General features: G+C 70.3%; 55 protein-coding genes and 4 pseudogenes (1 of these 59 running past the window's edge). 30 read left to right on the top strand and 29 right to left on the bottom strand.

The window, feature by feature from the left end; genetic code table 11:
* The 7 genes in view from ACFYOY_RS38385 to ACFYOY_RS38355 are tightly spaced (at most 57 nt apart) and all read right to left on the bottom strand, a layout consistent with a single transcriptional unit that may run on beyond the window.
* Window positions 1-1270, bottom strand: the 5' portion of a protein-coding gene (locus ACFYOY_RS38385) for a sugar-binding domain-containing protein (protein WP_351902227.1). 527 nt of this gene lie to the left of the window's left edge; 1270 of the gene's 1797 nt are visible here — the first part of the coding sequence; it begins with the start codon at window positions 1268-1270; its stop codon lies off the left edge, out of view.
* Window positions 1271-1327: 57 nt separating this feature from the next.
* Entirely contained in the window at window positions 1328-1942 is a 615-nt protein-coding gene (locus tag ACFYOY_RS38380) for a hypothetical protein (protein ID WP_388592256.1), read from the bottom strand.
* An 8-nt stretch (window positions 1943-1950) separates the two neighbouring features.
* On the bottom strand, window positions 1951-2787 hold the full coding sequence (locus tag ACFYOY_RS38375; protein WP_078638168.1) for a carbohydrate ABC transporter permease: 837 nt from the start codon (window positions 2785-2787) through the stop codon (window positions 1951-1953).
* Entirely contained in the window at window positions 2784-3755 is a 972-nt protein-coding gene (locus ACFYOY_RS38370; protein WP_351902234.1) for a sugar ABC transporter permease, read from the bottom strand. Before ACFYOY_RS38370 ends, ACFYOY_RS38375 begins: the two co-directional genes overlap by 4 nt.
* Window positions 3752-5134: an ABC transporter substrate-binding protein gene (locus ACFYOY_RS38365; protein WP_351902237.1), complete on the bottom strand. Its 1383-nt coding sequence runs from the start codon at window positions 5132-5134 to the stop codon at window positions 3752-3754. The genes ACFYOY_RS38370 and ACFYOY_RS38365 overlap by 4 nt, the downstream gene beginning before the upstream one ends.
* Window positions 5128-6051 carry a PmoA family protein gene (locus ACFYOY_RS38360; protein ID WP_351902240.1) on the bottom strand — a complete coding sequence of 308 codons (924 nt, stop codon included), beginning with the start codon at window positions 6049-6051 and terminating at the stop codon, window positions 5128-5130. Before ACFYOY_RS38360 ends, ACFYOY_RS38365 begins: the two co-directional genes overlap by 7 nt.
* Window positions 6048-7196: a Gfo/Idh/MocA family oxidoreductase gene (locus ACFYOY_RS38355; protein WP_351902243.1), complete on the bottom strand. Its 1149-nt coding sequence runs from the start codon at window positions 7194-7196 to the stop codon at window positions 6048-6050. Before ACFYOY_RS38355 ends, ACFYOY_RS38360 begins: the two co-directional genes overlap by 4 nt.
* Before the next feature lie 262 nt (window positions 7197-7458).
* Between ACFYOY_RS38355 and ACFYOY_RS38350 the strand changes: the two genes are divergently transcribed.
* On the top strand, window positions 7459-8502 hold the full coding sequence (locus ACFYOY_RS38350; protein ID WP_388592252.1) for a LacI family DNA-binding transcriptional regulator: 1044 nt from the start codon (window positions 7459-7461) through the stop codon (window positions 8500-8502).
* A 72-nt stretch (window positions 8503-8574) separates the two neighbouring features.
* Here ACFYOY_RS38350 and ACFYOY_RS38345 read toward each other — a convergent pair whose 3' ends face one another.
* From ACFYOY_RS38345 to ACFYOY_RS38335, 3 genes and pseudogenes are all read right to left on the bottom strand, one after another.
* The gene (locus tag ACFYOY_RS38345) at window positions 8575-9150 is read right to left on the bottom strand and encodes a family 16 glycoside hydrolase (RefSeq protein WP_351902249.1); all 576 of its coding nucleotides are present in this window, start codon (window positions 9148-9150) and stop codon (window positions 8575-8577) included.
* Window positions 9151-9248: 98 nt separating this feature from the next.
* A pseudogene (locus ACFYOY_RS38340) lies at window positions 9249-9329 on the bottom strand (hypothetical protein); the annotation flags it as partial.
* Window positions 9330-9652: 323 nt separating this feature from the next.
* Window positions 9653-9853 (bottom strand): hypothetical protein, encoded by a 201-nt coding sequence (locus ACFYOY_RS38335; protein WP_351902252.1) that lies wholly within the window; start codon window positions 9851-9853, stop codon window positions 9653-9655.
* Window positions 9854-9863: 10 nt separating this feature from the next.
* Between ACFYOY_RS38335 and ACFYOY_RS38330 the strand changes: the two genes are divergently transcribed.
* Together ACFYOY_RS38330 and ACFYOY_RS38325 are read left to right on the top strand one after the other, a co-directional pair.
* A complete protein-coding gene (locus tag ACFYOY_RS38330; protein WP_351902255.1) occupies window positions 9864-10412 on the top strand; it encodes a hypothetical protein in 549 nt (182 codons plus the stop codon).
* Window positions 10413-10929: 517 nt separating this feature from the next.
* Window positions 10930-11088: a carboxymuconolactone decarboxylase family protein gene (locus ACFYOY_RS38325; protein ID WP_388592249.1), complete on the top strand. Its 159-nt coding sequence runs from the start codon at window positions 10930-10932 to the stop codon at window positions 11086-11088.
* Window positions 11089-11219: 131 nt separating this feature from the next.
* On the opposite strand, the gene ACFYOY_RS38320 is transcribed toward ACFYOY_RS38325, so the two are convergent.
* Window positions 11220-12584 (bottom strand): MFS transporter, encoded by a 1365-nt coding sequence (locus ACFYOY_RS38320; RefSeq protein ID WP_351902258.1) that lies wholly within the window; start codon window positions 12582-12584, stop codon window positions 11220-11222.
* 113 nt (window positions 12585-12697) lie between these two features.
* Here ACFYOY_RS38320 and ACFYOY_RS38315 point away from each other — a divergent pair, with 113 nt between their 5' ends.
* The 8 genes from ACFYOY_RS38315 to ACFYOY_RS38280 all read left to right on the top strand — a co-directional run bounded on the left by ACFYOY_RS38315 (window position 12698) and on the right by ACFYOY_RS38280 (window position 20199).
* Entirely contained in the window at window positions 12698-13183 is a 486-nt protein-coding gene (locus tag ACFYOY_RS38315; RefSeq protein ID WP_351902261.1) for a MarR family winged helix-turn-helix transcriptional regulator, read from the top strand.
* Between the two features lie 63 nt (window positions 13184-13246).
* The gene (locus ACFYOY_RS38310) at window positions 13247-14179 is read left to right on the top strand and encodes a hydroxymethylglutaryl-CoA lyase (protein ID WP_351902264.1); all 933 of its coding nucleotides are present in this window, start codon (window positions 13247-13249) and stop codon (window positions 14177-14179) included.
* Between the two features lie 49 nt (window positions 14180-14228).
* A complete protein-coding gene (locus ACFYOY_RS38305) occupies window positions 14229-14999 on the top strand; it encodes an enoyl-CoA hydratase/isomerase family protein (RefSeq protein ID WP_351902267.1) in 771 nt (256 codons plus the stop codon).
* Complete coding sequence (locus ACFYOY_RS38300) at window positions 14996-16201, top strand: CaiB/BaiF CoA-transferase family protein (RefSeq protein WP_351902270.1); 1206 nt, start codon at window positions 14996-14998, stop codon at window positions 16199-16201. Before ACFYOY_RS38305 ends, ACFYOY_RS38300 begins: the two co-directional genes overlap by 4 nt.
* Window position 16202: 1 nt before the next feature.
* The gene (locus ACFYOY_RS38295; RefSeq protein WP_351902273.1) at window positions 16203-17012 is read left to right on the top strand and encodes an enoyl-CoA hydratase/isomerase family protein; all 810 of its coding nucleotides are present in this window, start codon (window positions 16203-16205) and stop codon (window positions 17010-17012) included.
* On the top strand, window positions 17009-18628 hold the full coding sequence (locus ACFYOY_RS38290) for an AMP-binding protein (protein WP_388592246.1): 1620 nt from the start codon (window positions 17009-17011) through the stop codon (window positions 18626-18628). The genes ACFYOY_RS38295 and ACFYOY_RS38290 overlap by 4 nt, the downstream gene beginning before the upstream one ends.
* On the top strand, window positions 18625-19614 hold the full coding sequence (locus ACFYOY_RS38285) for a nitronate monooxygenase (protein WP_351902279.1): 990 nt from the start codon (window positions 18625-18627) through the stop codon (window positions 19612-19614). Before ACFYOY_RS38290 ends, ACFYOY_RS38285 begins: the two co-directional genes overlap by 4 nt.
* A gap of 189 nt (window positions 19615-19803) precedes the next feature.
* Window positions 19804-20199 (top strand): hypothetical protein, encoded by a 396-nt coding sequence (locus tag ACFYOY_RS38280; RefSeq protein WP_351902282.1) that lies wholly within the window; start codon window positions 19804-19806, stop codon window positions 20197-20199.
* Between the two features lie 249 nt (window positions 20200-20448).
* Here the strand turns inward: ACFYOY_RS38280 and ACFYOY_RS38275 are convergent, their stop codons facing one another.
* The 5 genes from ACFYOY_RS38275 to ACFYOY_RS38255 form a co-directional block, all read right to left on the bottom strand.
* Window positions 20449-20910: a MarR family winged helix-turn-helix transcriptional regulator gene (locus tag ACFYOY_RS38275; RefSeq protein WP_388592244.1), complete on the bottom strand. Its 462-nt coding sequence runs from the start codon at window positions 20908-20910 to the stop codon at window positions 20449-20451.
* A 180-nt stretch (window positions 20911-21090) separates the two neighbouring features.
* Window positions 21091-22122 (bottom strand): nitronate monooxygenase, encoded by a 1032-nt coding sequence (locus ACFYOY_RS38270; protein ID WP_351904710.1) that lies wholly within the window; start codon window positions 22120-22122, stop codon window positions 21091-21093.
* A gap of 120 nt (window positions 22123-22242) precedes the next feature.
* Complete coding sequence (locus ACFYOY_RS38265) at window positions 22243-22638, bottom strand: SDR family oxidoreductase (RefSeq protein ID WP_351904713.1); 396 nt, start codon at window positions 22636-22638, stop codon at window positions 22243-22245.
* 678 nt (window positions 22639-23316) lie between these two features.
* A complete protein-coding gene (locus ACFYOY_RS38260; RefSeq protein ID WP_351904716.1) occupies window positions 23317-24057 on the bottom strand; it encodes an SDR family NAD(P)-dependent oxidoreductase in 741 nt (246 codons plus the stop codon).
* Between the two features lie 181 nt (window positions 24058-24238).
* Window positions 24239-24862: an ester cyclase gene (locus ACFYOY_RS38255; RefSeq protein ID WP_388592241.1), complete on the bottom strand. Its 624-nt coding sequence runs from the start codon at window positions 24860-24862 to the stop codon at window positions 24239-24241.
* Window positions 24863-25164: 302 nt separating this feature from the next.
* Between ACFYOY_RS38255 and ACFYOY_RS38250 the strand changes: the two genes are divergently transcribed.
* Entirely contained in the window at window positions 25165-25845 is a 681-nt protein-coding gene (locus ACFYOY_RS38250; RefSeq protein ID WP_388592239.1) for a TetR/AcrR family transcriptional regulator, read from the top strand.
* Window positions 25846-26236: 391 nt separating this feature from the next.
* Here ACFYOY_RS38250 and ACFYOY_RS38245 read toward each other — a convergent pair whose 3' ends face one another.
* Window positions 26237-26794 (bottom strand): TetR/AcrR family transcriptional regulator, encoded by a 558-nt coding sequence (locus ACFYOY_RS38245; RefSeq protein ID WP_351904725.1) that lies wholly within the window; start codon window positions 26792-26794, stop codon window positions 26237-26239.
* Between the two features lie 172 nt (window positions 26795-26966).
* On the opposite strand from ACFYOY_RS38245, the gene ACFYOY_RS38240 reads away from it, so the two are divergent.
* The 3 genes from ACFYOY_RS38240 to ACFYOY_RS38230 all read left to right on the top strand — a co-directional run bounded on the left by ACFYOY_RS38240 (window position 26967) and on the right by ACFYOY_RS38230 (window position 29730).
* Window positions 26967-27596 (top strand): isochorismatase family cysteine hydrolase, encoded by a 630-nt coding sequence (locus ACFYOY_RS38240; protein ID WP_388592236.1) that lies wholly within the window; start codon window positions 26967-26969, stop codon window positions 27594-27596.
* Entirely contained in the window at window positions 27593-29170 is a 1578-nt protein-coding gene (locus tag ACFYOY_RS38235; protein WP_351904731.1) for an aldehyde dehydrogenase (NADP(+)), read from the top strand. Before ACFYOY_RS38240 ends, ACFYOY_RS38235 begins: the two co-directional genes overlap by 4 nt.
* 74 nt (window positions 29171-29244) lie before the next feature.
* Complete coding sequence (locus ACFYOY_RS38230; protein ID WP_388592234.1) at window positions 29245-29730, top strand: lipocalin-like domain-containing protein; 486 nt, start codon at window positions 29245-29247, stop codon at window positions 29728-29730.
* Between the two features lie 245 nt (window positions 29731-29975).
* On the opposite strand, the pseudogene ACFYOY_RS38225 reads toward ACFYOY_RS38230, so the two are convergent.
* From ACFYOY_RS38225 to ACFYOY_RS38215, 3 genes and pseudogenes are all read right to left on the bottom strand, one after another.
* A pseudogene (locus tag ACFYOY_RS38225) lies at window positions 29976-30205 on the bottom strand (muconolactone Delta-isomerase family protein); the annotation flags it as partial.
* Window positions 30206-30566: 361 nt separating this feature from the next.
* Window positions 30567-30740: a CsbD family protein gene (locus ACFYOY_RS38220; protein WP_351904737.1), complete on the bottom strand. Its 174-nt coding sequence runs from the start codon at window positions 30738-30740 to the stop codon at window positions 30567-30569.
* A 14-nt stretch (window positions 30741-30754) separates the two neighbouring features.
* Window positions 30755-31141 (bottom strand): hypothetical protein, encoded by a 387-nt coding sequence (locus ACFYOY_RS38215; protein ID WP_351904740.1) that lies wholly within the window; start codon window positions 31139-31141, stop codon window positions 30755-30757.
* 220 nt (window positions 31142-31361) lie between these two features.
* Between ACFYOY_RS38215 and ACFYOY_RS38210 the strand changes: the two genes are divergently transcribed.
* Entirely contained in the window at window positions 31362-31535 is a 174-nt protein-coding gene (locus ACFYOY_RS38210) for a hypothetical protein (protein WP_351904743.1), read from the top strand.
* A gap of 684 nt (window positions 31536-32219) precedes the next feature.
* Here the strand turns inward: ACFYOY_RS38210 and ACFYOY_RS38205 are convergent.
* From ACFYOY_RS38205 to ACFYOY_RS38185, 5 genes and pseudogenes are all read right to left on the bottom strand, one after another.
* Window positions 32220-32306, bottom strand: a pseudogene (locus ACFYOY_RS38205) (hypothetical protein); the annotation flags it as partial.
* Window positions 32307-32449: 143 nt separating this feature from the next.
* Window positions 32450-32896, bottom strand: coding sequence for a hypothetical protein (locus ACFYOY_RS38200; protein ID WP_351904746.1), 447 nt, complete (start codon window positions 32894-32896; stop codon window positions 32450-32452).
* 197 nt (window positions 32897-33093) lie between these two features.
* Window positions 33094-33540 (bottom strand): RbsD/FucU family protein, encoded by a 447-nt coding sequence (locus tag ACFYOY_RS38195; protein WP_388592231.1) that lies wholly within the window; start codon window positions 33538-33540, stop codon window positions 33094-33096.
* A gap of 6 nt (window positions 33541-33546) precedes the next feature.
* A complete protein-coding gene (locus ACFYOY_RS38190; protein WP_388592229.1) occupies window positions 33547-36339 on the bottom strand; it encodes a hypothetical protein in 2793 nt (930 codons plus the stop codon).
* A 58-nt stretch (window positions 36340-36397) separates the two neighbouring features.
* Window positions 36398-37969 (bottom strand): cytosine permease, encoded by a 1572-nt coding sequence (locus ACFYOY_RS38185; protein ID WP_351904755.1) that lies wholly within the window; start codon window positions 37967-37969, stop codon window positions 36398-36400.
* 561 nt (window positions 37970-38530) lie between these two features.
* Between ACFYOY_RS38185 and ACFYOY_RS38180 the strand changes: the two genes are divergently transcribed.
* The 12 genes from ACFYOY_RS38180 to ACFYOY_RS38125 all read left to right on the top strand — a co-directional run bounded on the left by ACFYOY_RS38180 (window position 38531) and on the right by ACFYOY_RS38125 (window position 51375).
* On the top strand, window positions 38531-39502 hold the full coding sequence (locus ACFYOY_RS38180) for a LacI family DNA-binding transcriptional regulator (protein WP_351904758.1): 972 nt from the start codon (window positions 38531-38533) through the stop codon (window positions 39500-39502).
* Window positions 39503-39992: 490 nt separating this feature from the next.
* A complete protein-coding gene (locus ACFYOY_RS38175; protein WP_351904761.1) occupies window positions 39993-41024 on the top strand; it encodes a hypothetical protein in 1032 nt (343 codons plus the stop codon).
* A 75-nt stretch (window positions 41025-41099) separates the two neighbouring features.
* Window positions 41100-42368, top strand: coding sequence for an FAD-dependent monooxygenase (locus ACFYOY_RS38170; protein WP_388592226.1), 1269 nt, complete (start codon window positions 41100-41102; stop codon window positions 42366-42368).
* A 115-nt stretch (window positions 42369-42483) separates the two neighbouring features.
* Window positions 42484-43881 carry an MFS transporter gene (locus ACFYOY_RS38165; protein ID WP_351904767.1) on the top strand — a complete coding sequence of 466 codons (1398 nt, stop codon included), beginning with the start codon at window positions 42484-42486 and terminating at the stop codon, window positions 43879-43881.
* A gap of 64 nt (window positions 43882-43945) precedes the next feature.
* A complete protein-coding gene (locus ACFYOY_RS38160; protein ID WP_351904770.1) occupies window positions 43946-44794 on the top strand; it encodes an FAD binding domain-containing protein in 849 nt (282 codons plus the stop codon).
* Window positions 44791-47163 carry a xanthine dehydrogenase family protein molybdopterin-binding subunit gene (locus ACFYOY_RS38155; RefSeq protein WP_388592223.1) on the top strand — a complete coding sequence of 791 codons (2373 nt, stop codon included), beginning with the start codon at window positions 44791-44793 and terminating at the stop codon, window positions 47161-47163. The genes ACFYOY_RS38160 and ACFYOY_RS38155 overlap by 4 nt, the downstream gene beginning before the upstream one ends.
* Window positions 47160-47693 carry a (2Fe-2S)-binding protein gene (locus ACFYOY_RS38150; protein ID WP_351904776.1) on the top strand — a complete coding sequence of 178 codons (534 nt, stop codon included), beginning with the start codon at window positions 47160-47162 and terminating at the stop codon, window positions 47691-47693. Before ACFYOY_RS38155 ends, ACFYOY_RS38150 begins: the two co-directional genes overlap by 4 nt.
* A 3-nt stretch (window positions 47694-47696) precedes the next feature.
* Window positions 47697-48404 (top strand): SRPBCC family protein, encoded by a 708-nt coding sequence (locus tag ACFYOY_RS38145; protein WP_351904779.1) that lies wholly within the window; start codon window positions 47697-47699, stop codon window positions 48402-48404.
* A complete protein-coding gene (locus ACFYOY_RS38140; RefSeq protein ID WP_388592221.1) occupies window positions 48401-49063 on the top strand; it encodes an isochorismatase family protein in 663 nt (220 codons plus the stop codon). The genes ACFYOY_RS38145 and ACFYOY_RS38140 overlap by 4 nt, the downstream gene beginning before the upstream one ends.
* A 37-nt stretch (window positions 49064-49100) precedes the next feature.
* A complete protein-coding gene (locus ACFYOY_RS38135) occupies window positions 49101-49961 on the top strand; it encodes an alpha/beta hydrolase (RefSeq protein ID WP_351904785.1) in 861 nt (286 codons plus the stop codon).
* Window positions 49962-50034: 73 nt separating this feature from the next.
* A complete protein-coding gene (locus ACFYOY_RS38130; protein WP_351904788.1) occupies window positions 50035-50517 on the top strand; it encodes a MarR family transcriptional regulator in 483 nt (160 codons plus the stop codon).
* Between the two features lie 78 nt (window positions 50518-50595).
* Entirely contained in the window at window positions 50596-51375 is a 780-nt protein-coding gene (locus tag ACFYOY_RS38125) for an Asp/Glu racemase (RefSeq protein WP_351904791.1), read from the top strand.
* A gap of 11 nt (window positions 51376-51386) precedes the next feature.
* Here ACFYOY_RS38125 and ACFYOY_RS38120 read toward each other — a convergent pair.
* Window positions 51387-51776, bottom strand: a pseudogene (locus ACFYOY_RS38120) (xanthine dehydrogenase family protein molybdopterin-binding subunit); the annotation flags it as partial.
* Window positions 51777-51837: 61 nt separating this feature from the next.
* Between ACFYOY_RS38120 and ACFYOY_RS38115 the strand changes: the two are divergent.
* Window positions 51838-51966 (top strand): hypothetical protein, encoded by a 129-nt coding sequence (locus ACFYOY_RS38115; RefSeq protein ID WP_351904794.1) that lies wholly within the window; start codon window positions 51838-51840, stop codon window positions 51964-51966.
* Window positions 51967-52029: 63 nt separating this feature from the next.
* Here ACFYOY_RS38115 and ACFYOY_RS38110 read toward each other — a convergent pair whose 3' ends face one another.
* The 3 genes from ACFYOY_RS38110 to ACFYOY_RS38100 form a co-directional block, all read right to left on the bottom strand.
* Window positions 52030-52629 (bottom strand): TetR family transcriptional regulator, encoded by a 600-nt coding sequence (locus tag ACFYOY_RS38110; protein WP_351904797.1) that lies wholly within the window; start codon window positions 52627-52629, stop codon window positions 52030-52032.
* Window positions 52629-54092, bottom strand: a complete 1464-nt coding sequence (locus ACFYOY_RS38105) for an MFS transporter (RefSeq protein WP_388592217.1) — start codon at window positions 54090-54092, stop codon at window positions 52629-52631. The genes ACFYOY_RS38110 and ACFYOY_RS38105 overlap by 1 nt, the downstream gene beginning before the upstream one ends.
* Before the next feature lie 230 nt (window positions 54093-54322).
* Window positions 54323-55063, bottom strand: a complete 741-nt coding sequence (locus ACFYOY_RS38100) for a TetR family transcriptional regulator (protein ID WP_351904804.1) — start codon at window positions 55061-55063, stop codon at window positions 54323-54325.
* A 41-nt stretch (window positions 55064-55104) separates the two neighbouring features.
* On the opposite strand from ACFYOY_RS38100, the gene ACFYOY_RS38095 reads away from it, so the two are divergent.
* The coding region (locus ACFYOY_RS38095; RefSeq protein WP_351904807.1) for an acyl-CoA dehydrogenase family protein at window positions 55105-55310 on the top strand (206 nt) is incomplete at its 3' end.

Genomic DNA, 55310 nt, shown 5'->3' with positions numbered 1-55310 from the left:
TCGGGTTCGGCACGGACCAGGACTCGTTGATCGGGACCCAGGCGACGATCGAGGGGTGGCTCAGATCGCGGGAGACGGCTTCGGTCCACTCGGCGACCACGCGCTGGACGGTCTGCGCGCCGAATGTGTACGCCGACGGCATCTCCTCCCACAGCAGCAGCCCGAGCCGGTCGGCCCAGTACAGGAAGCGCGGGTCCTCGATCTTCTGGTGGACGCGCAGCCCGTTGAGGCCGATCTCCTTCGCCAGTTCGACGTCGCGGCGCAATGCGTCGGCCGGGGCCGACAGGTGCGATGCGGGCCAGTAGCCCTGCTGGAGCGCGAACCGGAGGAAGTACGGCTTGTGGTTGAGGAGGAAGACGCCGTCGTCCCAGCCGATGTCGCGCAGGCCGAGGTAGGACGCCACGCGGTCGACCGGTGTGTCCTCGGCCGCGCCGCGCAACTCCACCACCGCGTCGACGAGGTGAGGCCGCTCCGGACTCCACAGCAGGTCGTCGAGGTCCTGGCCGTGGCGCAGGGCGGGCACCGCGACATCGAACTCCGCCTCCTGGCCCTCGATCAGCGTCCGCTGCTCGGCGAGCACCCGCTCGCCCCGCGTGAGGCGGACCGTCACGGTGAGCGGGCGCTGCGGCCAGTGGCCGAGACGCAGCCGGCAGCGGACACGGGCGTGGGCGACCTCGGGGGTCCAGTGCAGGAGCGTGATGTGCTCGGCCGGGACCTCTTCCAGCCACACCGGCTGCCAGATCCCGGAGGTGCGGTGGTACCAGATGACATGTGGATCCCGGCGCCAGTCCTGCTTGCCGCGGGGCTGGGCGGCGTCGAGCGGCTGGTCCTCGGCGCGGACGACGAGGGTCTGCTCGCCGTCCCGGTCGACGGCGCCGGTCAGATCGCAGGTGAAGCCGGTGTGCCCGCCCTCGTGCTGTCCCACCAGGTGGCCGTTGAGCCAGACCTCGGCCCGGTGGTCGACCGCACCGAAGTGCAGCAGGAGCCGCCGCCCGGCGGCCGGCCGGGCCACGTCGATCGTGCGCCGGTACCAGAGCACGGGGTGGAAGGCGGTGTCCGCCACGCCCGAGGCCGCGGACTCGGGCGGATAGGGCACGGTGACGGTGCCGGTGAACGGTGCGGAGGTCGCCGGGTCCATCCAGCGGTCGGCGCGGCCTCGGTCCTCGTCGTCGTGGGCGAACTGCCAGGGACCGCCGAGGTCGCGCCAGTCGGGATCGCGGATCAGCTGTGGCCTCGGATGGCCTGCGGCGTCCAGGTGCGGGTGGGGCATGCGTGAACTCCGGTGTCGGGTGCGTGGGTGGGGGATGGGGAGGTGGCGCGCCGCGGTTCAGCTCTCCTGGGCGTCCGCGGGGGAGCGGAGGTCCACGACCGTGGCGGCGAACGCCAGCGGGCCCGGCAGCAGCGGAATCAGCAGCGGAATCGACCAGGCCAGGAGCCCGCTGAGGATCACGGCACCGGCCAGCAGGAGACTGCCGCGAGGGTCCGCGGCCGAGCGGAGCAGCGCCTCGCGTGCGGACAGGAGGTGTGGTGTCTCCAGCGCGGTCGCCCGCAGCGCCACGACCGTGGCGCCCAGGACGAGCAGCGCGAGGGCGGGCGCCATGACGGCCGTTCCGGGCAGGGCGGCGCGCATCAGCGCGGCATCGATCAGGACGACCACCGCGAGCAGCGGCGGCACCAGACCGAGGACCGCCGACCGCGCGGACAGATGGGCACGCAGATGAGCGCCGTATGTACCCGCCCTGACCTGGACGCCGCTGCCCGCGGCCTGCCGGAGCGTCGCGGACGCGGCGGCGAACGCGGCCGGGGCCGTGACGACCGGCAGGCAGGCGAGGCTGGTGAGCAGGCCGATGAGCAGCATGTCGGCGAAGAGGGTGAAGCCGGAGCCGAAGACCTCTCCGGGGTCCCGGCGCTCACGCCGGGGCGCGATGGGTGCGTGAGCCATCGTGTGCCTCACCCCTTCAGTCCGGACGTGGCCATGCCCTGCACCAGGTAGCGCTGGAAGACGAAGAAGAACAGCACGATCGGCAGCACCGAGATCACCGACATGGCGAACATGGGCCCGTACGCGGAGGTGCTGGACTGGTCGACGAAGCTGCTCAGGGCGAGCGTGATGGTGTACTTCTCCGGCGCGAAGAGATAGATCATCTGCGTGAAGAAGTCGTTCCACGTCCAGATGAACGTGAAGATGGCCGTGGTGATCAGCGCGGGCCGGGCCAGCGGCAGCGTGATCGACCAGTACGTACGGAAGGGACCGCAGCCGTCGATCCGCGCGGACTCCTCCAGCTCGCGCGGCAGGCCGCGCATGAACTGGACGATGAGGAAGACGAAGAACGCCTCGGTGGCCAGGAACTTCGGCAGGATCAGCGGCCAGTAACTGTCCACCAGACCAAGCCGGTTGAAGATGATGTACTGCGGGATCAGTACGACGTGGTGCGGCAGCATCAGCGTCGCCACCATGAAGGCGAACATCACCTTGCTCATACGGAAGCGCAGCCGGGCGAAGGCGTAGGCGGCCAGCGAGCAGGACAGGACGTTGCCGAGGACAGCGCCCCCCGCGATCAGCAGCGTGTTGCCCAGCAGGTGCGTGACGGTGACACCCGAGACCCCGTCCAGGGCCGTCGTGTAGTTCGACCACTCCAGATGGCTGGGCCACAGGTCGAGGCTCGTCATCACCTCGTCGGCCGGCTTGAGCGAGGTGGCGAGCAGCCAGGCCAGCGGATACAGCAGGACGAGCAGCGCGGCGGCCGAGATCGTGTGCGGCAGCCACCGCTTCGTGGCGATGTTCATCGGCCCTCCTCGTCCGCGTAGAACACCCAGGACCGGGAGGTCCGGAACAGGATCAGGGTGATCGCGCCGATGGCGATCAGCAGCAGCCAGGCCATCGCCGCCGCGTATCCCATGTGCGAGGCCGTGAAGCCGCGCTCGTACAGGTACAGCGTGTAGAACTTCGTGGAGTCGGCGGGTCCACCGTCGCCGCCGCTGATGGCGAAGGCCGGGGTGAAGACCTGGAAGGAGTTGATGACCTCCAGGACCAGGTTGAAGAAGACGACCGGGGACAGCATCGGCACGGTGATGGACATGAACTGCCGCCAGCGGCCCGCGCCGTCGAGCGCCGCGGCCTCGTAGAGGTCGGGCGAGATCTGCTGGAGGCCCGCCAGGAAGATCACCATGGGCGCGCCGAACTGCCACACCGTCAGCAGGACGACCCCGTACACCGCGAGATGGGGGTTGCCGACCCAGCCGCCGGTGTGGATGCCGACGGTGTCCAGGACATTGGCGACGGTGCCGCCGTCGTTGAACAGCGCCTTCCACACCAGGGCGATCGACATGCTCGCGCCGAGCAGGGACGGCGCGTAGAACGCGGAGCGGTAGAAGCCCCGGCCCCGGCCGAGGTTCTTCAGCAGCATCGCCACGCCGAGGGCGAGGCCCAGCTTCAGCGGGACGGCCACGACGACGTACAGCATCGTGGTGCCGACCGACCGCCAGTAGCGGGGGTCCTCGGTCAGCATCTCCCGGTAGTTGCGCAGGCCCACCCAGTGCGGCGGGTCGAACAGGTTGTAGTCCGTGAACGACAGGTACAGGGACACGGCCATCGGCACGAGGGTCAGCACGACCGCGCCGATCATCCACGGGGAGAGGAACACATAGGCGGGCCACTGCCGTTCACGCACCTGACGCCGCTTGCTCTTGCGCGGGCGCGGATCCGTCGTGCGGACGGCGCGCGCGGGCGCCCTCGTCGTGGAGACCGTGCTCATGACTCCAGCTCCCGGTTCGCCTCGTCGATGAGTTCACGGGCGGCCCCGCGCGGGGTGACCATCCCGTACATCACGCGCTGGTAGGTGCGGTTGAACGCGGCCTGGATCGCGAGGTCGCCGCGCGGCGGTGCGGTCGGCGGGATATCGAGGCCGTACTTCTCCATCGTCTGCGCGTAGTCGTAAATCTCCCGCTCCGGTCCCTCGAGCGTCCTGGCGACCCGGGCGGCGATCTTGCGGTTCGGCGGGGTGGACCGGGAGAAGCCGAGGATGTCGCCCGCCCGTGGGTCGTTGAGGAGGAAGTCGATCAACTGGGCCGCCTCCTTGGGGTGTTCGCTCTGCGAGCCGATGCCGAGGAGCATGCTCGGCTTGAAGTACGTGCCCTGCCGGCCGTCGGTCGTGGGGACCGGGGAGAAGTGGATGTTCTCGCCGAGCAGGCCCGTGTACCCGGGGAAGGGCGCGTCCCAGGTGAAGTCGGCGGCCGAGAGACGGCGGCCGATGGGGCTGGTCTCGGTGCTCTTGGCCTGCACGGTGTCCCGGGCCTCGGCGATGGCCCCTTCGTCGCGGAGCCTGCTGAGGAACGACCAGAAGGCGGTCAGGTCGTCCTCGGTGAAACCGAGTTTCGTCTGGTCCGCGTAGAGGTTCTTGCCGCGGCTGCGCAGCCAGGTCTCGAAGACGTCCTCGTTGCCACCGCCGTCGTTGGCGCCGGTGAAGGGACGTCCGTCGGGGGACTTCAGCCCCAGGGCGGCGATCTTCTTGTTGGCCTTCGCCCAGTCCTGCCAGGTCCAACTGGGCCGGGGCGTGGGGATACCGGCCTTCTTGTAGACGGCGGAGTCGTAGGCGTATCCGGTGATGCCACGCCCCATGGGCAGGGCGAACTGCCTGCCCTTGTAGGTGCCGGTGCGCAGGAAGTCCTGGTCCATGTCGGACGTGCGGATCGTCTGGTCCTTGATGACTCCGTCCAGCGGCATGATCGCCTTGCCGCCCGCGTACTGGGAGATCTGCCGGTAGTCGAGCTGGACCACGTCGGGCACACCGCCGCCGGCGGCCTGCGTGGCCAGCTTCTGGAGATACGCGCCGAAGTCGCCGTTCGACGTGCGCACGGTGATGCCGGGGTGTTCCTGCTCGAAGAGGCGGACCGCCTTCGCGGTGCGCGCGGCACGGTCGTCGTTGCCCCACCAGGAGAACCGGAGGGTGACGCCGGACGTGTCGCCGCTCGCGGCGGAGCACGCGGAGAGCGTGCCGGTCAGGGCGGTGCTGAGGCCGGTGGCGGCGACGGCCAGGACGGCCCGGCGGCTCGGGCGCGGGAGCCGGCCGTCCTTGTCGCGCGGCCGGGACACGTCGACCGCCGCGGGGAAGCCGTCGAACCTCGCGCTCACCATGTGTGCCCGTCCAGGTGGGCGGTGACCTGCTCGCGGTCCCAGGCGCCGTCGGCGACGGTCACCCGGTAGCCCCGGGAGAGGGTGTCGCCGGGGGCGAGGACGAGCTCCTCGTGGAACGCCCAGGACGGCGCCACCGCGGCGAACGGGTCGCTGCGCACGAACCAGTGCGCCGGATGCGTCCCCTTGTCCCCCGCGTGGTCGTTGGCCGGGGCGTGTTCGAAGACGACCGTGGCGTGGCCGTCGCGCCCGTCGTGCTCGCCGACGTACGCCAGCCAGGGCGCCTGGCTGCCCATGAGGTCGCCGCCGTCCGCCCCGGCGGTGAAGACGTGGCCGTCGCGGAAGGCGCGCGGGCCCCGCCAGAACAGGCCGGTGTATCCGGCTGCCGGGCGGCCGTGGGTGGTGGGGCTGCCGAAACGCAGCGGTTCCCTCCGGCGGTTGGTGATCGCCGAGGTCCATGTCAACGACCAGCTGCCGGCCCGCGGATCGACGTCGCGCACCTCGATGCGGCGCTCCTCCTCGGCCCACAGTTCACCGTCGTACGGATGCCAGGTCAGGCGCTCGGCGATCACGGCCCGGTCGTCCGCGGCGGCGACCTCCTCGAAGCCGGCATGCGCCATCGAGCCGATCCGCTCGGGCAGCGCGACATACCCCTCGCCGTGGACATAGGTGTTCCCGCCCCACAGGTTCTGGCCCGACAGGTGGGAGGCCGTCAGCTGGAGCCCCTTGTGCCAGCGGTGGTCGTTGGGGCGGTAGTCGGTGATGAGTCCGCCGGAGAGGGTCCGGACCGGGTGCAGATACGGCTTGGGGGACTCCCACGGGGCTTCCGGGCGGTACACGTAGGCGAACAGCTCGGTGCCGGTCGCCTCGTGGGTCACGGTGATGCGGTCGCCGTGGGCATGGGTCAGTGCGAGCGTCATGCGTGGGCCTCTTCCTTGCGGGTGGTGTCCGGCGCCCAGCCCTGGGCGCCGCCGTGCAGCTCGGTGTAGTAGGGGTCGCCGGGGCCGATCTCCCCCGCGCCGACCGGGGTGTCGGTGAACGCGGACTTGTACAGGGCGGTGATGAACTCGAGCGTCTGCCGGCCGCCCGCGCCGCTGGTCGCGTGGCGCCGTCCCGCCCTGATGTCGGCCACCAGGGCGCGGAGCTGGGCCAGGTGCGAGCTCGGCTCGTCCGTGCCGAAGTCGCGCCAGGCGGCCACGGCATGTTCGGGGACACCGGGGGCCGGGGTGATGCGCCAGTCCGCGTTGCGGTAGCCGTAGAGGTGGGTCAGTTCGATCGTGGCGCGCTCGCAGTCGATGCGGATCCGGCTCACCTCGTCGGGGCTCAGCACGCTGTTGACCACGGTGGCCACGGCACCGCTCGCGAACCGCACCTGCGCCGTGGACACGTCCTCGGTCTCCACGTCGTGCACGAGCCGCGCCGCCATCCCCCGCACCTCGCTCCAGGGCCCCATCAGGTCCAGGAGCAGGTCCGTCTGGTGGATGCCATGCCCCATGGCGGGCCCGCCGCCCTCGGTCGCCCACCGCCCGCGCCACGGAACGGAGTAGTAGGCGGCGTCCCGGTACCAGGTGGTCTGGCAGTGGGCGACGAGCGGGCGGCCGAACGCCCCCTCCCGCAGCAGTCGCCGCACATGGCGCGCGCCGGAGCCGAACCGGTGCTGGAAGACGATGGAGGCGTACGGTCCCGCGTCCCCGGGCTTCTCGGCGGCCTCGATGGCATCGAAGTCGGCGAGGGACGGGCACGGCGGCTTCTCGCACCACACCCAGGCACCCGCCTTCAGCGCGGTCACCGCCTGGTCGCGGTGCACGGCGGGTGGCGTGCACAACACCACGAGATCGGGGCGCAGTTCGGCCAGGGTGGCATCGAGGTCCGTCGAGGCGTACGGAATCCCGGCGCCGGCCGCGAACGCGCGCACCACGTCCATGTCGACGTCGACGGCGGCGACGATCTCCACCTCGCTCGCGTCGGCGAGCGTGCGCAGTGCGGGCAGATGGCTGGAGCGCGCGATGCCCCCGGTGCCGACCACGGCGGTGCGCAGTGGGGTGGTGGAGCGGTGCGAAGACATGCGGACCCTCTCATGAGATGTGCGGTCAGCGCGGCGCCGTGGGCATGGGCGGGCAGCCCGGACCGTCCGACGGACAGCCGTCGGCTGTCCGTGTGACGACCCCGTCAGCAACCGCTTGCTATCGATTGATTCCAACGTTGTAACCGCGAAATCTCGCCACGGTCAACCCCTCGTCCGGAACGGAATTCGGAGCCGCCCCGGCGCTGACAGCCCGCCGAAATCCCTGCATAATGCAGAGAAACACAGGTGAGGAGGTCGGCCGGTGGCCGCGGTGACACTCAAGGACGTGGCGGAGCGGGCAGGGGTCTCGATCAAGACCGTGTCCAACGTTGTACGCAATGCTCCCCGCGTATCCGAGGCCACGCGGAAGCGCGTGCTGAAGGCGGTGCACGAGCTCGGTTACCGGCCCAACCCGTCGGCCCGCCGCCTGCGCACCGGGCACAGCGGCCTGATCGGCCTCGCCGTCCCCGACCTGGCCACGCCGTACTTCGCCGAACTCGCCCAGCACGTTCGGGCCGAGGCCGCGCAGCTGGGCCTGACCGTCCTGATCGAGGAGACGCTGGGCGACGCGACGGAGGAACTGCGCCTGGCCACCGGCGTCGGCGCGTCACTGCTGGACGGCGTGATCCTGTCGCCCCTGCGCGTCTCGCCCGACGAACTCGCCGCCGTCGCCAACGAGTTCCCACTGGTTCTGCTCGGCGAGCGCAGCTACGAGCGCGACCAGGTGGGGGCCGACCACGTCCTGATCGACAACGTCGCGGCGGCGCGCGACGCCACCGCGCACCTGGCCGGCCTCGGCCGTACGCGGATCGCCGCCATCGGCGTGGACCAGCAGGCGTCGGCGACCAGCCGGCAGCGCCTGGAGGGCTTCCAGCTCGCCCTGCACGAGGCCGGGGTGACCTACGACCCCCGGCTCGCGCCCGCCATCAAGGAGTTCGACCGGCGCAACGGCCTGCTGGCGATGCGCGCCCTGACCGCCCTGCCGGCCGGCGGACGCCCCGACGCGGTCTTCTGCTTCAGCGATCTGCTGGCCGTCGGCGCCCAACGCGCCCTGTTCGAGGCCGGGTTGAGCATCCCGGACGACGTCGCCGTGGCGAGCATCGACGGCTCCGACGAGGCGCTCTACAGCACGCCGTCCCTCACGTCCGTGGCCCCGGACAAGACCGCCATCGCCTCACTGGCCGTGAAGTGCCTGGCGGCCCGCATCCGCTCGGACGTGCCCCTGCCGTTCGAGGTGCACACGGCTCCGCACTGGCTGCACGCCCGGGAATCCACGAACGGCGTGCGCCAACAGCTTTTCCCCTGATCAGGACCGACTCTTCGCTGATCCGGGCCGAGGGACCGCCAGACGGAGGACGGTCCCTCGGCGCACGAGCGCTCAGCCGCTCCTGGTGACGGTCACACGCCGCCAGCTCGCGGTCCCGCCCTGGTCACGCACCCCGATCGAGCCCCGGGTGAAGGAACAGTCCGGATCCTGGTACGTGAAACCGGACGGCGTGGCGGGTGAGCCCGAGGGCCTGCCGGTCACCGTGAGGGTGCAGCCCACGGCCTTCACCGTCAGGTGGTACCACCTCCCGGTGGCCAGGCCGCCGGGGACGGCTGTCTGCGCCAGCTCCTTCCAGGCACCGTTCTGCTTGCCGAGGACGATCCGCCGCGACGACACACCGATGTAGTAGCCGTCGAGCGCATCGGCCCCCTGGCCCGGATCGGACGCCCGCACGACGAATCCGGCCTGCGCTCCGCTGTCGATGCGCACATCGCCCGCGAGGCGGTAGTCGGTCCACCCCGTGGAGCCCGCGATCGACTTGTTCCCGCCGGTGCCACCGCACGTCTCGGACAGGACACCGCCCGACGTCGTCCAGCAACCCCCGTAGTCGACCCAGCCGGACCTCCCCCTCGCGAAAGCGTCGGCGTAGGGCAGAACAACGGTGTTGGCCACCGCCGTGGCTTCCATGCACCCGGTCGGACCGGTGGCGGTGGCCGTGGTGAAGCGGACCGTCCTGCCGGAGGCGTCCAGGAGCAGATGCGGGCTGTAGCTGGTGTCAGGCTGGGCGAGGAGTACTCCGCGTCCTCGTCGTTGCCGAACGCGACGACCTGGACATCGCCCGGCACGTCCCGGCCCGCCCTGCGCAAGGCGTGCAACGCCCGTGGGCGAGCGGCTCCTCGAGCGCGAGCACGGCGTCGAACGGCGTACTCGCGCCGAGGAGTTCTGCGACCGCGGCATGCCCAGCCTCCCGGGACGACCGCTGCGTCTCCACGACGAGGGACGGGGCGACCCCCTGCCCCGCCGCGGTCAGAGCGCGCCGGTACCCCTCGGTGCGCAGGGCGTACCGGGCTCCCACCCAGCGTCCAGCTGAAGCGGGGCGCTGTCGGTCCAGTACATCGACGGCTGTGCGACGATCTTGTCGGCCCAGCCGCTCCTACCGCGGCCTCCTACGAGCTGTCTCCGCCGGCTGTCAGGCTTGCATGGTGGGCCGGACGACGATTTCGCTGATGTCGATGCGGGCGGGCCGCTCGATCGCGTAACCGATGGCGATGACCGTTGCGGCGGCCGAGCCGCCCTGTTCCGTGATCTGGTCCACTACCGCGTGCAACTGGTCTTCCCGTCGGGCCCCGAGCACGAGCCGGGCGCCCCTCTCGGCGAGGTAGGCCGCCATCGCCGCTTCGATGCCGCTGCTGGCACCGGTGATCGCTACGACCGCCGACGACAAGGCCCTGACCGACGCGCTGCACACGGCCGCCGAGGAACTCGGGCGGATCGGCGTGCTGGCCTACAGCCCGGCCCTCACCTTCCCCAAGTTGGCCGGCCAGGTGCCCGACCTCAGGGCCCTGGGGTTCACCGCCGCTGCGGAGACCACCCCGCAGTCCGGGCGCCCCACGTTCGACATGCTCGTCGGCGGCGCCCTCGCCGCGGCCGCCGCCGTCCTGCCGGCCATGCGCCAGGCACGCGACGGCGCCCTGCTGTTCACCACCGGCACCACCGCCATCCTCCCCATCCCGGGAATGAGCAACTCCGGCATCGCCCTGGCCGGACTGCGCTCCTGCGCCCGCGGCCTGCACGACGATCTCACCGGCGAAGGTGTCCACGTCGGGCACCTGTCCATCGGCGTGCCGGTCGTGCCCGGCACGGGCGACGGCGACCTGGACGCCCTCGACGACCGCTGGCACCAGTTCGCCCACGCACGCGACACCTTCGAGACCACGGTCGGCTTCTGACCCGGCACACCCCGCCGTGTACCGCCCCTGTGAGCCAGCCGGGCCCTAGCGTCTGCTGCTGCCCGGCGCCAGGACGCCGGTGAACTCCGCCAGTTGTGCCGGTCGGATAGCCCGGAGCCCATTTGCCGGGCCCCGGCCCCCTCAGAACCGTGCGTGCCCCTCACGGCGCATCCGGCTCGAGCAAGCCCCCAGGGCTTCGCAGGCAGCGCAGATTCAGGTGGTCCGTTTGCCGTCGCCAGCGGGTGCCGGCGGTGGCATTCGGAGTGCACGAGGCGAGGCGCAAGCGGATCCTTGGTGGCGTCATCAACGAGTACGGGCATGCGGCAAGACGTGCCGCGATGAGTTTTCGAGCGGAACAGGGTGCCGGAAATGTGTCGCCCTATGCGACCTGCGTGTATTCGTGGATGAGGCCGCCGAGTCGATCGCGTCAGGAGATGCGGGTTTTGTCGGTGGCGATGGGTGGTGGGGACTCGGTGAGCCGGTCCGGCGCCCGTTGTCTGAGGGATCGATGCGGCCGGTGTCTGTTGTAGTGCTCGGCTTCCACCTCGGACGGGCGAAGGAGAACGGCGTCACCGAGACCGAACTCATCGAGGCGATCACCCACCTCGCCTTCTGCGCCGGCCGGCCCAAGGCCATGACGGCCATCACGGCCGCGAGGCAGGTCTTCTCAGCCTGAGTGCCGGGGGAGGAGCGGCCAGGACTCCTTTTGGCCCGGTCCGCCCAGCGGCTTGGCGCTACGGAACGTTCTCGGCGAGCAGTTCAACCATCTCCCGGGCCACCGGCTGTTCGGGCGACCCGCCGCACGCCTCATGGGGACCGTCGTTCCCGCAGATCGCTCGCCTTGACCCCGAGCAGCAGCAGGACGACGGCGAGCAGCACGATACCGGCGCTGATCTGCAGGCCGAGGGCAAGGCTGCCGGTGCCGGCCTGGATGAAGCCGAGCAGGGACGGGGAGGCGGCCGCCGCGAACGAGCCCATCGAGGTGACGAAGGCGATTCCGGTGGCTGCCGCGCGTTCTCCCAGGTAGATGGAGGGGATCGAGTAGAAGACGGTAAGGCCGGAGTAGTGTGCCGCGGCGAGGATCGCCAGCAGCGCCACGACGACGAAGACGCTGCCGCTGGACACCGAGAGCGCCACCATCGCGAGGGCGGCGACGGTCCAGCTGAGAGCCGTGTGCCAGCGACGTTCGAGAGTGCGGTCGGAGTGCCGTCCCACGATCAGCATGACCACGATGCCGAGCAGGGGCGGCAGGGCGGAGAAGAGCCCGAGGTCGAGGACGTCGCCGACGCCCGCCTCCGCGATGATCCGAGGCGTCCAGAACGACACGGCGTTGGCCAGGGTGTAGGCGCCGCAGGCACACAGACCGATGATCCACACCTTGGGGTCTCGCAGCGCGAGGCGCAGACCGCCGTGCCCGCCGCTGGCCGCCTCTTCTTCGCTCTTGCGCCGCTGGTCCGCGTCGAGGTCCGCGCGTACGGCCGCTCGCTGCGCGGGGGTCAGCCACCGCGCCTGTCCGGGTTCGTCGACGAGCCACAGGAGGACGACGCCGGCGAGCACGATCGGGGGAATGCCCTCGATGAGGAACAGCCACTGCCAGTCGGCGAGGCCGGCCACGCCGCCGAAGCTGTGCATGATGCTGCCGGACATGAGGGAGCCGAGGATGCCGGAGATGGGCACGCCCGCGAAGAACACCGCGGTCATGCGGGTACGCCGGGCGGAGGGAAACCAGCGGGACAGGAAGTAGAGCGCCCCGGGGAAGAAGCCGGCCTCGGCGACACCGAGGAGGAACCGGGCGATATAGAAGGTGATCTCGTTCTGGACGAGTGATGTGGCGATGGTGACGGCACCCCAGGACGCCATGATGCGCACGAGTGTCTTACGGGCGCCGATCCGGGCGAGCAGGGTGCTGCTCGGCACCTCGAAGAGGATGAAGCCGACGAAGAAGAGGGTCACGCCCAGGCCGTACACGGCGGAGCCGAAGCCGAGGTCGCGCTCGAGGCCCTGCTGGGCGATGCCGATGTTGGTGCGGTCGATGAAGCTGACGACGTAGCAGATGACCAGGAGCGGCATGAGACGCCAGGCGATGGTGCGGTAGGTCGCGGTGCGGTCGACCGAGGAGGTATCGGCGGCGTCGGCGTCCTGGGATCCGGAGAGAGTTGAAGGGTCGGCCACGACGTACGACTCCTTTGCTGAGAGGGGCTGCGTCGCCGGGGCGGCGGGCGGTGCGAGTTTCCGCCGCTCACGTTGATAAAGTCAACACTTACGGCGGAGATACCATGCCACCCATGGTGAAACGTGAGAGTGGCGGAGACCTGGTGCCGATCTCCGAGCTGTTGTCCTATCGGCTGTCGCGCACATCGTCGGCGCTGTCGCGCAGCGCGGCCCTGAGGTACCGCCGCGAGTTCGACGTCAGCCTCGGCGAGTGGCGGACGATCGCACTGATCGCGGCCGATCCGACCCTGACCCTCAACCGCCTGGCCCGGCGGGCGGGACTGGATAAAGCACAGGTGAGCCGAGTGGTGCGGGGATTGGTGGAGCGGGGCCTGGTCGGCCGCACCGAAGGATCGGGGCGCAGCCGCCAACTGGCTCTCACCGAGGCCGGGGTGACGGTGTACCGGGGTCTGATCGCGGCGGCGAACGAGCGGGATGCGACCTTCGCGGAGGTCCTCTCCGGCGAGGAGGTGCGGGTGCTGGGGCGCGCCCTGGAGAAGCTCACCGATCTCGCGCTGTCCCTGGAACAGCGGGAGCGAGATCAGCTCGACGACGCCTGAGTGTTGACTTTATCAACATGACGGGGGTAGTTGTGGTGGAGTCATCCATGAGGAGGTGGCTCGATGACCGACGCGGTCACGATCTGCGAATGCTTCGCCCGGGACGGGCTGCAGCACGAACCCACGTTCGTGCCCACCGAAACCAAGATCGCCCTACTGGAGGCATTCGCCGACGCCGGCTTCCGCCGCATCGAGGCGACCGGCTATAGCCATCCGCGATGGGTTCCCGCCTTCGCCGACGCGAGCCAGGTGCTGGCGGGCGTCACCGACCGCCCCGGTGTGGCGTTCAAGGCGACGTGTCCCAACCCGCGGGCCGTCGAGCGCGCCCTGGCCGACCTCGAACGCGGTGCGGGCGCCGATGAGTTGAGCCTGCTGGTGTCGGCCAGTGAGAGCCACACACGGAAGAACCTGCGCACCACGCGGGAGCACCAGTGGGAACGGGTCACCGAGATGGTCGCGCTCGCCGGCGACCGGTTCCGGCTGATCGGGGTGGTGTCCGTCGCGTTCGGCTGCCCCTTCGAAGGCTCCGTCGACCCGGGCCGGGTCGCCGAGGACGTCGCCCGCTTCGTCGACCTCGGCGCGGATGCCGTCACCCTGGGCGACACCACGGGCGTCGCCACCCCCGCGGCCGTCACCGGCCTCTTCGCCCGGCTGGACCGGGCCCACCCCGGGCTGCCGATCGTCGCCCACTTCCACAACACCCGAGGAACGGCCATCGCCAACGCGGTCGCCGCCCTGGACGCCGGCTGCCGCCACTTCGACAGCGCCCTGGGCGGCGTCGGCGGCCATCCGTCGCGGATCGGCTACGGAGCCGGCCTCACCGGAAACGTCTGCACCGAGGACCTGGTGAGCCTGTTCGACGCGATGGGGGCCGACACCGGCATCGACCTCGACGCGCTCGCCGCCGCGTCCCGGGCCTGCGAGGAGGCCCTGGGCCGGCCCCTGCACAGCATGGTGGCCCGCGCGGGCTTCGCCCGCTCCGCGGCCGCCGCCTGACCCGCCCCACCGCACGCTTCCCCACCCCACCCCCCGAGGAGAACCTTCCGTGACCGTCACGACCAGCGGGCAGCCGGCCGACACGGGCGAAGCGGCCGCCGATGTGCTGCTCGTCGAGGACCGCGGCCCGGTCCGCGTCCTCACCCTCAACCGCCCCGACAAGCTCAACGCGCTGAACACCGCGCTCACCCGGGCCCTGAGCACCGCGCTCACCGCGGCCGAGGACGACCGCGAAGTCCGCGCCGTCGTCCTCACCGGCGCCGGCCGCGGCTTCTGTTCGGGCGCCGACCTGTCGGAATTCTCCACCCTCACCCCCGACGAGCCGGACGCCGTCCTGGAGCGGGCGGCGCTCACCGCGCACCTGCAGACGCAGATGCAGCGGATGGGCACACCGGTCGTCTCCGCGGTGCGCGGCGCCGCGGTGGGCGGTGGCGCCGGGCTCGCCATCGGCGCCGACATGGCCATAGCCGGCACGGACCTGAAGTTCGGCTACCCCGAACTGCGACACTCGATCGTGCCCGCTCTGGTCATGACCGGGCTCCAGCGCCACCTCGGCCGCAAGCTCGCCTTCGAGCTGATCAGCACGGGCCGGCTGCTCTCGGCCTCCGAGGCCGCGGCACACGGCCTGGTGAACCGTGTCGTCGAGCCGGACCAGGTGGTCGAGGCCGCACTCGGCACAGCCGAGCGGTGGGCCGCCGTGGAGTCCCGCGCCATCCACGCGGCCAAGGACCTCTTCTACCGTGTCGCCGATCTGCCGACCGAGGCCGCGATGCGGGCCGGCCAGGACGTCAACGCACTGATGCGGGGGTTCCGCCGGTGAGCGCGCACCCCACGCCCGGCCCGCTCGGCGGCATCACCGTCCTCGACTTCTCGCGGGTCCTGGCCGCCCCGATGGCCACCCAGGTTCTCGCCGAGCTGGGAGCCACCGTCATCAAGGTCGAACGCCCCGGCCGCGGCGACGAGACCCGTGGCTTCGAGCCCCGTCTGCCGCACGGCGAGAGCGCCTACTTCTTCGCGTTCAACCGCGGCAAACGATCGATCACCCTCGACCTCAAGGACCCCCGCGGCCAGGACCTCGCCCGCCGCCTCGCCACCGGCGCCGACGTCGTCGTCGAGAACTTCCTGCCCGGTGCCATGGAACGGCTGGGACTGGGATACGACCGGCTCGCCGCGGACAACCCGGCCCTGGTGTACGTGTCCGCCACCGGTTTCGGGCAGAGCGGCCCCGACCGCACCCGCAAGGGCTACGACACCGTCTTCCAGGCGCTGTCCGGCGTCATGGCGGTGACCGGGGAACCGGACGGCCCGCCTAGCAAGGCTGGGATCCCGGTGGCGGACATGACCTCTGGGCTGTGGGTCGCCATCGCCGCGCTCACCGGTCTGGCCGGGCGTGCCGCTTCCGGCCACGGCCGCCACTACGACGTCTCCATGATGGACGTCCAGCTCAGTCTGCAGGCCCTCAACGCGGCCCGGCTGTTCGCCCTGGACGAGGACCCGGTGCGCACCGGCACCCAGCATCCCGGCCGGGTCCCGTCCGCCGCGTTCCAGACGGCCGACGGCGGCTGGCTGCACATCAGCGGCAGCGACCAGCACTGGGTACCGCTGTGCGCCGCCCTCGGTCTTGACGACCTCGCCGCCGATCCCGGTCTGCGGCACAACGCGGGGCGCGTCGCCGGGCGCGAGCGCGTGATGACCGCCCTGCGGACGGCGATCGCCGGACGGGACCGCGATCCGCTGCTCAAGGAGTTGCGCGCCGCCGACATCCCGGCCGGCGAGGTGCGCGGCGTCCGCGAGGCCCTGGCCGACCCGCACGCTCGGGCGCGGGACGTCGTCGCGGAGTTCGAGCATCCCACCGAGGGCACCTTCCGCGCCCTGCGCACCCCGCTGCGGGAGACCACCGGCGCGCCGCCGCCCACCGCCGCCCCGCCGCTGCTGGGCGCCGACACCGACGCGGTGCTCACGGAGCTCGCCGGGCTCGACCGCGGCGAGATCGAGGACCTGCGGGCCTCGGGGGTGATCTGAGATGTCCGGGACCGACGAGCCGACCCCCGCGGACCCGCGAGTGCGCTGTACGGTGGCTGACGGGATCGCCCGTGTCGAACTGGCCCGGCCCCGGGCCCGTAACGCCGTCGATCTGCCGATGTGCAGGCAGCTGCGGTCGGTCTTCGAGGAGCTCGACGCCGACGACTCCGTCCGCGTGGTGCTGCTGTCCGCGCAGGGCCCGGCGTTCTGCGCCGGGGCGGACCTCAAGGAGCGGGCCGGCCGGGACGCCGCCTGGGTCCGCCGCAGGCGTATCGCCTCGTTCGCCGCCTACGACGCGATCGAACGGTGCCGTCGCCCCGTCGTCGCACTCGTGCACGGCGCGGTCGTGGGATCCGGCGGAGAGATCACCCTGGCCGCGGACTTCGCCATCGCCGCCGAGGGCACCACGTTCCGCTTCCCGGAACCGCACTGGGGCACGGTGGGCGCCACCCAGCGGCTGCAGCGCGTCATCGGCAGGCGCCGAGCGAAAGAACTCCTGTTCACCGGCCGCCCCATGCCCGCCACCGAGGCCCTCGACCTGGGTGTCGTCTGCCAGGTGGTTCCCGAGGAGCGGCTGGCGCGGACCGGTGCGGAGATCGCCGGCACCGTCGCGAAGGCTCCGCCCCTGGCGATCGAGCTGACGAAACGGGCCGTCGACCTGGGTGGCGAGACGGACCTCGATCGCGGCATCAGGATCGAGATGGCGGCGATCGAGCAGTGCCTCACCGACGACGGCTGGCGCGACGGCGTCGACCGGTTCACCCGCCGTGGCGCCGGCAACGCGACCATCACCGACGAGGAGAAGCGATGAACCTCAGGACGGCATGCCCCCTGACCGCCCACGAGGCGCTGGAACGGGCCGCGTTGCTCGCCCCCGACGTGGAGGCCGTGGTCACCGCCGAGGAGCGGATCACCTATGGGGAACTCACCGCCGAGGTCGCACGGATCCGGGCCGCCCTGACCAACGCCGGCATCGGCCGCGGCGACCGGATCGGCCTCTGCCTCGGCAACGGGCCGCGCTGGGTTGCCCTGTTCGTCGCCCTGGGCTCGGTCGGCGCGGTGACCATCCCCGTCAACACCCGGTACACCGCCGACGAGGTACACCACACCCTCGCCCACGCCAGGGTCTCCACGCTGTTCGTCGCCGACCGCGTCCTGCGTGTCGACTTCTGCGCCATCCTGCGCGAGCTCGGCATCGGCGAGGACTCCACGGCCACCTGCCGCGGCCTGCCCGACCTGGAGAGAGTCGTCGTGTGCGGGAAGGAGGTGCCCGAGTGGGCGACAGCGTGGCCGCAGTTCCTGGCCGGGGCCACCGGCGAGGTCCCCGCGACCGGCACCCCCGACGACATCCTGCTGGTCCAGTACACCTCCGGCACGACATCCCACCCCAAGGGCGTGCTGCTCACCCAGCGCAGCATGTGCGCCGACGCGTTCTTCTCCGGTGCGCGCCTTGGCCTGCGCCCCGGCGACCGCTTCCACAGCGCCCGGCCCTTCTTCCACGTCGCCGGCAGCACCCTGTCCGTACTGGCGTCCATCCAGCACGCCGCGACCCTGGTGACCATGGCGCGCTTCGAACCTGCCGAAGCGCTGCGGCTGTTGGAGAGCGAACGCTGCACACACTTCTCCGGCAACGACACCATCGCGCTGATGCTGCTCAACCACCCCGACCGCGCACACCGCACGCTGCACCTGCGGGGCGCGTGGGTCGCGGCCTCTCCCACCGTCATCCGCCGGGTGATCGACGAGCTGGGTGCCACCGAGTGCGTCGCCGGATACGGCCTGTCCGAAGCCTCGCCCAATGTCGCCCAGTCCTGCTGGTGGGAGGACGACCAGGTCAGGGCGTCCGGTGCGATGCTGGTGGAGCCTGGCGTCGAGGTGCGCATCCGCGCCGCGGACGACACCCGCGACTGCGGTCCCGGCGAGCCGGGCTCGATCCTGGTGCGCGGCTGGAACGTCATGCGGGGCTATCTGGACGCGCCGGAGGCGACCGCCGCCGCCATCGACCCCGACGGCTGGCTGGCCACCGGTGACGTCGGCGCGCTCGACGCCACGGGCCGGCTGCACTTCGTGGGTCGCACCAAGGACATCATCCGGGTCGGTGGCGAGAACGTCGCACCGGCCGACGTGGAGAACACCTTGCACCGGCATCCGCGGGTGCGGCATGCCGTCGTGGTCGGTGTCCCCGACGAGCGGCTGGTCGAGGTGGTCTTCGCGTTCGTCGTCCTCACCGAACCGGGCACCACCGAGGGCGAACTGATCGCCTGGGCTCGCACCCGCATGGCCGGGTTCAAGGTCCCCCGCCATCTGCGCATCGTCGAAGGGTTCGAGGACATCGGTATGACCGCCAGCTCCAAGGTGCAGAAGAACCGGCTCGCCGCCCACGCCCGCGGGCTGCTCGCGCGGCGGGACGACGAGGTGCCGGCATGACCGGCGTGATCCGCATCCCCACCCCCGTCACCCGCCTGCTCGGCATCGACCTTCCGGTCATCCAGGCCGGCATGTCCTGGGCCTCCTCGTGCTCGGCCCTGCCGCTGACGGTCAGCGAGGCCGGTGGCCTCGGGGTCGTCGCCGCGGGGCCCATGCGTCTGGACGACCTGGCCCGTACCCTCGACGAGATGGCCGCGGGCACCGACCGCCCCTGGGCGGTCAACCTGCCGCTCCACCGGGCGGGGGCCGACGACGTCATCGATCTGCTCCTCGCCCGTCGGCCCCCCGTACTGATCGCCTCGCAGGGCGGACCGCGCCGCTACCTGGAGCGTTTCCGTGCCGTCGGCACTGTCTGCCTGCATGTCGTCGCCGGTGTCGAGCACGCCCGCAAGGCCGTGGACGCGGGCGTCGACGGGCTCGTCGTCGTCGGCGCGGAGGCCGGCGGGCACCCGCCGCCCTCGATGGTCACCACGCAGGTCCTCATCCGGGCCGTGGTCTCGGCCGTCCCCGAAACCCCGGTGATCGCCTCCGGCGGGATCGCGGACGGCTCCGGACTGGCCGCGATGCTCGCCCTGGGCGCGGGGGCCGCCCAGTTCGGCACCCGTTTCCTGGCCACCCGGGAAGCCACCGTGCACCCCGACTACCAGGCCGCCGTCCTCGCCGCCGGTGTCGACGGCACCCGCACCGTCGGACACGGCCTCGGTGTCATCCGCGCCCTGGAGAACGAGTTCACCGCGCGCATGCGCCGCCTTGAGGAATCCGGTGCCGAAATCGACGTGCGGCGCAAGGAGTTCCAGGCTGCCACCCTCAGGGACGCCGCCCTGTACGGCCGGGTCCGGGAAGGCAAGGTGGAGGCGGGCCAGTCTGCGGGACTCATCGACACGGTGCTCCCCGCGGCCGCTGTCGTGGAGCGCATCGTCGCCGAGTACCGGGCCGCGCTCACCCGCCTGCCGCTGCCGGTCGCGCCCGAGCCGCCTGAGCTGTGAGACGACGTCGTGGCGGAGCCTGACGCACCGTACGCGAGGTGTGACGGAGGTCAACTTCACTCCGGGTAGCAGACGTTGCGTCTCCTGTTAGATGATTGACACGTCAAGGAAATCCGGTAGTCGGTCGGTGTGGAGTGCTTCATCGTTCCGTAGCGTCGGCGCCGGAGACGTTCGCAAAGGAGCGCACGTATGACCATTCACAGCAACAGACGCCTCGGCGGTGCCGTCCTTGCCCTCTCCGGGGCTGCATTGCTGGTGGGCACGGCCCTCGCCCAGCCTGCCGCCGCGACTGAGATCCCTTGGGGCGAGGCCGGCTTCTACACCGGGAAAGACCTCACCGGCACGGTGTACCCCATCGCGGCCACCGACACCGAATGCCGGACCCTCCCGGAGCCTGCGCTTTCCGTGGCCAACTTCGCTTTCGCCGACGTCAAGGTGTATTTCCGCGAGGACTGCGAGACCGGTTCCCCCAGTGAGCCCGGCGACTTGTACTCGAACGTCACCGGCCTGCATTGGGGGAACTTGCCCTACCCGGCCATCAGCTACAAGGTCGTCCCCACCTACCCTCCGGCTTCCCCTGAGTGACTGTCCGCTTTGGGCACATGAACGAGATGTGCCGCTGCCCTGGAACGGCATGACATGAAGGCGGCAGAGCGGCGGGGCGGTGGCGATACCGCTGTCACCCCGCCCCTCGTTCTCCAGCTCCCGCGGGGGTGGAACGACATGCTCGGCGCGCTCATTTTCCCCGACCCGGGCTCGGCCCCGCTGTGAGCCGTCGCCTCAGGCTGCGCTGACGCTCGGCCGGCGAGGTGTAAAGCGTGCATGCCAGATGAGTCACGGGTCAGTGGCGATGCGTTGCAGCACTTTGGTGAGCTGATGCAGGTCTTCGCCCTGGACGTGGTCGAGGACGTGTCGGCGCACGCTGGCGAGGTGGATCGGCCAGGACTCCGTCAACGCGGCGAGACCGGCGTCGGTGAGGACGGCGTTCCAGCCGCGGCCGTCCTCGTCACACCTCATGCGTTTGACAAGACCTCGCCGCTCCAGGCGGTCGACGATGCGTGTCATGCCGCTGAGGGAGAGGTTGGACGCGGAGGCGAGTTCGCTCATCCGCATCGTCCGGCCCTCGGCTTCGGAGAGATGCATGAGTGCCGTGTACTCGCTGAGTGGTAGCAGCCCTCCGCGTGCCATGTCGTGCTCAACGGCGCGCGGCATCGCCAGCAGCACCCGGCTCAAGACGCGGATGAAGGCGTCCTCGGCCGCACTCATCGGCTCGGCCGGCTTCTTGCTGCTGCTCATGGACGAATCGTAGCGCTTGACTCTGCAAGCAGAAAATTGATTGGCGTAGCAACTGGGTCGGCGCCGGGTGCCGCGCGTGTGGGAGCGTCACCGACCTTCTGCTTGGCACGTCGACGGCAATCCAATGGCCCGGACGGTCTGCTGCCTGCGGGACCGCATGAGGAGGAGACCATGACGGCCTCAGAGGCGCGAGGCCAGCCTCTGCAGGATCTGGGTCGCTGGTTCGGCGGTGGCGTGGCGGTAGCCGACGCCGGCCCACAGGTTGATCCGCTCCGGATCCCGGGCGGCCACTGCGGCCCTGCGCATGGGGCTGGTCAGGTGGTGCAGTGCGGGGTAGCCGAAGGGCGCGAGATCGGTGTAGCGGTCGGTGAAGCGGTTGCGCAGCGCCCGTGCCGGCCTGCCGGTGAAGGCCCTGGTGACCACGGTTCCTCGGTCGGCCGCGTCGGCCAGCGCGGCTCGGTGGGGGAGCGAGGTCCCGGACTCGTCGGCTCGCAGCAGGGCGGTACCGACCATGGCGGCGGTGCCCCCGGCCTGCAGGACTTGGACGACATCGGTGGGCCTCGCCAGCCCGCCCGCGGCGATGAGGGGCAGCGACACCGATCGCCTCACCTCCCCCAGCAGCCGGGGGAGGGGCACGACGACCGGAGTCCACCGCGGGGTGAACGTGCCCGAGTGACCTCCCGCCGCCGAAGCCTGAACGACCAGCATGTCGACGCCGGCCTGCGCGGCCAGGAGCGCCTCTGCCGGTGAGGTGACGGTCTGGAGGACGAGCGTTCCCGCGGCGCGCAGCGAAGCGATGATCGCTGCGTCCGGGACGGCGAAGGTGAAGCTGACCACCGGCACGGGCTCGGACAGCAACAACTCGATCTTGTCGGACCAGCGGTCGTCGTCCTCGACGACTCCAGGGGTCAGGAGATCGATGCCGTGCGCTCGGGCTTCGGGCGAGATCATCCGGGCGTAGCGCCGGAACTCCGCCGGATCGACTGGCAACGGTCCGGGCGCGAAGAGGTTGACCCCGAATGAGATGCCGCTGGAGCGCACCTGGGTGATCTCCTCGCCCAAAGCGTCGGCGTCCTTGTAACCGCCCGCGAGGAAGCCCAGGCTGTTCGCCCGCGCTGCCGCGACGACCAGCGCGGGTGTGCTGGGGCCACCGGCCATCGGCGCGGCCAGGACGGGGGTACTCACACCCAGGGAGGCCAGTGCTGAAGCCACGGAAGGTGCTCCTTTCCTGTGGCGGGACAATGCTTGTCCCGACGCCGGGCAACGGTCGCCGATCGTCGCGCCCATGCGCGTGCAGGACTGGTCAATGACGCCCGGCGGCCCCTGCCATGGTCAGTGTCCGGCGGTCTGTCCGCCGTCGACGGGCAGGATCGCCCCGGTGACGAAGGGGGCGTTCTCCAGATAGATCACCGCATCGGTGATGTCGCCGACCTCGCCCATGCGACCCACCGGGTGCAGTTCGGCGAGCGCGGCGTGGTGCTGCTCGGGGTGCATCGGGGTCTTGATCGTGCCCAGGGCGACCGCGTTGGAGCGGATTCCCCGCGATGCGTACTCAATGGCCAGGGCCTTGGTGGCGGCCTGCAACCCGCCCATGTCCGGCGACTCGGCGATGCTGCGCGAAGTGGCGACGACGGCGTAGCCCAGCTTGCGGTAGGCGGCGACGAGCCCGGCTCCGATGCCCTGTGACGCGCCGGTGATGACGGCGACCTTCCGTCCCTGGGTGTCCATGGTGGCCTTCCGGGAGTGCGAGCGGTGGGGATTGCCGAAACAGCAGCCGACCGGCCACCTAAAACTAGACGACCGGTCGACTCCAGTCAAACATGGATCTGCGGTGCGAAGTGGCGCTGAGGCAGATGGTCGTCCTGACGGTGTTCACGCCGTCGCCAGCCCCAACCGCACTCGCACGTGGACGAGCAGGGTGCCCGGCCGGTGGGCGACGCCAACTCGCGCTGCCGCACGCATCAGGCGTTCGGTGTCGCGCGGTCCCCCCCCGGAAGACGCGGCGCCTGGCATGATCCCGTCGAACTCCGCAGAGCCGAAGGTGTGGTGCGCGGGCGGTCCGCCGGCGTTGACGGCCGGTCGAAGATGCCCGGTCGGCCCTTCAACGCCCACAGAGCTCCTCCGGAGCGGACATCGACGGTGGCCGTGTCGTACGGGCCGTGTGGCGGACGGCGGTGATGTGAGGTGGTCAGCCACCTTTGCGGCCGGCTCGGTCCGTCGATACCGCTGAGCGGCCTACGCATGCGGTGCTTCTTCCGGCAGCGCCACAGCTTCTGCCGCGGCGGGGGAGAAGGCGGTGCAGCGCTGCCATCCGGAGCCCCCCGCGCCTTCGCCGCGGGCGGGCCCCTGTGCCGGTTGGTGGCTCTGGCTGTCGGTCGGCTTCCGCTACGCGTGAGATTCGGTGAGCTACCAGGCGCTCGCGCCGCCGTCGACCGCGTAGTTGGCGCCCGTGATGTAGGACGCTCGCTCGGAAGCGAGAAAGGCGGCCAGCTCGACGATCTCCTCGGGCTGGGCGAAGCGCTTGAGGAGTGTCTTGCTGGTGATCGCGTCCCGGGCCGCCTGGTTGTCGCCGAGGTCGCGGTCACTGGCTGGGGTCAGGACGGGGCCGGGGCTGATCGCCACGGCACGGATTCCGTGCGGCGCGCCTTCGAGAGCGAGTTGCCGGGTCATGCCGATGACGCCGGCGTTCGCCGCGGTGTGTCCGACCATCGGGGGGTTCTCGCCAGCGATCATGCCGGCCATGGACGCGACGTTGATGATGACGCCGCCACCGCGCCGGACCAGGTGGGGCCATGCGAACTTCGACACGAAGAAGGGGATGTCGAGTTCACCGGCAATGGTGGCCTGCCAGTGTTCGACAGGGAAATCGGGCATCGGTCCGAAGCGCAGCGAGGCCGCGTTGTTGTAGACGACATCGAGCCCGCCATAGGCGGTCACGGCGTCCTCGACGACCCGCTGAGCCTGTTCCGGGTCGGTGAGGTCGATCGGCGCGACGCCGGTCATCTCGCCGCCCGCGCGGCGTACGAGTGCGACTGTCTCCTCGTTGGCATCAGCCCGGATGTCGCATCCGAGGACCTTTGCACCTTCTCGCGCGAACACCAGCGCCGCGACGCGACCCATGCCTGCGCCGGTGCCGGTGATCAGCACGACCTTGTCGTCAAGAGTTGCCATGGAATTTCTCCTGGTCAGTGGATTGTGCGGGTGGCTCTGTGCATCGCATTCGCGGCCGGTCCCCGGGTGCACCTTGTGTGCGGTGCGCGCGGAATAGGTCCGTCACCAGGCCTTGACCAGAGCACTCCGCCGCCAAGGCCGGGTCGTCGGCCCAGCGCTACTTGGCGCCGGGGGCGGTGGTGTCGGGAGGTGTCTCAGCCCGGAGCTCGTCCAGGAACCTGCCGAAGTTCCCTTCCGACCAGTGTTCGACGGACTGGCCGTGTATCACGCGGTCGATGGAGATGCCGCTGAGCCGGACCTCGCGGCCGGAGGCGGGGATGCCGAAGATTGTTCCGGTGTGGACGCCTCCCAGGCTCCAGCGGGTGACAACCTTGTCGCCTTCCACGATCTGGTCCAGGACGGTCATCGTGAAGCCGGTGAGTCCCGCCTTGATGTTGAGGTCGCCCTTGAGCCAGTCCTCGCGGCTTTCGGGGCCGTTGAACCCGTGGAGCACCAGGTCCTTCGAGATGTAGCGATCGAAGCCGGCGGCCAGGTCCCCGTTGTAGCTGGCGTAGAAAGCCGAGGTGACCTGCAACGGTGACCGGTAGTGGTGGTGGGTCGCCAGGCCGGACGAGGCGGCGCCGTGCGATCCCTGGTTCTGCGCCGAGGCCGGGACGGCCACGGCAGTGAGGGTGGCGGCGACGGCGAAGCCGGTCATGGCGCCGATCACCTTCTTGCGTCGTGTGGGCGCGGAGGTGGTGGCAGGGGCGGAAAGGGCCTCATGGGCCTTCCTGAAGATCACGGTGCAACTCCTGAGGGGCGTCGTCAGTGCCTGGAGGCACCGATTTACTTGTTGCGTCAAGCATGCATCGGTGCCTGACAAGCGTCAAGCAGTTCCGGACCGGGAGCGCACGCCGCCTTCGTGCCGTGGCCCGCATGAAAGACTTGGACCACGCGCCGAGGGATCACCTCGAAGGCCCGGCCGCCGGTGATCGGCCTGCGGTGCCATGTCCAGGCATCGCAGGAGACGACGAGCTCGACGGTCGGTGGAGCGTGCGAACGATCAAGATGAGGCCGATTGGTGCCGGACGGAGCGATGGCGGAGTGACCGACGGAAGGCAGCTAGAGGCATCGGAGGTGCCGGCGCGCGGGAAGTACGCTCCTGTCCTGCTGGATGAGAGCGAGATCCTCCGACGGGGTCTCGACACCTTCGCCGAGCTCGGTTATGCCGCGACCACCATGAGGGAGCTGGCCCGGCGGCTCGACGTCAGCCACAACTTCATCAACGACCGTTACGGGTCGAAGGGGAACTTCTGGCGCGCTGTCGTGGACTTCGCGCTGCTGGACGCCCATCCTGCGCTCGACCGGCTGCTCGCCCAGTGCCGCGACGATGACGAACGTCTGAGAAGCGTCATCGTCCAGCTCTACCGGCTGGCCGCGAACGCCTCGGAAATGAACCGGTTGATCCAGGATGAGTCAACTCGCGACTCCAGCCGCCTGGACTACCTGCATCAACGGTTCATCAAGCCTTTCTGGGACAGCATCGAGCCGACCATCAACAGCCTCATGGCGGCCGGACGCATTCCACGCGTGCCGACGCACATCCTGTACTTCGCCGTCACCGGCCCCGCGCTGGCCCTGGCACAAGACCCGATCGCCGACCGGCTGAATCCCGCCGCCGCGCCGACGACGGAGCAGGACAGAAACAGCATGGCCGACGCACTCTCAGGTCTCGTCCTCCACGGCCTGCTCCCGCCCTCGGATGGCGAGACGTCGAACGCCTAGTTGTTGCGGGCAGTGCGTCTGCGCCGGTGCGGCCCTCGGCTTCTGGCCGGGCGGCGTATATCACAGGCGCCAACTACGCGGTCGACTGCGGCGCGTCCGTCTGGTAGCTCTCCCGGAGCCTCGCCGCTGGTCCGGCCCTTGTGGCTCTGCCTCGGGGTCGGCGGCGCGGCCCGCCCCGTCCGGTCCGCCGTGCCGGTGCCTCCCGTCTTTCGGCGGGTGTCCGCGGCGGGTCGGCGCGGACGGTTGTGAGACCGGCCTGGACCGGCCGGTCGGTGTCACCGGTCGCGTCGGCTGCGGTACGTGGTGCGGCGTGGCCGGGAATCCCGCCGGACCGCAGTGCGGTCCGGGGTGGGCGTCAGACGGTGGTGGGCGGCAGGGGTTCCGACGCGTGTCACTTGAGTTGCTTGGCGACTGTCTCCAGTAGCTCGTCGGAGAAGTCTTGGTCGGCCACGGCCCGGGACATGAGCACGGCGCCGACCAGGGCGCTGAGGGTGAGCATTGCCTCGGCCCGGGCATCCGCGGCGTCGTCGTCCAGGCCTGCGATCAGCTCCAGGTACGTGCGGACCTGCTTTTCATAGGACTCTTTGAAGTGCTGGTCGCCGCGTCCGGCGGCGGCTCCCAGGGAGACGAGTGCGCAGCCGGTGGCCGGTCCGTCGCGGTGTCGCTTCGCGAGATAGCCGTCGATGAGACCGGCCCGTGCGTCCTGATCGTTCTTCCGTGCGGACCGCTCCATCTTCGCCGATCCCTCGGCCAGGGCGACGGCGGCGGCCTGGGCGATCAGATCGTCACGTGAGTCGAAGTGTTTGTAGAAGCCGCCGTGGGTGAGCCCGGCCTCCTTCATGAGGTCCGCGATGCCGGGGCGGCTGACGCCTTCGGCGCGGATCTTGCGCGACGCGATCCGCAGCACCCGTTCGCGGCTCGCCACCTTCTCCGCCTGTGAGTGGCCCATGCCGGCCCTGCCTTCCGTGGGGCGGCGCAGTGCAACCACCGCGCATCTGGATGATGTGCATCATACACCTTGGGCCCGTAGGGGCGATTCGGCGCTGTTCGTTTGACTTTCAGGATGACCGACGTAATCTTCAATCTGGATGTTATTCGTCATCCAGATTGGAATGGAACCCGTGCACCAGACCTGTGACCCCCGCCATACGGCCGTTTTGCTGGTCGACCCCTACAACGACTTCTTGTCCCAGGGCGGCAAGATCTGGCCGCGTTTGGAGCCCATAGCGGAGGAGGTGGGGCTGCTGCACCACCTGCGCTCCGTGGTCACCGCCGCCCGCGAGAGCGGTGTCCGCGTGGTGTTCGTTCCCCACCGTCGCTGGGAACCGGGTGACTACGAGACGTGGGACCACCCCAACCCCACCCAGCGCGCCATCATGGAGCGGCACAGTTTCGCCCGCGGTACCTGGGGCGGGGAGTTCCACGCCGATTTCCAGCCGCGGCCCGGCGACACCGTGGTGCAGGAGCACTGGGCACAGAGCGGTTTTGCCAACACCGACCTTGACTTCCAGCTCAAGCAGCACGGCATCACCCACGTCGTGATCGTCGGCCTGCTGGCGAACACCTGCATCGAGTCCACCGGGCGCTTTGCCATGGAGCTCGGCTACCACGTGACGCTGGTCCGTGACGCCACCGCGGCGCTCCTCCCCGAGATGATGCACGCCGCGCACGAGCTGAACGGCCCCACCTACGCCCACGCCATCACCACCACCGACGAGCTCACCGCCGCTTTCAAGGGAGCGCACGCATGACACTGACCGGAGAACTGCTGCTCGGAGCGGCAGGTATGCCCGCCACCGCGGGGACGATGAAGGCGCTCAACCCCGCCACCGGAGAACTCATCGAGCCGGAGTTCGCCTTCGGTGGCGCGGCCGAGGTCGACCGTGCGGTCCGCCTGGCGGACGATGCCTTGGACTCTTACAGCCACACCGGGCCGGCCGAGCGGGCGGCGTTCCTCGACCTCATCGCGGACAAGCTCGAGGCCGTCAAGGACGAACTCGCCGCGCGGACCGCGTTGGAGACCGGCCTGCCCGCCGCCCAGTTCGAGGGCGAGGTGATACGGACCGCCGGTGTGTTCCGCAAGTTCGCCACCGTTGTCCGTCAGGGCCGCTTCCTCCAGGCGGCCATCGACACCGCACAGCCGGACCGGCGGCCCGCACCGCGCATGGACCACCGGCTGCAGAAGGTGGCCCTGGGGCCCGTGGTGATCTTCGGCGCCAGCAACTTCCCGATCTCCTACTCAGTGGCGGGTGGCGACACTGCCTCGGCCCTGGCAGCAGGCTGCCCCGTCGTCGTCAAGGCTCACAACGCACACCCCGGCGCGTCCGAAATCCAGGGCCGTGTCATCCAGGAGGCCGTTGCCGAGGCGGGACTGCACGAAGGTGTCTTCTCCCTCGTCCGTGGCGCCGGCAACGAGATCGGTGAGGCCCTGGTGGACCATCCCCTGGTCCGGGCGGTCACTTTCACCGGCTCCGAGGGCGGCGGCATGGCCCTCTACCGCCGGGCTCAGCGGCGCCCCGACCCCATCCCCGTGTTCACCGAGATGACCAGCGTCAACCCGACCTTCGTACTGCCCGCCGCCCTGGCGGCCCGCGGGGCGGAGATCGGCGGCGGCCTGGTCCAGCGCGCCATGTACAACGTCGGGCAGGCATGCCTGAAGCCCGCCATACTCCTCGCCATCGACGGACCCGGCTTCCAGGAACTGCGTGACGCGGCGACAGCCGAGGTCGAGAAGGCGGCCGCACGGACCATGCTCACACCCGGCATCCACGACTCCTACACCCGCAACGTACAGCGTATGCAGGGTGAGGGCGCCACCCTGATCGGCGCGGGACCGACACCGACCCACGTAGGGGATGGGCAGTCCCTGCTGTACGAGGTCACCGGTGAGCAACTGCTGGCCGCGCCGGCCCTGCGCGAAGAGGTCTTCGGCCCCGCGATCCTGCTGGTCAGACTGACCGGCTCGGATCAGCTGCTCGAGACGGCCCGCGCCTTCCGCGGACAACTCTCGGCGACCGTGCATGCCGAGGCCGCCGACCGCCCCGGCGTCGAACGGCTCCTGCCGATCCTGGAGCGCCGCACCGGACGCATCGTGTTCAACGCCTTTTCGATCCCGCAGGAGGTCTCCTACGCCTCCACCCATGGCGGCCCGTTCCCGGCCACCTCCGACAGCCGCTTCACCTCCGTGGGCATGGGCGCGATCGAGCGGTTCGTACGCCCGGTCACCTACCAGAACTTTCCTGACGAACTGCTGCCGCAGCCACTGCGCGAGGCGAACCCGCTACACCTGTGGCGGCTCGTCGACGGAGAGCTCGCCCAGCACTGACCCTGGCCACGGGCCCCGTAGGCTCTCCCGAACGGGGCCCGTTCGCTCTCCTGGAACGAAGGGACCCCCTTTCCATGACCATTGCCGACCAACCGGCCGCGGGGCATGAACGCGAGGCCCGCGAAGAGGTCCGCAAGAAGCTGCTCGGCGCATGGCACCTCGTGTCCTACACCACGACGAGCACCGACGGGGAGGTCATCCACCCCCTCGGCCCCACCCCCTACGGCCTGATCGTCTACACCCCCCAGGGATACATGTCCGCCCAGCTGGGGCGCGGCGACCGCCCGCCCATGAGATCGGCACGTCTCGAGGACGCGTCGGCCGGTGAACTGGCCCGGGCAGCGGTCGGCTACGTTGCCTACGGCGGGCCGTTCGAAGTCATCGATCCCACAACCGTCGAACACCACGTCACCACCAGCCTCTTCCCGAACTGGATCGGACGGTCCCAGGTCCGGAAAGTGGGCTTCGAAGGCTCACTCCTCACGCTCGGCGTCGCCACTCCCACCCGCCTGTGGGGTGCGGAACGCACAGCCGAACTCACCTGGAGCAGGCCGGACTGACCATCGTGGACAGCGTCCGCCACAGCGGCCCAGTGACTTCGTGCGGCCGGCTGCCCGCCGAGCGTCTTATGGCCGCCGCCGTCGTCGGGGATACGGCCGAGTGTCTTGGCGTCGATGGGGATCAGCTCGCCCGGTTGGGAGCGTTCGTAGGCTTACGGCGGATCAACAGGGCCTCCTGGGCGCCGGTGGTAGATATCGCCATCCACACCGAACCCGGAGGCCGTCGCCCCGTTCAAGCACCCCCCTCACGGCGAGTCGCCCGTCACCAACGTCCCCGAACAGCGCATCCAGCCGGTCGCGCCCGGGTCGTTGGGGTGCGGCTGTACGGCGGTGACCACCGCGGTCATCCAGGCGGCAGGGGCAGGGTCCCCAGCGCCTTTGCGCGCAGATCCGCCTCGCTGTCGGCGCGCCACACACCGATGCTGCGAAGCTCGCCCACCGGGCGCCACAGCCGGACCAAGTGTCCGGCCGCCGCGCCGACGGGCTTGTGCCCAGCGGTCTGATCAGGCAGCGGTCTTGAGTGCGGTGGCCATCCTGACCGGGCCGGACCAAGCTCGCTCCCGGGCCGGCGGAGGCCCGGGCAGTGAGGCGGGTGGTGCGGCGTAAGCGCGGGCGGTGGGCAGGCGTGGGAGGCATTTGGACCGCGAACGCCCTCTCCTCGCGGCTCAGACGATGCGGTCGCCCCTCACCCCCACCCGGCAGCCCTTGGCGAAGACTGCTCAACCGTCATTCCAGACGCAGACTGACCTCATTTTGATCCCAGTCTTTGACGCGCCACGGCCCCCCCCCGAAAGGGTTGCCACCCCCAGCCGCGTCCTGTGATCGTTTACCGTGGATCAGCGCCGGAAGGTGTCCTTGATTTTCGAACCGGACTGCTTGGCGTTGCCCTTCACCTTGCCGCCGTGCCCTTCCGCCTGCATACGGCGGTTACCGGTGACCCGGCCGAGCGCCTTTTTGGCGCTGCCTCGGACCGCTTCGGCCGTGTGGGCCATCTTCTTCCCGACATTCATGAGTCACTGCCTTCCTATCGATGGGCGGTGCGGTGCCCGAATAGATGCGGTCGGCCATGGCGCCGAGTACCGCGGGCGGACTCGTCGTCCGCGGGCTCGTGTCTGCCAGCCACCGCATCGCGATCCCGGTCGACCGGCGCGGCCTCCCGGCGGTGCCGTGTGAGCCCTTGGCGCGCGGCGTGCCTGCGGCGCACGGCGGCCATCATCAGGCTCAGCCCGAGCAGGGCGGCGGCCCCGATCACGATCCCGGAGAGAAACACCGTTCCGGTGTAGCCGGCGCCGTTGAAGCCGAACACAGAGAAGCCATCGGTGAGCGCCTGCCCACCGCCGAGGTTGCCCAGCACGCCTACCACGCCGATGACAGCCGCCGCGGCCAGGATGATGAGCCCAATGAGCAGCATGTCGCTCTCCTTGCCCTGAGAACCTATGTGTCAAATGAAAGGTTGTGGTCCACGCCCGTCTCGCCGTCGTCCGCGGCGCATGCCGGGATCGTCCGTCGGCTGCCGCCCTCTGGTGCCCATTCGACGTCCCGGGCCGACGGGCCGTGCCGCGGGTCGAAGAAGGACGGCGGACGCTGCTCGGGTCCGGCGTGGACGCTGGGTCGGATGGGTCGAGGCCCATGTGGCTGAGCTTCTCGCCGTAGGCGGTGATGTCCTCTTCGACCGCGCCGCGTATCTGCTCGAGGTCGGCCCGCTCCCGCTCACGGCGGTGCTTGCGGCCGCGCCGCGTCAGGTACAGGCCGCCTCCGCCGAGCGCGGCCAGGACGGCCAGGAGGACCACCGCGACACCCGCTGACAGGCCGCTGGAGCCACGGTCGCCCTCGACCCCGTGGTCGCCCCCGCCGCCGGTCCGCCCAGCTCCTTCGTACGCGGGGCCGTCCGGCAGGACAGCGACGTAGGACGGCACGCCCGTGTCGCGGATGCTGCCTGCCGGCTCGCGCGCCTGCCCGGCGCTCAGTGCGCCGGACGCGCGATCCACGTGGACGAGACTGCTCCGCAGCGCGTGGGCGATCTTGTTCACGCTGGTTTCAGCGTGAGCCGCACCCCCGGCCGTGTGTGCTGCCGCCAGAGGGACGAGCACGGCCGGCGCGAGTGTGACCGAGCGCCACGGTTTGGTGGTCACGAGGGTCTTTTACCCGCAATTAGGGTGTACCTCACATAACTGTCGATTCTGGTGTGTGCCCGGGTCGCCGTCGGCAGACTGCCCGCGGTGACGCGGGCGACGGGGATGGGGATACCGGCGCCGCAGACCGTGTGGGAGCACCATCACGGCGCCCCGGGCGGCCGTAAGTACTACGTCCGTGCTGGTCACGCAGCATGTCGGTACTCGTGCAGGAGGCCGCCGAGGCGATCGCGTCGACGGGCACGGAGATGGGCGGGCTGGTCGGGGGCGGTGATCGGTTCGGGTAGGGGGGCGGAATGGCGCGGCGCCTGCGAGAGTGCCGTGAGGTCTGTGCTCGTTGTAGAACGCCTCGTACTCGCGCGGTGTGTGGAGGAGATGGCTGTGGTTCCAGATGAGAGTGCGGTCGAGGAGTTCAGTTCGGCATGACCCCACCCAACGCTCCATGATCGCGTCCATGTGCGGCATCCGGACGCCGGTCTGGACGACCTCGACAGCCTGGGCTTGCAGGACGGTGTCGGAGGATGCCGGGTAGCGAACGTCCCGGTCCCGGAGGAGGAAGCGCAGGGAGTCCATCCGGCACCCCAGCGTCATGGTGAGGCTTCTGGCCTGGTGGACGGTCCACTTTCGGCGGTGGGGCGTTCGGTGACGCCGGCGAGGCGTACGCGACGGGTGTCACCTCGGCCAGGCGCAGGATGCGCTGTTTGCCGGTGGGCGCGGTGGACGGTCTGCCGGGGGCGGCGGTGCTGGAGGAACGTCCCTTTCCGTGCCAGGAGCTGCCGGTGCCAGGCCAGCAGGGTGGTGGGGGTGACGGCGAATACGTGGCGCCGGCGTGCCCGCGGGACCAGCCGGGAGAGGACGGCGAGCCAGATTCGGTCGGCGGGCTCGTAGTGGACTCGGGCGATCTGGCGGCGCAACACCGCGTTCTCGTGCCGCAACGCCAAGGCTTCCGTGTCCTTGGCCACGCGGCTGCGCAGCACGGCAGCGGGCACCTTGATCAGGTTCCGGAGCAGCGCGGTGACGATCGACGGTGGCATCGACAGATCATCCCAGGCGCCGTGCAGGCCGCCGCCCCTGCGCGGAGAAGCTGCAGGCCAGAGATGGAATCGTATGTCCGAGCGGGACAGCGCACCTGCTCGACTGGATCGCGGTCTCGAGGGTTCGCGTCAGAGTCTTCGCCCGGATCGCTGGCGCAGCTTCTCGGCAGGGGAGGGCGGCGGCTCGGCGGCAGGTATCAACGCTCGGGAGAGAACTCCGGCAGCACGCCCTTGGTGAGCAGGAAGCATCCGTACGGTCTGTCCTCGCCCGTGATGACCACCGCAAACGCGGAGCGGGTACGCGCATAGAACGCCTGGCGTTCGACTGTCTCCACCGCGATGGGGCGGCCCGATGCGTCCTCGGCGGCGGCGATGAAGTCCGTCTGTACCGGCGGCTCGGCGGCGGCGTCGCCGACGACCTCCATCCTCGCGATGGGTTCGGGGATGAACGTGTCGAGCGGCAGCAGTCCGAGCACTGCCCGGCCCGCCGAGACGACGTCGGTGCCGTCCAGCCGAATCACCCGGTCGTTCACGGAGTGCGCGGGGAAGTTCCTGTCGACGATGGCGATCGTGTCTCCGTGTCCCATCCGCGCGAGCGCGTACAGCAGGTCCGGGGTCAGGAGCGGGTCGAGTCCTTTGAGCAAGGTGGATCAGCCTTCCGTGATCGAGGATGAGCGGGGACCGGAGTCGGAACCGTCCTGGGGCGCACCAAGGTCGGGAGTCGCGAGCGCGTGGCTCAGCAGCGGCGGCGCGAGCAGCCCGCACGGCTCGGGCCCGGCGCGGAGCCCGGTCCCGGCGTAGTAGCGGTTGGCTGCCGACGGCGCGACCCGGACGCGGAGTTCGTTCCCCCCGGGCCGCAGGGCGTCGGCGGGAATCGTGACGCGGTACGGCGCCCAGGCGCGCGCCCCCGCACGCACGCCGTTCACGGACACGATCACAGCTCCGGCGACAGCCGGGAGCGTCAGCTCCAGGGGGACCGGCGCGTCGAGCTCGATCTGCCGCACATAATCGGCGGTGCCCGCGAACGCCGGAAGGCCCTGGCGCTCCCAGCCGCACGTCACCGCGATGTCGCGGCGGGTGCCCGCCTCCTCGTACGCGTCCTCGGCGACCTCGAGCAGCCAGCCGGATTCGAGTGCCTCCGGCGCCGACCATTCGGGTGTGCCGTGACCGGCCGCGGCCTCGGAATCTTCCGTGGCGTGCGCCCGACCGGAAGCGGGCTCCGCGTCCCGGTACACACGCAACAGGCGCAACGCGTTCTGCTCCAGCCGCAGCGCGACCGGGTTCTCGGCCGCTTCGAGGGTGCGCACGGTACCGTCGGCGGCCTCCCACTCCTCGATCTGCCAGGGCCCGTCGGGCAGCAGGAGCTCCACCGTGCCCTCGGTCTCGGTGAAGCACGCGAAACGGAAGCCGTCGGCCCCGTCCGGGCCGCCGCGCCAGCGCACCGCCGAGCCGGCGGGGAGGCGAAGTGTCGGTTCGGCCGGCCCACGCTGTGCGACGAGCCCGCGCAGGACCGCCTCCTCGGGGACCGTGGCGAACATCTCCACGGCCGGGGCGAGGTCTGCCCAGTCCTCGGCGGCGGTCTGTGGGCCCTCCTGGTAGACGGCGGGCGTCGCGCCGCTCGCGAGCACCCGTACCCCCGATTCGGCCAGGCGGCGAAGCCGGCGCAGCGAGCGGGCCGAGCGCAGCGTGGTCACGGCGGGAAGCACGAGCACCCGGTACCGGCGGTCCCCGAAGCACACCGCGCCCCCCTCCACAGCGGCGGCCTCGAGATCGCGTTCGTCCACGAGGTGGAAGCCCACGCGGGCTTCGGTGAGCGCGCGGGCCCATTCGCCGATCGCCGACGCCTGCTCGCCGAGCTGACCCGCGGTCCACACCGTGCGCAACGGGTACAGGACCGCCACGTCGTTCTGTGGTGACACCGGTTCGAGGAATTCGCTCAGCCGCGCGCTCTCGAGCGCGAACCGAGGGTGATGATCGGTGAACCACGGCTCGAAGTTGATGCCCGGGGGGAAGTCGAAGCGCGGATTCCGCAGCGACTCGTGATCGTCTCCATGGCCGTGTGTCTGGTAGAAGCCATGGAAGATCATCTGTCGCATGCCCTGCAGATGGTGGTTGATCGCCGTGGTGCGCAACTCCTGCAGGGTCAGCCCCCAGTGGCCGGACCATGGGGTCCCGCCTTCGGGCGGGGTGACGAAGTACTGCTCGACCATCGTCCCGCCGCCGCCGTGGTGGCGGGCGACCGAGTCGCCGAACACGGGGCTGAGCTGCACCAGGGCGTCCTGCGCGTCCACCGCGGTGAGGTCGCGGTAGCCGTCCACGCCGAAGTGGTCGAGTCCGAAGTTCACGCGCAGGTCCCAGTTCGCGAACGCGGTGTCGAGAGCCCAGCCGCCGACGTGCCCGAGGACTTCATGGCCGGACTGAAGCAGGCCGTGGGCGTGGCTCCAGGTGCGCAGCTTGCCGAGGAAGGTTTCCATCGCGTAGCCGCTGAAGTGCTCGTAGAACTGGGCGCGGAGGCTCAGCCGCTCCGGGTCGTCCCCGTCGAGCACGGCGGCGAGCACCTGGGGGGTCCGCCCGCCCCAGCGCTCCCGGATCGTGACGGCCAGGCTCTCGTGGAACGGCATCGCCGAACGCAGGTCTCCTGTGCGCTCCGCCCAGTCGTAGTACACGGCGTGCGGCTGATCGAAGAACATGTAGGCGACGGTGGAGCCGAAGAAGTCGCCCAGAGCGTCGGCGAAGGGCTGGTAGCCGGCCTCGATGAAGCGATCGACCGCGACCGGGTCGACGGGGTTCACCAGCCGGGAGGTCGCGCAGCGGGCGGAGACGAACACGATCGCCTGCGCGCCGTCGGGCAGGGGCTCGACGAGGCGGACACGGCACCTGTCGGCGGCGCCGTCCACGCGGTCGACGAGTTCGGGACGCTCGGCGACCGCGCCCTGCGCCGCTTCCACGACGAGCGCGTACTCGACCCGCCAGTCGGTCCAGGCGACGACGCCGCCCTCGTAGTGCCAGTTCATCGCGGCCGGGCCGAGGTTCTCCGTCGCCGAGCGGATCCCGCTGAGCGAGCCGTCGCCCGCGCCCGCGGGGATCCGTATCCAGAACAGGTGCCGTTCGCGCAGCTCGTCGTGCCCGGTCACGGCCCGGCCCGCAGCGTGACCGGTCTGCCAGTTGTAGTCGTCATAGATGCCGACGACCATGCCGAGCTCGGCGGCCGTCCCGACCGCCGCACGGCACGCGGCGAGGTAGTCGTCGTCCAGGTAATCCCCGATCGGGTACGACAGCCGTGCCTGCACCTGGAAGCTGCGGATCCCGGCGTCGTACATCTGCCGCACCTGGGCGCGGATCGTGTCCTTGCCGGGTAGCCGGTGCCAGAACCAGTAGGCGGCGGGCGCATGCCACGGGTCCGGGTTCCGGAATCGCTGCAGCGCGGTCTCATGTGCGGACAAGGGGGTCAGCTCCTCGAGCGGCGGCGAGACCCGCGCGGGCCTCGCCGCCACGGGTCGGTCAGCGTTCCGTGCGGTCGGCAGCGTGCCTGCCGGCCGCGTCGGGAGTCGGTAGCTGCAGCCCGCGCTCCCCGCGAGCGGTGTCTTCCGCGGTCACGAGCGAGTAGTCGGGCTTCGGGTCCAGCCGGAGTCCGAAGGTGAGGATCGCGTAGAGCGCGGCGCCGAGCGTCAAGGCGATGACGATGCCGAGCCCGCTCGACCCGAACACGCCGGTGCGGCCCTTCTCGGTGAGGAGGAATCCCGTGATCTTTCCGAAGTTCGGGTCGGAACTCGTCACGAGGCCGAGACCGACGACGGTTCCGATGATCAGACTCACAATCGCCGTCCAGCGCCCGTCGCGGCCGCCGTAGCCACGAGGGTTCGCCATATCGGTGTTCCAGCCCATGCGGCGCTGCCGGATGAAGTCGATGAGCTGGATGCCGCCCATGGTGCCCATCATCACGGCGATGAGCGACAGGAACGACTGGAACGTGGCGAGGAACGAGGTGGAGATGAACAGCAGGTAGAAGGCGCCCGCCGCGATGATGATCGCGTTGATCGCGGTCGTCACGGAGCGGCGCAGCGGTACGCCGACCGCCATGAGCGCGAGGCCGGAGCTGTACATGCCGGTGATGGCGGCCGAAACGAGCGAGATGACGATCACGATGGAGAACGGAACGAAGAACCACATCGGCAGGAGCGCGGTGAGCGCCCCGATCGGGTCGGACGCTGTGGCGGCACCGAGCTTCGAATCCCCGCCGACGAGAAGCGCGCCGACGGCGAGAAGGATGACGACCGGCAGGCTGAGCCCGGCGACCGTCCAGCTGATCACGCCGCGCGCCGGGGTATCACGCGGGAGGTAACGGGCGAAGTCGCCGCCGTAGTTGAGGAAGCCGAGGCCGACGAGGGTCATCGCCATGATGATGCCGCCGATGAACACCAGCGGTCCGCCCGCAGGGGTGTCACCGAGGCGCGCCCACTCGATCTCGGGCACCATGAATCCGAGGAACGCGACCGTCATGATGCCGGTCACCCACGAGATCCAGACCTCGACCTTCATGATGAGCTCGTGGCCGAGGACGGAGACCGCCATCGTCACGGCGAGCACGAGCACGAACCACAGCACGATCGTGGACGTGGCGCTCGACCCGTCCGTCTCGGCGAACACCGAGGGCCACAGCTTCGCGAACAGGTTCGCACCGGTGGTCGAGGCAAGGGTGATGATTGTCACCTTCCAGCCCATATTGGACAGGTAGGCGAAGAACGCGGGGATCCTGTTGCCCTTCATGCCGAACGCGAAACGCGTCTGGGCGAGGGTCGGCAGTCCCGTGCGGGGGCCGCCGACCGCGAGGATGCCGACGAGGGTGGCCGAGATGAGGTAGCCGACGGTCCCGGCGACGATCGTCTGCCAGACGTTCAGGCCGAGGCCGAAGACGAAAATGCCGTAACTGATGCCGAGGATCGAGATGTTCCAGGCGAACCACACGGCGAACAAGCCGCGCGGCTTCCCGCGCCGTTCGGCATCCGGAACGGGATTGACGCCATTCGATTCGACGGTCGTGCCTTTACGACCTTGCTGAGCCTCATTGCTCATGGAAGGGCGCCTTTCGACGTATGGCGATGTGGGGAGGGGCGGGTGGTTGAGTTCGGGGAAGCCCTGGGTTCGCGTTCGAGGAGCGCGTCGACCGCGTCCGGGGTCGACGCCGCTCCGCGTGAGGCGTGCGCGGTGACGTCCGTCGCGGTCGCGGCGGATGCGGATACGGCGGTGAGGCGGACCGCTAAGCGGTGGGGTGGACCGCTAATCCGCCGGTGAGAGGGGCGCCGGGGGCGGCCGGGGCCGTCGCCGGCGCGAGGGCGAGCAGACCGGCGAGGGACTGGTGCGCGCCCTTGCCTCCGCCCGCCTGCGAGCGCCTGGTGGTGCGAATCCGCTCGGCTCCGCGCGGCAGGCGCGGCAGTGTGCGGCCGAGGCAGAGGTTCACCGATCCGACGACAAGCACTCGTCCGCCGCCCCCCGGGGCCTGTGGCGGGCGACGCTGCGGTACTCTCGCCGTCGGGAAAAGCATTTCCGAACCTAAGCACGCTGGCCCCTGCCGCGTCAACGGATCGCCGAGACCGCCCTGTTAGCATCGACGGGCAGGAGTCAGGGGAGATCAGGATGAGCGCGCGCATCGGCTTGAAGGACGTGGCGTTGCGCGCGGGGGTGTCAGTGCCGACGGCGAGTCGTGTGCTGTCCGGTGTTCAGCGCAATGTCGATCCGGAGCTGGCGTTGCGGGTACGGAACGCCTGCGAGGAACTGGGTTACCGGGTGAACGCGGCGGCGCGGGCGCTGCGGATTCAGTCGACGGATTCGCTGGCGCTTGTCGTTCCCGCGATCGCGAACGCGTACTTCGCGGAGCTGGTGTCGGCGTATTCGCGCCGCCTGGATCTTCAGGGCAAGCGGCTGGTGACGATCGACACGGGCGAGAGCCCGGAGACCGAGCAGCGCCAACTCGGCGCCATGGATCGTGTGCTGGTGGACGCGGTACTCGTGGTGCCTGCGGCGTTCGAGCGGAGTGGCGCGGCGATCACGGAGCTCGCGCGGTCCAACCGTGTCGTGCAGGTCGACCGCCGTGCGCGAGGCGTCGAAGCGCCGTCGGTACGGCTCGACAACGCGGCGGGGGTCCGCCTGCTTGCGGATCACCTGCGGGCGCGGGGCCGCCGCGGCATCCTGATGGTCGACGCCCAGGAAGACTCCTCGTCGAGCATCGAACGCACAACCGCGTTCCGCGCGCTCGCCGGGCCGGACGACCGGGTTCTGGAGATGCCGAACTTCACAGTGGCGAGCGGCATCGACGCGGCGAAGCTCCTGCTCGCGAACCCCGGCGCCACAGACGCGATCATCTGCACCGCCGACACCGTCGCGCTCGGCCTGCTGACGGCACTCCAGCACGCCGGTAAACGGGTGCCCGCTGAGTACGCGATCACGAGTTTCGACGGCACGTACATCTCCGACACCGCCGCGCCGGGGCTCACCACCCTGGGCTCGACCGCCGAGCGCATGGTCGAGGCATCCCTCGCCCTCCTCGACGGCGGCAGCGGTGATGTCGTCCTGAAGCCGGAGCTCGTGGTCCGCGGTTCCAGCGGCTGACCGCGAACCCGGGGTCGCACGCACAGTTGTGCGGCGGACACGGAGAGGACGGAAATGCCGGCGCCTGACCGGCACTGATGGGCGCCGGCCGGAGGCCGTGGCCACCTTCGCGGTGAACCATTTCTGGTTTCGGCGCCTGGCGGGCACATCCATGTAACACGCGGGCCGAGGCGGTGTGGTGTCGGATGCGAACGTTCCACCGCAGGTCAGGGCTGTGACGGTGACGGCCCTCCCCGGTGTCGCCGGAAAAGATCCGTGTTAACTCCGGGACCACCCCTTGCCAAGCGGAGATAGTACGTGTTCGGATTATCTCCGTCGGCCGGACAACGCAACCGGTCCGAGTCCGCTGCTCGCCATGTGAGGCGAGGGACCCCGCGCCCTGCCCGCTCTTCGCCATTCCCCTCGACCGTCGCCTTCAGGGCCTGGCCGCGGCATTCCCGCCGCCACCGCAAGGCCACGGTCGGTACCGCAAGCGACCTGGGAGGAAAACGTGTTCGATCTCTCTTCCGCCGATCTGCTCGACGCCTTCACCCGCGAGTTGCGACTGTGCAAGGTCCGCGAGGGCGAGCACGTGGTCGTACTGTCGGAGCCCGGCAGCCGGGGCGACTACGTGTCGGCGGCCTTCGGTGCGGCCAAGGCATGTGGTGCACACGTCATCGCGGCGACCGTGCCCGGGGGCAGCCCCGCGCCGATGCCGAGCACACACACCGGCGCGGGCCCCGGGCTGCTCTCCGTCCTCAACGACAGCACCGCCCAGGACCTGCTGAAATCCGCGGACCTGGTCGTCGACCTGACCCGCGAGGGCTTCATCCACGCGCCGGTACAGCAGGAGATCCGGCGGGCCGGCACCCGCATCATCTTCATCTGCGACGCGCCCGACGTGCTCATTCGCAATATGCCCAAGGCAACCGACAAGGCGGAGGTGCAGGAGGGCGTCGACCTGCTGAAGAGGTCGTCCGTCATGCGGGTCACCTCGGACGCGGGCACCGACCTGACCGTGCAGCTCGCGGGCGCCAAGCCGGAGTTCCAGTGCGGCTTCGCCGACGATCCGGGCCGCTGGGACCACTGGCCGAGCACCATGGTGCTGTGCTGGCCGGAGATCTCCAACGGACAGATCGTGCTGGATGAGGGCGACATCCTGCTGCCCTTCAAGGAGTACGTCAGCAGCCCCGTCACGCTTCAGGTATCCGACGGCCACATCGAGAAGGTCTCCGGCGGAGCCGAGGCCCGGATGCTGTCGACGTTCTTCGACGACGCACAGGACCGTTGGGCACGCAGCCTGTCCCACATGGGCTGGGGGCTGATGCGTACGGCCGACTGGTTCGCCACGGCGATGTACGGCAAGGACGAGCTGATGGGCATGGACGCCCGCGCGTTCGCGGGGAACTTCCTGTGGTCGACCGGGCCCCACCCGGTCCTGGGCCGCGAGTCGTACGCCCACCTCGACATCGCCATGCGGGGCTGCACCGTCTCGGTGGACGGCACCGAGGTCGTCACCGCCGGGACGCTCACCGACCGCTGAGCGCCTCCGGGGCGAGCCGCCGTACCGCCGCGCCGCACACAAGACCATGACGCGCCCGCACATTGGAGGAAGAGAGTGGCGTCCAGTCAGTCGTTCGAAGTCACCGTCGTCGGGGGAGGACTCGGTGGTCTGACCGCCGCTCTGGCGCTGCGCCACCGCGGCCTGCGGGTCACCGTCCTGGAACAGGCCGCCGAACTCGGCGAGGTCGGCGCGGGCATCCAGACCGCGCCCAATGCCAGCCGCGTCCTGATGGGTCTCGGGCTGCGCCGGCAGATGGAGGCCATCCACACGGAACCGCTCGACCAGGTGCGGCGCCGGTGGACGGACGGCCGGATCGTCGGCCTGACCTCGCTCGGGCAGCGCTGCAAGGACGAGTTCAACGCCCCGTACTGGCATTACCACCGGGCCGATCTGCACCGCATGCTGCTGGACGCCTGTGTGGACCCGGCGGGCCCCGGGCCCGTCGTGGCGGTCCACACCTCCAGCAAGGTCGTCGAAATGGACCGCACCGATCCCGTGCGGCCCGTGGCGGTCACCGAGGACGGACGGCGCTACGGCGCCGATGTGATCATCGGCGCCGACGGCGTCCGATCCCAGGTGCGCGACCTCATGGGCGCCCCCGACACGCTGCTGTTCTCCGGCGAGATGGCTTACCGGGCGCTGATCCCCGGTGAGCTCATCGCGGCCGACCCGGCCACCCGTTGGCTCGTGGACCGCTATCAGAGCACCATCTGGTACGGGCCCGACCGGCACCTCGTCCACTACATGATCCGGGGCGGCGACTACCTGAACGTCGTGGCGTGCGTCCCCTGCACGGACGCGGTCCGCGAGAACTGGACGCTTCCCGCCACCGTGCAGGACCTCGTCGACGCGTTCTCGGGCTGGGACGACCGTGTCCCGGCGATGCTGTCCAAGGCGAAGGACGACGTCCTGGCCTTCGCCCTCTACTACCGGCGCCGCGACCCCGTATGGCTTGACGGCCGCGTCGCCCTCCTGGGCGACGCCTGCCACGCGATGCTCCCGTATCAGGCGCAGGGCGCCTCGCAGGCCATGGAGGACGCGGCCGTACTCGCCGAGGAACTGGGTGCTGTCACCGCCTCCGGCATAGAAGGGGCGCTGCGCCGCTACGTCGACCGGCGTGCCAAGCACGCCGGGATGGTCCAGGACGCGTCGCTCGCGAACAAGACCTTCTACCACCTGCCCGACGGCCCGGAGCAGCGGGCCAGGGACGAAAGGCTCAAGAACTTCGACGGCGAGTCGGACGTGTCGTACGACTGGCTGTGGAGCGGAACGCCGCTCAACGACCCGGATCTGGGGGCGTTCTCCTACCAGTTCGCCCGCTGAGCCCAGCGCCAGTGGCGGGAGCCCCCGCGCACTGACGACCCGCACGCCCGAGCTGTGCGTACCACACCCGCAATGGCGCGGCATGCACCCGATACGCGACCACCGTGGAGTGAACATGAAAACCGGTGATCAGATCGTTCAGGAACTTCCCTGGAGATGGGGCGTCCAGGGACGCATTTTCATCATCGGAGGTCTCGGCTACCTCTTCGACGCCTACGACATCGCCCTGAACGGTTTCCTCATGCCGCTCCTGGGTTCGCACTTCGGCCTCTCGCTCGGCGGGCGCGGGCTCGTGGCGACCGCCAACCTCGTCGGCATGGCCGTGGGGGCCATCGCCTGGGGCGCGGTCGCGGACCGCATCGGACGCACGAAGGCGTTCAGCGTCACGCTGCTGATCTTCGCCCTGTTCTCGGTACTGGGTGCCCTCGCGCCCACGTACCCCCTCTTCCTGGCCCTGCGCTTCCTCGCGGGTGTGGGGCTCGGCGGCTGCATCCCCGTCGACTACGCCCTGGTCGGTGAGTTCTCGCCGCGGGCGTACCGCGGCCGGGTGCTCACCGCGCTCGACCTGTGGTGGCCGGTGGGTGTGACGCTGTGCGGTCTCGTCTCGACGGTGATGCTCCCCCTCGACGGCAACTGGCGCTGGATGCTGGCGACCATGGTGCTGCCCGCGCTCCTGCTGTTCTGGGTGCGCCGGGGCATCCCCGAGTCACCGGTCTACCTGACGAAGAAGGGACGCGAGGCCGAGGCCAGGGCCGTCATCGACGACCTCGTCGCCCGTACCGGCGCTCCGGCCGAGCCGTATGTCATCCCGGAGCCCGTCGCCGGGACCGGCCGGCGCGGTGTGACCGCCGCCGTGGAGCAGCTGCGCGACATATGGGCGCACAGCCCGCGCGTCACCTCCGTGGCCTGGTCGCTGTTCGCCACCGTGATGCTCGTGTACTACGCGGCTCTCAGCTGGATGCCCTCCATCCTCAAGGAGGAGGGCCTGGGGGACACCGCCACCTTCATGAACACCACCGTGATGAGCGGCGTCGGCATCCTCGGCGTCCTCGTCTCCACCGCCCTGGTGGACGTGGTCGGCCGCAAGTGGCTCATCGGCATCTCGGCTCCGGTCGCCACCCTCGCGCTGGTGGTGTTCGCGCTGGTGATGAGGGCGCCGACCGGGTCCGTCGTGGCGATCGCCGTGTTCGGCTTCGTCATGCAGCTCACCATCCCCGCCATGTATGCCTACGTCTCCGAGCTGTACCCCACGCCTCTGCGGGCCAGCGGCTTCGGCTGGGCCTCCTCGGTCAGCCGGGCACTCACCGGGTTCGCGCCGCTGCTGTTCGGGTCGGTGATGTGGCCGGCGCTCGGGCTCGCCGTGACGTTCGCCGTGCTCGGACTCGCGGTGCTGGTCGCCGTCATATGGATGGCCATCGCGGCGCCGGAGACGAAGGGCCGGGCGCTGGACGAAGACACCGCGGACGTCCGGGCTCAGGACCCTCGCGCGGTCCGCGAACAGACGGTGGTCTAGGCCGCCGGGACATGCACGGAACCGCACACGGGGCGACCCCCACGCAAGGGAGGACAGGAAACCCATGAAGCCCGCGCCCTTTCAGTATCACCGGGCCCGTGACGTAGCCGGCGCCGTCCGGCTGCTGGCCGAGCTGGGTGACGACGCCAAGGCCATCGCGGGCGGACAGAGCCTGGTCGGAATGATGAACTTCCGGCTGGCCCGTCCGCACCACCTCGTCGACATCGGCGGCCTCCGGGAGCTCGACCGCATGCACCGGGATGCCGACGGCGCCCTGCGGATCGGGGCGCTCACCACCCACCACACCGTGGAGACCGACCCGGCGGGCACACTCGCGCAGGGCTTCGAAGTATTGCGCCGGGCCATGGCCTGGATCGGGCATCTGCCGATCCGTACCCGCGGCACGGTCGGGGGCAGCATGGCCCACGCGGACGCCACCGCCGAATGGTGTCTGCTCGCGGTGCTCCTGGACGCCGAGTTCGTCGTACGCGGCCCGCTGGGCGAACGCGCGATCGCGGCCGGGGACTTCTTCCTCGGCTACTACACGACCGCCCTCGCCCCGGACGAACTCCTGGTGGAGATCGTCTTCCCACGGACGGCGCCGCACGCGGCGCTCACCGAGTTCGCCGAGCGACGTGGCGACTTCGCGATCGTGGCGGCAGCCGTGGACCTCGACGTCGTGGACGGCGCCGTTCGCGGCGGCCGGGTGGCGCTGGGGGGTGTGGCGGCAGCGGCGATCCGCGTTCCGGAGGCGGAGGCGGTGCTGACCGGCGGCGGCTCCTTCGACGCCTGTGCGTCCGCCGCGGCGGCGGCCGCCGACCCCCCGGGTGACGCGTCCTGCGGCCCGCGCTACCGCAAGGAACTGGTCCGGACCCTGGTCCGGCGCGCCTGTGAGGAGGCGATGTCCCGATGACACGTCAGGAAAGAGGGCGGCCGCTGGTGGGCCGGTCGGTCCCGCGCCGGGAGGACCGGCGGCTGGTGTCCGGGCGCGGCCGGTTCGTCGACGACATCGCCCTGCCCGGCATGCTGCACGCGCAGTTCGTGCGCAGCACGGTCGCGCACGGCGAGATCGTGTCCGTGGACCTGTCGGCGGTACGCCGCGTCCCGGGCGTCGTGGCGGCGTTCACCGCGGACGACCTGGCCATCGGAGACATCACCGCTCAGCTGGGACGGCCCCGGTCACAGTTCGTGCCGACCGCCATGCCGGTACTCGCCCGCGACAAGGTCCGCTATGTCGGGGAGCCCCTCGCGATCGTCGTGGGCCTCGACGCCTACGCCGCAGAGGACGGCCTGGAGGCGGCGCATGTGGAGTACGCCCCGCTGCCACCGGTCCTCGGCGAGGAGACGGCGCTCGCCGACGACGCGATGCTCGTCCACGACCAGGCCGCCCGCAACACCCTCGTGGACGTCTCGCTCTTCGCGACCGACGGGATCGACGACATCTTCGACGCGGCCCACCGCGTCGTCGAGGTGGACGTCACGACCGGCCGTCAGAACGCGCTGCCGCTGGAGACCCGCGGCGCCGTGGCGCACTGGGACGACCGCGAGGAACAACTTCTCCTCCAGACCTGCACCCAGGTCCCGCACCAGGTGAGAACGGTCGCCTCACGCTGCCTGCGCCTCGACGAGCGAGCCGTGCGGGTCGTGGTCCCCGACATGGGCGGCGGCTTCGGCCAGAAGTGCGTGGTCGGACGCGAGGAGATCGCGGCCGCCGCGGCCGCGCTGAGACTCGGGCGGCCGGTGAAATGGATCGAGGACCGCAAGGACGCCCTGTCCGCGTCCTTTCTCGCCCGCGAGCAGCACTACCGGGCGCGCGCCGCCTTCGACGCCGACGGCCGGATCCTCGCTCTCGACGCGGACGTGGTGTGCGACATGGGCGCCTACTCCTGCTACCCGTTCACCGCGGGCATCGAGCCGCTGATGGCGTCCGCCGAGATGCCCGGGGTGTACAAGGTGCCCGCCTACCGGGTCCGCGGCCGGGCCATCACCACCAACAAGGCGCCGACCGCACCGTACCGGGGTGTGAGCCGCCCGCAGTACGTGATGGTCGTCGAGCGGCTCTTCGAGCGCGCCGCCCGCGAACTCGGCCTGGACCCGGTGGAGATCCGCCGCCGCAACGTCATCACCGACTTCCCCTATACGGGCGTCAACAACATCACCTACGACCCCGGCTCGTACCTGGAGTCCCTGAACCTGTGCGAGCGGGTCGTCAGGGACGAGGGCTGGTACGACACGCGGGCCGCGGCGGCGGCCGAAGGACGGCACATCGGCATCGGCTACGCCTGCTTCAGCGAGCGCACCGGATACGGCTCCTCGGCCTTCGCGCAGCGCAAGATGCAGGTGGTGCCGGGCTTCGACATCTCCGAAGTACGGATGGACACCAGCGGCGCGGTGACGGTCACCACCGGCACGATGAGCCACGGGCAGAGCCACGAGACGACAATGGCGCAGATCGTCGCCGACGCACTCGGCCTCGACATCGCCCGGGTCAGGCTCCACCAGGGCGACACCGACCGTGTCACCTACGGCTGGGGCACCTTCGCGAGCCGGTCCATCACCGTCGGCGGCAGTGCGGTACGCCTGGCCGCCGAGCGACTCGGCGACAAGCTGCGCGCCATCGCCGCCGCCCTGTGGGACACCGAGCCGGAGCAGGTGGAGCTGGGGGAGGGCCAGGTGCGCCGCCGAGGCGGCGACGGTGCCCGTGACGTGCTCACCCACCAGGAGATCGCCGACGTCGCCTACCTTCGGGCGGACCTGCTGCCCAAGGACATCGAACCGGGGCTGACCGCGACCGCCACCTTCGACGTCTTCAACGACGGCACGTTCTCCAACGCCACCCACGGTGTGGTCGTCGAGCTCCACCAGGACACCGGGCAGGTGGAGATCCTGCGATACGTGTGCGTCGAGGACTGCGGGGTCGCGATCCACCCGCAGGTCGTGGAGGGACAGTGCCGGGGCGGGATCGCGCAGGGCATCGCCGGTGCCCTGTACGAGGAGGTGACCTACGACGCGGTCGGCGAGCCGTCGGCGACGAGCTTCATGGACTACAAGGTGCCCACGGCCCACGAGATCCCCGAGGTGTCGATCCACCACCTTGAGACCCCTTGCGCGTTCACCGCCACGGGAGCGAAGGGCGCCGGAGAGGGCGGCACCATCGGGGCGCCCGCCGCCGTCCTCAATGCCGTCAACGACGCACTGTGCCCCACCGGCACCGAACTCGACCACACTCCCATCACGCCACAGACCGTGCACCGCGCCCTGAACCCGGAGCCCGTTCCATGACCGATGACACCCTCATGACGCCGCGGGAGCCACAGCTCATCGCGTTGAATGTCAACGGCGAGCAGCACGAGGTGATCACCGAAGCCCGCCGCACCCTCGTCGACGTGCTCCGCCATGAGCTGCGCCTGACCGGAACCCACGTCGGGTGCGAGCACGGCATCTGCGGCGCCTGCACCGTGCTCGTCGACGACCGGCCCGTACGTGCCTGCCTTATGTTCGCGGCACAGGCCGAGGGCGCCCGCATCCGTACGGTGGAATCCCTCGCCGACGGCAACCGGCTGAGCGACCTCCAGCGGGCGTTCAGCGAGCACCACGCCCTGCAGTGCGGTTTCTGCACACCGGGGTTCCTCATGCTCGCCGAGGGCTTCCTCGCCGAGCGGCCCGAGGCGACCAAGGAGGAGATCCGGGAGGTCGTCGCCGCCAACATGTGCCGGTGCACCGGCTACCAGACCATCGTCGAGGCGATCGACGCTTGTGCGACGGCCCGCCGCCGGGCCTGCACGCGGGCGTGCCACAGCGAGGAGAACTGACCTATGCAGCTGACCAACTCCATTCCGGTCAAAGCCTCACCCGATGACGTCTTCGCCTTGATGAACGACGTCGAACGGGTCGCCTCGTGCATGCCGGGCGCCGCGCTCGAAGGGCAGGACGGCGACACCTGGAAGGGCAGCGTAAAGGTAAAGGTGGGGCCGATCACGGCCGCGTACGCCGGCACGGTCCGCTTCCTGGAAGTCGACTCCGAGCACCGGCGGCTGCGCGTCCACGCCCGCGGCGCCGACACGCACGGAAGCGGCGACGCGGAGGCCGAAGTCGTCCTCGATGTGCTGGGCGCACCCGAGGGCGCGCTGCTCCAGCTCGCCACGGATCTGGTGATCCGGGGCAAGATCGCTCAGTTCGGCAAGGGCGCGATCGGCGCCGTGTCGGAGCGGATCCTGCGGCAGTTCGCGCAGAACCTGGCCGGTCTGCTCGATCAGGACCATGCCGCCGGGCAACCCGGTCCGCTGTCCGCGGTGCCCGCCGCCCCTTCAGCCACCGCTCCGGCCGCCGCGCACCCCGTCTTCACGCCTGCCGCTCCCGCTCGGCAACCCGAACTCGACGGCCTGTCCATGGTGTTCGGCCCGGCCGCCGCCAAGTACGGGATGGTCGCCGGGGCGTTCGCGCTCGGTCTCGTCCAGGGCTGGCTCGTCGGCCGGATGCGCGCCCAGTCACGCGAACTGCGCACCCTGCGGAGGTCGTGGTGAGCGACGCGCAGTACGGGCAGGACACGGAACGCACCTACGAACGGGCGGGCTTCGGAGCGCCGGTCCGGCGCGGCGACCGGCCGGCGATCGTCGTGGTCGATCTGACGCGCGGGTTCACCGAGGACCGGTTCCCGTCGGGGGCCGATCTGACCGAGGTGGTCGCTGCGACGTCCGCGCTCATCGAGGCAGGCCGTCCCGCCGGAGTGCCGGTCGTGTTCACGACCATTGCCTACACCGCGGCCGAGGCGACCGGAGACGCGGTGACCTGGCTGCACAAGGCGCGAGGCATGCGAGGCCTGGTCGAGGACAGCGAGGAAGTCACGATCGATCCACGGCTGCCGCGTGGGGCACGGGACCACGTGATCGCCAAGAAGGGCGCTTCCGCGTTCTTCGGCACGGCGCTGGCCTCCTTGCTGACCGGGCTCGGCCGCGACACCGTGCTCGTCTGCGGGGCGACGACCAGCGGCTGCGTGCGGGCCACTGCGGTCGACGCCGTGCAGTCCGGGTTCTCGGTGCTGGTTCCGCGCGAATGCGTGGGCGACCGCGCGGCCGGTCCTCATGAGGCGAACCTGTTCGACATCCAGGCCAAGTACGGCGACGTGATCGACCTCGAGGACGCCATCGCCTACCTCTCGGCGCTCCCCGTAGCAGCGTCATGACCTTGCCCTACCCGCACCACCCGCCGTTGGAGGCCGCATGACCCCGTACCCGTCCCCGGCTGCCCGCCGCCTGCCGCAGAGCGCGCTCGCCGATCTCGCCGATGTGCCCGCCACGAGCCGCTGGGTGCACTCGGGCGCCACCCGCCTGCACGTCCTCGACTACGGCGGCACTGGTGTCCCGCTCCTGGTCCTGCCCGGCATCACCAGTCCCGCGATCACGATGGACTTCGTCGTGCGTGAGCTGACCGACCTCGTGCGTCCGGTGGTCGTCGACGTCCGCGGGCGCGGGCTGTCCGACGATGGCGGCGGCTATGGCCTGGAGGAGTACGCCGAGGACACGGAGGCCGTCGTCATGCGGCTCGGGCTCGACCGGCCGGTGCTGTTCGGGCATTCCATGGGCGCGCGCATCGCCGCGGTCACCGCGGCGCGGAACAAGGTCCCGCTCCGGGGCACGGTGCTGGGCGACCCGCCCATGAGCGGCCCGGAGCGCGGACCCTACCCGACCCCCGTGGACGCCTTCCTGGACCAGCTGGCCCAGGCCGTACGCGGCACCACCGCCGAGGAAGTGGCCGGGGCGTGGCCACGGTGGCCGCACCGGGAGCTGGAGTTGCGGGCCCGCTGGCTGTCCAGTTGCGGCGAGGAGGCCATCAAGGCCACCCACCGCGGTTTCGAGAGCGAGGACTTCTTCGACTGGTGGCCCTCCGTACCCGGCCCCACGGTGCTGCTGTACGGCGCGGACAGCCCCGTCGTCACCGAGGTGGGCGCGGCAGAGGCGGCCCGGAAGAACCCCACGGCCTCACTGAGCCGGATACCGGACGCCGGCCACATGCTGTTCTGGGACAATCCTCCCGCCGCCCTCGCGAGTCTGCGGGAAGCACTGCGCTCGATGCTCGCCTGACCGGTGGCCCCTCGATTCCCAGCCGCTCGATCCCCGTGCCGGGGCGATGACACGGCGTGCTTAAGTAGGCGCCATGGCTGACGAAACCGCACCCTCGACGTCCGCGCGGCCCCGGCCACCCGCCGCGCTGACGACCGCGCCCGGGTACCAGGTCCGGCGCCTGTACCAGGCATACCTCGCCGTCTGGATCAGGGCGGTCGACCCGCTCCTGACCGGCCCGCAGTTCGCGGTGCTCCAGGTCGTGGACGCGAGCCCGGGGCACGACCAGCGATCGCTGGCGTCAGCGGTCGCCCTCGATACGTCGACCATGACGGACGTCGCCCGCCGACTGGAGAAGCGCGGCCTGATCGTCCGCAGAACGGCCGCCGACGACGGCCGGCGCAAACTGCTCTACCTGACCGAGGAAGGCAAACGCACCCTCGACGACGCGAACCGCCGCGCCCGCCTGCTCGACGAACAGCTCCTGGAGCCGTACGGACCACAGCAGCGCGACGACATCACGCATCTGCTCGCATCCCTCGCCGACCACTGGGAGCAACTGACCCAGGACGGGTGAACCGCCGTGGCACGGCAGGCCACGGAACGGGCCCCGGGACGTCGGCGGGCCCCGTACACCGGACAACCGGAGGATTCCGTGACCGATCACCACGTCGGCCTGATCGTGCCCAGCTCGAACCTCACCATGGAAAAGGAGTTGCCCCGGATTCTGCGGCTGCGCGAGTCGGCAGTCCCCGAGGACCGGTTCGTGTTCCACAGCAGCCGGATGCGCATGCAGCATGTCACCCCCGAGCAACTGCGCGCCATGAACGCGCAGACCGAGCGTGCCGCGCTGGAACTCGCCGACGCACGGCCGGACGTGGTCGCCACAGCCTGTCTCGTCGCGATCATGGCCCAGGGCGCGGGGTACCACTGCACGGCGGAGGACGAGATCACCACGGTGCTGCGAGCCCAAGGCGCACAGGCACCCGTGGTGTCCAGCGCCGGTGCCCTTCTCGACGGCATCAAGGCACTCGGGGCCAAGCGGGTCGCGATCATCACGCCCTATATGAAGCCGCTCACAGGGCTGGTCGCGAACTACATCGAGGACGCGGGCATCGAGGTCGTGGACGCGCTGAGCCTGGAGGTACCGGACAATCTTGCCGTCGCCCGGCTGGACCCGGCGGATCTGCTGGACCACTGGCGACGCCTGGACCTGTCACGTGCCGACGCTCTCGTACTGTCGGCATGCGTCCAGATGCCGTCACTGCCGTCGATCCAGCCGGCCGAGGACGCGGTCGGCCTGCCCGTCCTGTCCGCAGCCACCGCCACGGCGTACCGCATCCTCACCGAACTCGGCCTGCCCCCGCACGTGCCGGGCACGGGCAGTCTCCTCGGCGGCCGCCTTCCCACCCCTGCCCGTAGTGCTCCGGAGTAGCTGTCGCCCGTCGCCGGGGCATCGGCGAGATCGGTGGTGGGCCGTTCGGCGTCGTAGCCGACCTTCCCCAGGCTCGCGGCGTGCTGGGCGGCCTCCAGGGTGGTGGCCACGACGACGGCGACCGGCTGGCCGTGGAAGTGGACCTGGTCGTCCTGGAAGACGCGCAGCCGCTCCCCCGGGAGGTTGAGCGATCCCGGGTTGTCGCGGTAGGGCAGCTTGGGGGCGTTGCGGTGGTGGATCACCTTCAGCACACCGGCCTGGGCTTCGGCGGCGCGGGTGTCGATGCCGGTGATCCGGCCTCGGGCGACGCCGCTGTCGACCACGATGGCGTGCACGACGCCGTCCGGCTCATGGTCGGCGGCGTACTTCGCCTGCCCTGTCACTTTCAGGCGCCCGTCCACGCGGGAGAGGGGTACGCCGACGGCTGCCTGCGTCCTGATCGGTGAACGCCTCCTGCAGCGGGTGGAGTTCGTCGCCCTCGGCCAGGCCCTCGACGGTGGTGACCTCGACGCCCTGCTCGACCTCGCCGCGCCCCAGCTCGTCAAGCACCCGGACACCAAGCGCGAACAGCAACCGCGCACACAGCCCTGACCAGCGTCGTGGACAGCGCTCGTGGCGTGGGGTCAGGCCGTACCACTCCTTCTCGACGGAGGGTTATGGGCCGTGCGGAGCCTGCTCCGTGTGTGCCTGCACGGCGGCCTCGAGGATGGCACCGATCGCCTCGGGGCTCATGGCCGACAGCCCGTCGAAGAGGTTGCTCGAACGCAGCGCGATGACGCCGATGAGGCAGGAGATCAGGACTTCGGCCCGGCCGACGGGATCGTCGGCGCCTTCTGCCGCCAGTCGGTTGGCGAGAGGTGAGATGAGCCGGGTGCGCATCTCGTCGGCCGCGGAGGCGCGTACTTCCGGGGCGCTGCTTCGGGAGAGAAGAGCCTGGACGAGCGGCCCCGGTGCCCCTCTGCGGTCCGCTCGGTGCAGTGCGTACGCGGTGAAGGCTCCCAGGTCCAGAGTCTCCGCCGGGGCGCTGACCTCACGGCTGTCCTCGGCCACGGCCGACCTGTAGACGGCGGCCTTGTTGCCGAAGTACCGCGCGATCAAAGAGGCGTCGACACCAGCGCGCTCACCGATGTCCTTCAGCGTCACGGCTTCGTACCCGTGGCGGCCGAACAGATCGCGGGCGGCGGTGAGCAAGGCGGCACGCGTGGCGTCCGAGTCTCGCTTCTTGCCACGCGAGCGATCCGTCTCCGAGCCCATCAAACGTCCTTTCCGGCCTGGTTCCCGTCACTGCGGGGAACCACGGCGGACGATACCCGACCGGGTCCCGTCGGCCGTGTGTCCACGGCCGGACCCCCTGCCGCCACGGCGGGCACCGCATCGGACCCGGTGCTTCGGCGCGGCGGAAGGACGACGGCGGCGATGACACCGAGGAAGGACGCGGCCGCGGTCACCAGGAAGGCCGTGGTGTAGGCGGTGCCGCGGGGCAGGTCGCCGCCGGCCGGAGTATAGGCCAGCATGATCGCGGAAATGGCGGCGCTGCCCATGGAGCCGCCGACCGTTCGCAGTACCTGATTGAAACTGGTGGCGCTTCCGGTTTCGGAGGGCGGTACGTGTCGCACGATGAGCAGGGGCATGACCGCGTACGCCGCCCCCACGCCGTTGCCGAGCAGGAACGTGCCGAGGACGAGGACGGCCACGTGGTCGCGACAGAAGGCGAGCAGGACGAGGTCGACGCAGACCACGAGTGCGCCCAGCGGAAGCACGCGGTAGAGCCCGACCCGCGCCACCAGAGCCGAGGCGACGCGGTTCGCCGTGAGGCTGCCCAGCGACAACGGCATCAGGACGAGGCCGGCAGCGGTGAGGGACAGGTGGAAGCCGTATCCGGCAGCGGCGGGGACCTGGGTGTAGAGGTTGACCAGGGACAGCACGCCGTACATGCCGATGCCCATGAGCAGGGCCGTCGTGTTGGCGGCCAGGACCGCGCGGTTGCGGATCAGCCGGATGTCGACCAGAGGGTGCCGTGCGCGCAGGGCCTGCAGCACCCACAGGGCGAGCACCACGACTCCCGCACCGAAACACCCGAGGGTGGCGGCCGAGGACAGGCCCCAGGCCACACCTTGGCTCAGGGCCAGCAGGATCACGCCCAGCCCCGAACAGAGCAGCGCCGCCCCCGCCACGTCGAGCGGACGTCGCGGAACCGATGAACCCACGGGCACCACCCACGACACCACCACCAGAGCGACGGCACTGAGGAGCGCCGCGAACCAGAAGCCCGCACGGTAGTCGAGATGCTGGGCGATGATCCCCGTGACGGGGTAGCCGAGTCCCGCTCCGACCGATGTGGTGATGGAGAGGGAGGAGATGCCGGAGCGCATGCGCTCCTTTGGAAGATGGTCGCGGGCGACGGCGATGGCGAGCGGCATCAGGCCCATCCCGAGACCTTGCAGGGCGCGTCCCACGAGCAGCAGCCCGAATATGGGAGCCATCGCCGCCAGGACGCTTCCGGCGAACACACCGGCCAGGGCTCCTTGGATGGCCCCGCGCCGGCGCGGCCCGTCCCCGAGCCTGCCGAGGACGGGGCCGGATATCGCCCCGGCCAGCAGTGTCACGGTCAGGACCCACTGGGCGGCGCTGAGGGACACGTGCTGTTCGCGGGCGATGGTCGGCACCATCGGCGCCCCCAGTGTGCTGATCACGGACACCGACAGGGCCGTGAACATCAGCGAGGGCAGCAGTATCGGGGGACGCCCCGCGCGGCTGCGGAGGCGCTTGGGATTCCTCCGGACACTCGCACGGCTGCATGTCATTGGTGGATGTCATCGAGCAATGACAAAGCTATCTGGCGATTGTTTCACCGTGACGGCAGGGCGGCACCCCGCCCGCGATCGAGCCGGGCGGGGCTGAGGGGTGTACTCCGCCGCTTATGGTTCAGGGCACTAAGTACCCTACTTCAGGGAACTTGGTTCCCTCTCTGTTCTTCCCGCAATACTTCGTCAAGTCGCTGGATGATCTGCCACCTCGGGGTGTTGCTCTTCGTGACCAGGACGAGAGTCTCGCCAGTGTCGCTCCATGTGCGATGGACGAGGTCGAGTGCCTGGTCCACGCCTGCGGCCGCGTCGCCGCGGGCTCCGGAGCGCAGCCAGGCGCGCAGGCCGAAGTTGTGTGCGGCCACGACGCTCGCGGCGACCGTGTACGCGCGGACGTCGCCGTCCGGCGATGTCGCGAACCGGCGTTTGAGGTAGGCCGCGAGGGCGCGCTCGTAGCGCCGCACCACGGACGTCTCGTAGGCATTGAGCGCCGCGACCTTACGGGTGAGCGCGTACCGCTTCACCGAGAACTCGGCGTTCTCCGCGTACATACGCATGACGAGCCGGGCGGCGCCACAGGCGCGACCGACCGGGTCGGGGTCCTGGGCGCCTTCTTCCAGGTAGCGAACCATGTCGGCAAGGGCTCGTTCGTGATCGGGGAAGACGACTTCCTCCTTGGTGGGGAAGTACCTGAAGAACGAGCGGCGCCCCACGCCGGCGCGGCGCACGATGTCGTCAATGGTCGTGCTGTCGTAGCCGCGTTCGGTGAAGAGTTCGAAGGCGGCCGACACGAGGAGGTCCCTGATGGGGACCTTCTCCTGGTCGTCTGTGGCTGCGGGGCCGCTCTCCCCGCCCCGCCCTGCTCCATCGTGCTGGTCATTCATGGGCACGAAACTACCGACTCCCTTTTGGCGTGGCACTCCACATGCATAATGAGGGTACTGAGTGCCATGTCTTAGGAGAGTACGTGTCGGATTTCGACCTGTATCGCCCGTCCGAGGAGCATGACATGCTCCGTGACGCCGTCCGCTCGCTGGCCGAGGCGAAGATAGCCCCCTTCGCCGCAGAGGTCGACGAGGGGGCCCGGTTCCCCCAGGAGGCGCTCGACGCCCTGGTCGCGAACGATCTGCA

This window comes from Streptomyces sp. NPDC007875 (genome assembly GCF_042868035.1).
Lineage (GTDB): Bacteria > Actinomycetota > Actinomycetes > Streptomycetales > Streptomycetaceae > Streptomyces > Streptomyces antimycoticus.
The sequence above is the reverse complement of the archived record's forward strand: the minus strand, read 5'-3'. Positions and strand labels throughout refer to the sequence as shown.

Excerpts from the sequence above, each read along its gene's own strand:
- ACFYOY_RS38345 (WP_351902249.1), bottom strand. The coding sequence starts at position 9,150 with ATGGAAGCCACGGCGGTGGCCAACACCGTTGTTCTGCCCTACGCCGAC.
- ACFYOY_RS38100 (WP_351904804.1), bottom strand. The coding sequence starts at position 55,063 with ATGAATGACCAGCACGATGGAGCAGGGCGGGGCGGGGAGAGCGGCCCC.
- ACFYOY_RS38335 (WP_351902252.1), bottom strand. The coding sequence starts at position 9,853 with ATGGCGGCCTACCTCGCCGAGAGGGGCGCCCGGCTCGTGCTCGGGGCC.
- ACFYOY_RS38245 (WP_351904725.1), bottom strand. The coding sequence starts at position 26,794 with ATGGGCCACTCACAGGCGGAGAAGGTGGCGAGCCGCGAACGGGTGCTG.
- ACFYOY_RS38235 (WP_351904731.1), top strand. The coding sequence starts at position 27,593 with ATGACACTGACCGGAGAACTGCTGCTCGGAGCGGCAGGTATGCCCGCC.
- ACFYOY_RS38265 (WP_351904713.1), bottom strand. The coding sequence starts at position 22,638 with ATGGACACCCAGGGACGGAAGGTCGCCGTCATCACCGGCGCGTCACAG.
- ACFYOY_RS38105 (WP_388592217.1), bottom strand. The coding sequence starts at position 54,092 with ATGTTCACGGCCCTGTCGGTGTCCGTGATCAGCACACTGGGGGCGCCG.
- ACFYOY_RS38355 (WP_351902243.1), bottom strand. The coding sequence starts at position 7,196 with ATGTCTTCGCACCGCTCCACCACCCCACTGCGCACCGCCGTGGTCGGC.
- ACFYOY_RS38275 (WP_388592244.1), bottom strand. The coding sequence starts at position 20,910 with ATGAGCAGCAGCAAGAAGCCGGCCGAGCCGATGAGTGCGGCCGAGGAC.
- ACFYOY_RS38110 (WP_351904797.1), bottom strand. The coding sequence starts at position 52,629 with ATGGGCTCGGAGACGGATCGCTCGCGTGGCAAGAAGCGAGACTCGGAC.
- ACFYOY_RS38215 (WP_351904740.1), bottom strand. The coding sequence starts at position 31,141 with ATGCTGCTCATTGGGCTCATCATCCTGGCCGCGGCGGCTGTCATCGGC.
- ACFYOY_RS38230 (WP_388592234.1), top strand. The coding sequence starts at position 29,245 with ATGACCATTGCCGACCAACCGGCCGCGGGGCATGAACGCGAGGCCCGC.
- ACFYOY_RS38370 (WP_351902234.1), bottom strand. The coding sequence starts at position 3,755 with ATGAGCACGGTCTCCACGACGAGGGCGCCCGCGCGCGCCGTCCGCACG.
- ACFYOY_RS38295 (WP_351902273.1), top strand. The coding sequence starts at position 16,203 with ATGTCCGGGACCGACGAGCCGACCCCCGCGGACCCGCGAGTGCGCTGT.
- ACFYOY_RS38185 (WP_351904755.1), bottom strand. The coding sequence starts at position 37,969 with ATGAGCAATGAGGCTCAGCAAGGTCGTAAAGGCACGACCGTCGAATCG.
- ACFYOY_RS38135 (WP_351904785.1), top strand. The coding sequence starts at position 49,101 with ATGACCCCGTACCCGTCCCCGGCTGCCCGCCGCCTGCCGCAGAGCGCG.
- ACFYOY_RS38365 (WP_351902237.1), bottom strand. The coding sequence starts at position 5,134 with ATGGTGAGCGCGAGGTTCGACGGCTTCCCCGCGGCGGTCGACGTGTCC.
- ACFYOY_RS38290 (WP_388592246.1), top strand. The coding sequence starts at position 17,009 with ATGAACCTCAGGACGGCATGCCCCCTGACCGCCCACGAGGCGCTGGAA.
- ACFYOY_RS38165 (WP_351904767.1), top strand. The coding sequence starts at position 42,484 with ATGAAAACCGGTGATCAGATCGTTCAGGAACTTCCCTGGAGATGGGGC.
- ACFYOY_RS38280 (WP_351902282.1), top strand. The coding sequence starts at position 19,804 with ATGACCATTCACAGCAACAGACGCCTCGGCGGTGCCGTCCTTGCCCTC.
- ACFYOY_RS38285 (WP_351902279.1), top strand. The coding sequence starts at position 18,625 with ATGACCGGCGTGATCCGCATCCCCACCCCCGTCACCCGCCTGCTCGGC.
- ACFYOY_RS38180 (WP_351904758.1), top strand. The coding sequence starts at position 38,531 with ATGAGCGCGCGCATCGGCTTGAAGGACGTGGCGTTGCGCGCGGGGGTG.
- ACFYOY_RS38315 (WP_351902261.1), top strand. The coding sequence starts at position 12,698 with ATGGTGAAACGTGAGAGTGGCGGAGACCTGGTGCCGATCTCCGAGCTG.
- ACFYOY_RS38380 (WP_388592256.1), bottom strand. The coding sequence starts at position 1,942 with ATGGCTCACGCACCCATCGCGCCCCGGCGTGAGCGCCGGGACCCCGGA.
- ACFYOY_RS38310 (WP_351902264.1), top strand. The coding sequence starts at position 13,247 with ATGACCGACGCGGTCACGATCTGCGAATGCTTCGCCCGGGACGGGCTG.
- ACFYOY_RS38130 (WP_351904788.1), top strand. The coding sequence starts at position 50,035 with ATGGCTGACGAAACCGCACCCTCGACGTCCGCGCGGCCCCGGCCACCC.
- ACFYOY_RS38220 (WP_351904737.1), bottom strand. The coding sequence starts at position 30,740 with ATGAATGTCGGGAAGAAGATGGCCCACACGGCCGAAGCGGTCCGAGGC.
- ACFYOY_RS38360 (WP_351902240.1), bottom strand. The coding sequence starts at position 6,051 with ATGACGCTCGCACTGACCCATGCCCACGGCGACCGCATCACCGTGACC.
- ACFYOY_RS38155 (WP_388592223.1), top strand. The coding sequence starts at position 44,791 with ATGACACGTCAGGAAAGAGGGCGGCCGCTGGTGGGCCGGTCGGTCCCG.
- ACFYOY_RS38330 (WP_351902255.1), top strand. The coding sequence starts at position 9,864 with ATGCCGCTGCTGGCACCGGTGATCGCTACGACCGCCGACGACAAGGCC.
- ACFYOY_RS38145 (WP_351904779.1), top strand. The coding sequence starts at position 47,697 with ATGCAGCTGACCAACTCCATTCCGGTCAAAGCCTCACCCGATGACGTC.
- ACFYOY_RS38160 (WP_351904770.1), top strand. The coding sequence starts at position 43,946 with ATGAAGCCCGCGCCCTTTCAGTATCACCGGGCCCGTGACGTAGCCGGC.
- ACFYOY_RS38150 (WP_351904776.1), top strand. The coding sequence starts at position 47,160 with ATGACCGATGACACCCTCATGACGCCGCGGGAGCCACAGCTCATCGCG.
- ACFYOY_RS38200 (WP_351904746.1), bottom strand. The coding sequence starts at position 32,896 with ATGCCACCGTCGATCGTCACCGCGCTGCTCCGGAACCTGATCAAGGTG.
- ACFYOY_RS38375 (WP_078638168.1), bottom strand. The coding sequence starts at position 2,787 with ATGAACATCGCCACGAAGCGGTGGCTGCCGCACACGATCTCGGCCGCC.